The 57,452-nt window shown below is 72.5% G+C and carries 51 protein-coding genes and 1 pseudogene (2 of these 52 cut by a window edge); 27 read left to right on the forward strand and 25 right to left on the reverse strand.

The window, feature by feature from the left end; translation table 11 throughout:
• The 3 genes from D2L64_RS11580 to D2L64_RS11590 form a co-directional block, all read right to left on the reverse strand.
• Positions 1-700 carry the start of a peptide ABC transporter substrate-binding protein gene (locus D2L64_RS11580; RefSeq protein ID WP_119575268.1) on the reverse strand. The gene continues 938 nt to the left of window position 1, outside the view, so 700 of the gene's 1,638 nt are visible here — the first part of the coding sequence; it begins with the start codon at positions 698-700; its stop codon lies off the left edge, out of view.
• Positions 701-1,063: 363 nt separating this feature from the next.
• Entirely contained in the window at positions 1,064-1,750 is a 687-nt protein-coding gene (locus tag D2L64_RS11585; RefSeq protein ID WP_119575493.1) for a response regulator, read from the reverse strand.
• The gene (locus D2L64_RS11590) at positions 1,750-3,015 is read right to left on the reverse strand and encodes an ATP-binding protein (RefSeq protein ID WP_119575495.1); all 1,266 of its coding nucleotides are present in this window, start codon (positions 3,013-3,015) and stop codon (positions 1,750-1,752) included. Before D2L64_RS11590 ends, D2L64_RS11585 begins: the two co-directional genes overlap by 1 nt.
• Positions 3,016-3,185: 170 nt before the next feature.
• On the opposite strand from D2L64_RS11590, the gene D2L64_RS11595 reads away from it, so the two are divergent.
• The 3 genes from D2L64_RS11595 to D2L64_RS11605 all read left to right on the forward strand — a co-directional run bounded on the left by D2L64_RS11595 (position 3,186) and on the right by D2L64_RS11605 (position 6,778).
• Entirely contained in the window at positions 3,186-4,877 is a 1,692-nt protein-coding gene (locus D2L64_RS11595) for a PspC domain-containing protein (RefSeq protein WP_119575270.1), read from the forward strand.
• Entirely contained in the window at positions 4,874-5,332 is a 459-nt protein-coding gene (locus tag D2L64_RS28495) for a hypothetical protein (protein WP_119575272.1), read from the forward strand. The genes D2L64_RS11595 and D2L64_RS28495 overlap by 4 nt, the downstream gene beginning before the upstream one ends.
• A 198-nt stretch (positions 5,333-5,530) precedes the next feature.
• Positions 5,531-6,778, forward strand: a complete 1,248-nt coding sequence (locus D2L64_RS11605) for a phosphatidylserine decarboxylase (RefSeq protein ID WP_119575274.1) — start codon at positions 5,531-5,533, stop codon at positions 6,776-6,778.
• Positions 6,779-6,840: 62 nt separating this feature from the next.
• Here the strand turns inward: D2L64_RS11605 and D2L64_RS11610 are convergent, their stop codons facing one another.
• From D2L64_RS11610 to D2L64_RS11620, 3 genes are all read right to left on the reverse strand, one after another.
• Positions 6,841-7,773 (reverse strand): CDP-alcohol phosphatidyltransferase family protein, encoded by a 933-nt coding sequence (locus D2L64_RS11610; RefSeq protein ID WP_119575497.1) that lies wholly within the window; start codon positions 7,771-7,773, stop codon positions 6,841-6,843.
• 364 nt (positions 7,774-8,137) lie between these two features.
• Positions 8,138-9,211 (reverse strand): NUDIX hydrolase, encoded by a 1,074-nt coding sequence (locus D2L64_RS11615; RefSeq protein WP_119575276.1) that lies wholly within the window; start codon positions 9,209-9,211, stop codon positions 8,138-8,140.
• Positions 9,212-9,332: 121 nt separating this feature from the next.
• On the reverse strand, positions 9,333-10,280 hold the full coding sequence (locus D2L64_RS11620) for an NUDIX hydrolase (protein ID WP_119575278.1): 948 nt from the start codon (positions 10,278-10,280) through the stop codon (positions 9,333-9,335).
• A 144-nt stretch (positions 10,281-10,424) separates the two neighbouring features.
• On the opposite strand from D2L64_RS11620, the pseudogene D2L64_RS11625 reads away from it, so the two are divergent.
• Positions 10,425-10,715, forward strand: a pseudogene (locus tag D2L64_RS11625) (PspC domain-containing protein); the annotation flags it as partial.
• A gap of 319 nt (positions 10,716-11,034) precedes the next feature.
• On the opposite strand, the gene guaA reads toward D2L64_RS11625, so the two are convergent.
• Both guaA and D2L64_RS11635 read right to left on the reverse strand, forming a co-directional pair.
• Complete coding sequence (gene guaA, locus D2L64_RS11630) at positions 11,035-12,591, reverse strand: glutamine-hydrolyzing GMP synthase (protein WP_119575280.1); 1,557 nt, start codon at positions 12,589-12,591, stop codon at positions 11,035-11,037.
• Positions 12,592-12,732: 141 nt separating this feature from the next.
• The gene (locus D2L64_RS11635; RefSeq protein ID WP_119575282.1) at positions 12,733-14,379 is read right to left on the reverse strand and encodes an FAD-dependent oxidoreductase; all 1,647 of its coding nucleotides are present in this window, start codon (positions 14,377-14,379) and stop codon (positions 12,733-12,735) included.
• Positions 14,380-14,568: 189 nt separating this feature from the next.
• Between D2L64_RS11635 and D2L64_RS11640 the strand changes: the two genes are divergently transcribed.
• Both D2L64_RS11640 and D2L64_RS11645 read left to right on the forward strand, forming a co-directional pair.
• Positions 14,569-15,900: a hypothetical protein gene (locus tag D2L64_RS11640; RefSeq protein ID WP_147376228.1), complete on the forward strand. Its 1,332-nt coding sequence runs from the start codon at positions 14,569-14,571 to the stop codon at positions 15,898-15,900.
• A gap of 156 nt (positions 15,901-16,056) precedes the next feature.
• Positions 16,057-17,136 (forward strand): LCP family protein, encoded by a 1,080-nt coding sequence (locus D2L64_RS11645; RefSeq protein ID WP_119575286.1) that lies wholly within the window; start codon positions 16,057-16,059, stop codon positions 17,134-17,136.
• A gap of 7 nt (positions 17,137-17,143) precedes the next feature.
• Here the strand turns inward: D2L64_RS11645 and D2L64_RS11650 are convergent, their stop codons facing one another.
• The 3 genes from D2L64_RS11650 to guaB all read right to left on the reverse strand — a co-directional run bounded on the left by D2L64_RS11650 (position 17,144) and on the right by guaB (position 21,413).
• Positions 17,144-18,544 (reverse strand): M1 family metallopeptidase, encoded by a 1,401-nt coding sequence (locus tag D2L64_RS11650; protein ID WP_119575499.1) that lies wholly within the window; start codon positions 18,542-18,544, stop codon positions 17,144-17,146.
• Between the two features lie 150 nt (positions 18,545-18,694).
• Entirely contained in the window at positions 18,695-19,813 is a 1,119-nt protein-coding gene (locus tag D2L64_RS11655; RefSeq protein ID WP_119575288.1) for a GuaB3 family IMP dehydrogenase-related protein, read from the reverse strand.
• Positions 19,814-19,850: 37 nt separating this feature from the next.
• A complete protein-coding gene (gene guaB, locus D2L64_RS11660; RefSeq protein WP_119575290.1) occupies positions 19,851-21,413 on the reverse strand; it encodes an IMP dehydrogenase in 1,563 nt (520 codons plus the stop codon).
• Positions 21,414-21,690: 277 nt separating this feature from the next.
• On the opposite strand from guaB, the gene D2L64_RS11665 reads away from it, so the two are divergent.
• Positions 21,691-22,101, forward strand: coding sequence for a DUF5319 domain-containing protein (locus tag D2L64_RS11665; RefSeq protein WP_119575292.1), 411 nt, complete (start codon positions 21,691-21,693; stop codon positions 22,099-22,101).
• A gap of 42 nt (positions 22,102-22,143) precedes the next feature.
• Here D2L64_RS11665 and D2L64_RS11670 read toward each other — a convergent pair whose 3' ends face one another.
• Positions 22,144-22,944, reverse strand: coding sequence for a helix-turn-helix transcriptional regulator (locus tag D2L64_RS11670; protein WP_119575294.1), 801 nt, complete (start codon positions 22,942-22,944; stop codon positions 22,144-22,146).
• 254 nt (positions 22,945-23,198) lie between these two features.
• On the opposite strand from D2L64_RS11670, the gene D2L64_RS11675 reads away from it, so the two are divergent.
• Entirely contained in the window at positions 23,199-23,582 is a 384-nt protein-coding gene (locus D2L64_RS11675) for a WhiB family transcriptional regulator (RefSeq protein WP_119575501.1), read from the forward strand.
• 466 nt (positions 23,583-24,048) lie between these two features.
• Here D2L64_RS11675 and D2L64_RS11680 read toward each other — a convergent pair whose 3' ends face one another.
• From D2L64_RS11680 to groES, 3 genes are all read right to left on the reverse strand, one after another.
• Positions 24,049-25,698: a molybdopterin-dependent oxidoreductase gene (locus D2L64_RS11680; protein ID WP_119575296.1), complete on the reverse strand. Its 1,650-nt coding sequence runs from the start codon at positions 25,696-25,698 to the stop codon at positions 24,049-24,051.
• 173 nt (positions 25,699-25,871) lie between these two features.
• Positions 25,872-27,521, reverse strand: a complete 1,650-nt coding sequence (gene groL / locus D2L64_RS11685; RefSeq protein ID WP_119575298.1) for a chaperonin GroEL — start codon at positions 27,519-27,521, stop codon at positions 25,872-25,874.
• 70 nt (positions 27,522-27,591) lie between these two features.
• Positions 27,592-27,906 (reverse strand): co-chaperone GroES, encoded by a 315-nt coding sequence (groES, locus tag D2L64_RS11690; RefSeq protein WP_089155197.1) that lies wholly within the window; start codon positions 27,904-27,906, stop codon positions 27,592-27,594.
• Positions 27,907-28,274: 368 nt separating this feature from the next.
• On the opposite strand from groES, the gene D2L64_RS11695 reads away from it, so the two are divergent.
• The 10 genes from D2L64_RS11695 (at position 28,275) to D2L64_RS11740 (ending at position 39,140) form a co-directional block, all read left to right on the forward strand.
• Positions 28,275-29,075, forward strand: a complete 801-nt coding sequence (locus D2L64_RS11695; RefSeq protein WP_119575300.1) for a helix-turn-helix domain-containing protein — start codon at positions 28,275-28,277, stop codon at positions 29,073-29,075.
• Entirely contained in the window at positions 29,066-29,257 is a 192-nt protein-coding gene (locus D2L64_RS11700; RefSeq protein ID WP_119575302.1) for a DUF397 domain-containing protein, read from the forward strand. The genes D2L64_RS11695 and D2L64_RS11700 overlap by 10 nt, the downstream gene beginning before the upstream one ends.
• 645 nt (positions 29,258-29,902) lie before the next feature.
• The gene (locus tag D2L64_RS11705; RefSeq protein ID WP_119575304.1) at positions 29,903-31,147 is read left to right on the forward strand and encodes a THUMP-like domain-containing protein; all 1,245 of its coding nucleotides are present in this window, start codon (positions 29,903-29,905) and stop codon (positions 31,145-31,147) included.
• A 196-nt stretch (positions 31,148-31,343) separates the two neighbouring features.
• Entirely contained in the window at positions 31,344-31,823 is a 480-nt protein-coding gene (gene ybaK / locus D2L64_RS11710) for a Cys-tRNA(Pro) deacylase (protein ID WP_119575306.1), read from the forward strand.
• 295 nt (positions 31,824-32,118) lie between these two features.
• Positions 32,119-33,213, forward strand: coding sequence for a sugar ABC transporter substrate-binding protein (locus D2L64_RS11715; protein ID WP_119575308.1), 1,095 nt, complete (start codon positions 32,119-32,121; stop codon positions 33,211-33,213).
• Positions 33,214-33,316: 103 nt separating this feature from the next.
• On the forward strand, positions 33,317-34,135 hold the full coding sequence (locus tag D2L64_RS11720; RefSeq protein WP_119575310.1) for an ATP-binding cassette domain-containing protein: 819 nt from the start codon (positions 33,317-33,319) through the stop codon (positions 34,133-34,135).
• Positions 34,132-35,391 (forward strand): sugar ABC transporter permease, encoded by a 1,260-nt coding sequence (locus tag D2L64_RS11725; protein ID WP_119575312.1) that lies wholly within the window; start codon positions 34,132-34,134, stop codon positions 35,389-35,391. The genes D2L64_RS11720 and D2L64_RS11725 overlap by 4 nt, the downstream gene beginning before the upstream one ends.
• A gap of 31 nt (positions 35,392-35,422) precedes the next feature.
• The gene (locus D2L64_RS11730; RefSeq protein ID WP_119575314.1) at positions 35,423-36,604 is read left to right on the forward strand and encodes an ROK family transcriptional regulator; all 1,182 of its coding nucleotides are present in this window, start codon (positions 35,423-35,425) and stop codon (positions 36,602-36,604) included.
• A 148-nt stretch (positions 36,605-36,752) separates the two neighbouring features.
• Entirely contained in the window at positions 36,753-37,487 is a 735-nt protein-coding gene (locus tag D2L64_RS11735) for a DUF4142 domain-containing protein (protein ID WP_119575316.1), read from the forward strand.
• A gap of 3 nt (positions 37,488-37,490) precedes the next feature.
• On the forward strand, positions 37,491-39,140 hold the full coding sequence (locus tag D2L64_RS11740; protein WP_119575318.1) for a copper resistance CopC/CopD family protein: 1,650 nt from the start codon (positions 37,491-37,493) through the stop codon (positions 39,138-39,140).
• Positions 39,141-39,191: 51 nt separating this feature from the next.
• Here D2L64_RS11740 and D2L64_RS11745 read toward each other — a convergent pair whose 3' ends face one another.
• The 4 genes from D2L64_RS11745 to tsaB are packed head-to-tail and all read right to left on the reverse strand — an operon-like array spanning position 39,192 to position 41,641.
• Entirely contained in the window at positions 39,192-39,446 is a 255-nt protein-coding gene (locus D2L64_RS11745; RefSeq protein ID WP_119575320.1) for a hypothetical protein, read from the reverse strand.
• Positions 39,447-39,460: 14 nt separating this feature from the next.
• Positions 39,461-40,507 carry a tRNA (adenosine(37)-N6)-threonylcarbamoyltransferase complex transferase subunit TsaD gene (tsaD, locus tag D2L64_RS11750; RefSeq protein ID WP_119575322.1) on the reverse strand — a complete coding sequence of 349 codons (1,047 nt, stop codon included), beginning with the start codon at positions 40,505-40,507 and terminating at the stop codon, positions 39,461-39,463.
• 7 nt (positions 40,508-40,514) lie between these two features.
• Positions 40,515-40,967 (reverse strand): ribosomal protein S18-alanine N-acetyltransferase, encoded by a 453-nt coding sequence (gene rimI / locus D2L64_RS11755; protein ID WP_199714508.1) that lies wholly within the window; start codon positions 40,965-40,967, stop codon positions 40,515-40,517.
• Positions 40,964-41,641: a tRNA (adenosine(37)-N6)-threonylcarbamoyltransferase complex dimerization subunit type 1 TsaB gene (gene tsaB, locus D2L64_RS11760; protein WP_119575324.1), complete on the reverse strand. Its 678-nt coding sequence runs from the start codon at positions 41,639-41,641 to the stop codon at positions 40,964-40,966. The genes rimI and tsaB overlap by 4 nt, the downstream gene beginning before the upstream one ends.
• Positions 41,642-41,817: 176 nt before the next feature.
• Between tsaB and D2L64_RS11765 the strand changes: the two genes are divergently transcribed.
• The 3 genes from D2L64_RS11765 (at position 41,818) to D2L64_RS11775 (ending at position 44,454) form a co-directional block, all read left to right on the forward strand.
• The gene (locus D2L64_RS11765; protein WP_119575326.1) at positions 41,818-42,357 is read left to right on the forward strand and encodes a SigE family RNA polymerase sigma factor; all 540 of its coding nucleotides are present in this window, start codon (positions 41,818-41,820) and stop codon (positions 42,355-42,357) included.
• On the forward strand, positions 42,344-43,534 hold the full coding sequence (locus tag D2L64_RS11770; protein ID WP_119575328.1) for a hypothetical protein: 1,191 nt from the start codon (positions 42,344-42,346) through the stop codon (positions 43,532-43,534). Before D2L64_RS11765 ends, D2L64_RS11770 begins: the two co-directional genes overlap by 14 nt.
• A gap of 224 nt (positions 43,535-43,758) precedes the next feature.
• On the forward strand, positions 43,759-44,454 hold the full coding sequence (locus D2L64_RS11775; protein ID WP_119575330.1) for a helix-turn-helix domain-containing protein: 696 nt from the start codon (positions 43,759-43,761) through the stop codon (positions 44,452-44,454).
• Between the two features lie 20 nt (positions 44,455-44,474).
• On the opposite strand, the gene ung is transcribed toward D2L64_RS11775, so the two are convergent.
• From ung to D2L64_RS11800, 5 genes are all read right to left on the reverse strand, one after another.
• Complete coding sequence (ung, locus tag D2L64_RS11780) at positions 44,475-45,194, reverse strand: uracil-DNA glycosylase (protein WP_119575505.1); 720 nt, start codon at positions 45,192-45,194, stop codon at positions 44,475-44,477.
• 105 nt (positions 45,195-45,299) lie between these two features.
• Positions 45,300-45,779 (reverse strand): tRNA (adenosine(37)-N6)-threonylcarbamoyltransferase complex ATPase subunit type 1 TsaE, encoded by a 480-nt coding sequence (gene tsaE, locus D2L64_RS11785; protein ID WP_119575332.1) that lies wholly within the window; start codon positions 45,777-45,779, stop codon positions 45,300-45,302.
• A 1-nt stretch (position 45,780) separates the two neighbouring features.
• A complete protein-coding gene (locus D2L64_RS11790) occupies positions 45,781-46,824 on the reverse strand; it encodes an alpha/beta fold hydrolase (protein WP_119575506.1) in 1,044 nt (347 codons plus the stop codon).
• Between the two features lie 53 nt (positions 46,825-46,877).
• A complete protein-coding gene (gene alr, locus D2L64_RS11795; RefSeq protein WP_119575334.1) occupies positions 46,878-47,996 on the reverse strand; it encodes an alanine racemase in 1,119 nt (372 codons plus the stop codon).
• A 60-nt stretch (positions 47,997-48,056) separates the two neighbouring features.
• Complete coding sequence (locus D2L64_RS11800; RefSeq protein WP_119575336.1) at positions 48,057-49,526, reverse strand: NAD(P)H-hydrate dehydratase; 1,470 nt, start codon at positions 49,524-49,526, stop codon at positions 48,057-48,059.
• 212 nt (positions 49,527-49,738) lie between these two features.
• Between D2L64_RS11800 and D2L64_RS11805 the strand changes: the two genes are divergently transcribed.
• A complete protein-coding gene (locus D2L64_RS11805; protein WP_119575338.1) occupies positions 49,739-50,035 on the forward strand; it encodes a type VII secretion target in 297 nt (98 codons plus the stop codon).
• Positions 50,032-51,654, forward strand: a complete 1,623-nt coding sequence (locus D2L64_RS11810) for an alpha/beta hydrolase (RefSeq protein WP_233558916.1) — start codon at positions 50,032-50,034, stop codon at positions 51,652-51,654. Before D2L64_RS11805 ends, D2L64_RS11810 begins: the two co-directional genes overlap by 4 nt.
• Before the next feature lie 13 nt (positions 51,655-51,667).
• Here the strand turns inward: D2L64_RS11810 and glmS are convergent, their stop codons facing one another.
• A complete protein-coding gene (glmS, locus tag D2L64_RS11815) occupies positions 51,668-53,581 on the reverse strand; it encodes a glutamine--fructose-6-phosphate transaminase (isomerizing) (RefSeq protein WP_119575340.1) in 1,914 nt (637 codons plus the stop codon).
• A gap of 156 nt (positions 53,582-53,737) precedes the next feature.
• Here glmS and D2L64_RS11820 point away from each other — a divergent pair, with 156 nt between their 5' ends.
• The 4 genes from D2L64_RS11820 to D2L64_RS11835 form a co-directional block, all read left to right on the forward strand.
• Positions 53,738-54,931, forward strand: coding sequence for a pyridoxal phosphate-dependent aminotransferase (locus D2L64_RS11820; protein ID WP_119575342.1), 1,194 nt, complete (start codon positions 53,738-53,740; stop codon positions 54,929-54,931).
• The gene (locus D2L64_RS11825) at positions 54,928-56,037 is read left to right on the forward strand and encodes a threonine aldolase family protein (RefSeq protein WP_119575510.1); all 1,110 of its coding nucleotides are present in this window, start codon (positions 54,928-54,930) and stop codon (positions 56,035-56,037) included. The genes D2L64_RS11820 and D2L64_RS11825 overlap by 4 nt, the downstream gene beginning before the upstream one ends.
• An 82-nt stretch (positions 56,038-56,119) precedes the next feature.
• Positions 56,120-57,436, forward strand: a complete 1,317-nt coding sequence (locus D2L64_RS11830) for a hypothetical protein (protein ID WP_119575344.1) — start codon at positions 56,120-56,122, stop codon at positions 57,434-57,436.
• A gap of 1 nt (position 57,437) precedes the next feature.
• Positions 57,438-57,452: the start of an FtsX-like permease family protein gene (locus D2L64_RS11835; RefSeq protein ID WP_119575346.1), read on the forward strand. Its footprint extends 1,485 nt past the window's final position; the window shows 15 of its 1,500 coding nt (coding positions 1-15); its start codon is at positions 57,438-57,440; its stop codon lies beyond the right edge, outside the window.

Raw genomic sequence — 57,452 nt, forward strand, 5'->3', positions numbered from 1 at the left:
GGACGTTGTGCTGCCAGGTGCCGTCGATCTTGTACGGGCCGTTACCGATCGGCTTCTCGTTGCAGGCGGCGATGTCGTCGACGCACGCCTGGGCCATCGGGAAGAAGCCCGGGTAGCCGATCGTGGTCGGGAAGCCGGAGAACGCGGCGTCCAGCTCGACGGTGAAGGTCAGGTCGTCGACCTTCTTCAGGCCGGAGAGCTCCTTGGCCTTCGGCTCCGGAGCCTTCTGCGGGCCGTCGCCGTCCGGGTCCACGGACTGGACGTCCTTGATGCCGGCGATCCGCTTCATGAAGTAGCCGTTGTTCTGGGCGTTCGGCGAGTACGCCGCGTAGTTCCAGGAACGGATGAAGGCGTCGGCGTTGACCGGCTCACCGTTGTCGAAGGTGTAGCCGCTCTTGATCTTGATCGTCCAGAGCTTCTGGTCGTCAGACTCGATCGACTCGGCGAGGTCGTTCTCGACCGCCGAGGTCTCCGCGTTGTACTTGACCAGACCACGGTAGAGCTGGCGGACGACGTACAGCGACGGCTCGTCGTCGGCACCGGACGGCGTCAGGAACGCCGGCTCCGACGCGTACACGCGCAGCGTGCCGCCGGCCTGGCCGCCGGTGTCGTCGTTGTTGTCACTGCCGCCACCGCAAGCGGTGGCCAACATGGCGGTGGCGGTCGCCGCGACCGCCACCTTCAGGAATTTCCCGCGCATGGGAGTGCCTCCTCAGGGCGCTCGGCTCACGAGGGGGTTGTGAGGTGCCTGCCACTGTGACACCCGATGCGCCCGAGCCGGAAGGCGTGTTATCAAGCCGATACCCGCCCGGGACGGGGCCGACATCCACCCGGAGGCGATTTCCCGTCACCCCAGACGCATGGTATGAGCTGCCCGTCAACGGGTTTTAAGCGCCCGAACGGCCGATTGGCAGCGGGGCCGCGACAGCCCTAGAAGTGGCGGGAATCAGTACCGTGAGCCCCACCACTCGCCTCGCCATGTTAACCGAAAGGACGAGGGAGATTCCACACGGGCGGCCGAACCGAGCGCCCGGGTGATCGATCCGGCGATCCGGATGATCGGCTAGACGAGCCGCCGGTCCGCCGCCCACCGGGACAACTCGTACCGGTTGGACATCTGGAGCTTGCGCAACACGTTGGAGACGTGCGTCTCGACCGTCTTGATCGAGATGTAGAGCTCCCGGGCGATCTCCTTGTACGCGTACCCCCGGGCAAGCAACCGCAGCACCTCGCGCTCTCGGTTGGTCAACTGGTCCAGCTCGGGGTCGGCGACCGGGGCGTCCGGCCGGGCCGCGAAGGCGTCCAGCACGAACCCGGCCAGCCGCGGGCTGAACACCGCGTCGCCGTCGGCCACCCGGCGGATCGCCGCGGCCAGCTCGTCCGGTGAGATGGTCTTCGTGACGTAGCCCCGGGCGCCGGCCCGGATCAGCCCGATCACGTCCTCGGCGGCGTCGGAGACGCTGAGCGCCAGGAACCGCACCTGCGGGTGACTGCGGCGCATCGCCTCCAGCACCGCCCGGCCGCCGCCGTCCGGCATGTGCACGTCGAGCAGCACCACGTCGGGCTCGGTGGCCGCGATCCGACCGACCGCCTCGGCTACCGTGCTGGCCTCGCCCACCACGTCGACGTGCACCCCCAGCTCGGCGCGGACGCCCGCGCGGAACATCGCGTGGTCGTCGACCAGGAACACCCGCAGCCGCTCGGGCCCGGTCCCCGCCGGCTCGCTCGGTCGGGTCGACTGCTCGGCCATCATCTGTCCCTCTCCGCCGTGGCCGAGTCCCAGGTGATCGGCAGGATCAACCGGACCTCGGTCCCCTCACCCGGCCGGGAGCGGATCTCCGCCCGACCGCCGTGCCGCTTCATCCGCCCGATGATCGAGCCCCGGACGCCGTGCCGGTGATCCTCCACGGTATCCGGGTCGAAGCCCGCCCCCCGGTCCCGTACGAACGCACTGACCTGTTCGGGCTCCACCTCGGCGTAGAGCGAGACGGTCTGCACCCCGGCGTGCCGGGCGGCGTTCACCAGCGCCTCGCGGGCCGCGGCGACCAGCGCGCTGACCCGCTCGTCGGTCTCCCGGTCGCCGACCACCACGGTCTCGACCGTGATCGCGAAGGTATCCTCGACCTCGGCCGCCGCCTGTTCCAACGCGGCCGCGAAGCGTTCCGTCGGTGAGGCGGTGGGCTTGTAGAGCCAGTTGCGCAACGAGCGCTCCTGCCCACGGGCGAGTCGCTGCACCGTCTTGACGTCGCTGGCGTTGCGCTGGATCAACGCGAGGGTGTGCAGCACCTGGTCGTGCACCATGGCGGCCAGTTCGGCGCGCTCCTGCTCACGGATGCGCCCCTCGCGTTCGGAGCGGAGCTGGTTCCAGGTCCGCCAGAGCACCGGCGCGGCCACCACCCCCACCCCGGCCAGCCCGACCAGAGCGAAGATCACTCCGTTGATCACGGCGTCCAGGTTCTGGGCCGGTGAGTACACCGCGGCGACCCCGATGATGCCGACCGCGACCAGCACCCCGCCACCGACGAAACGGAGCACGAAGGCGCGACGGTCGCTCTCCTCCACCACGGCGGTGAGCCACGGCACCGGCAGCGAGTCGCCCCACTGGCGCCGCCGCTCCGGGCCGGACTGGTGCCAGATCACCCCGGCACCGACCGCGATGATCGCGACCAGCCAACCGGCCGTGCCGGTCGCGCCCACCGAGTCGAAGACCAGCACCTGGATCAGCAGTACGCCGAGCCCGATCGCCACGAACGGCAGCAGCTGCGCGACGTCCCGGCGGGGCGGCACGGCGGTGTCACCGGGACGCAGCGGTACGACGGCCCAGAAGGCCGCGTACAGCAGCAGGCCGAGACCGCTCAGCCCGAGCAGCACCATGAAGGCGACCCGAACCCGCAGTACCGGGACGCCGAGGTGCTCGGCGATGCCGGCGGCCACCCCCGCGGCCATCCGGTGTTCCGGGGCGCGGTAGAGGCGGGGTGGCTGGCTCACGGTGCTGATCACAGGCTCCCTGGTCAGGACGGGACGGGGCCGGCGGTGGTCTCGTTCCGGCACCGACCCGATCGTCACACGTAGCGCGGTCACTCGACCACGGGGACGCCCCCGACATCCGGGGGCGTCGTATCTCAGGGTGGGGTCAGGGTCGTTTCCGGAGGCCGCTCGGGCGGCGCGCACAGCAGGATCGAGGCATGACCGACGACGCTGCCCAGCCACCCCGGCCGGAGCCGACGGAACCCGAGGCCGCCTGGGACCACACCCCGCCGCCGGTCGCGACGCCATCGCCCGCCGGAGCGCAGCGACCGACCGAACCGGAGTACGACCCGGGTGCCGCCGCGCCCACGCCCGACACCGCCCCGCCTGGTCCCGACGCCGCCCGACCCGGCGCCCCGGCCGACATCCCACGACCGCCGCCCGGTGGAGGCCCGGCCGGAGCACCGCCGCCCGGTGGAGGCCCGGCCGGAGCGCCGCCGCCCGGTGGAGGCCCGGCGGGCGCCGCCTTCGGCGGTGCCGGCTTCACCTCGCGGTACGGGCTGGTCCGCCCCCGCGACGGCCGATACCTGGCCGGGGTGTGTGCCGCCGTCGGCCGGGCCACCAACACCGACCCGGTGCTCTGGCGGGTGCTGTTGGCGGTGCTCGGCTTCTTCGGCGGCGTCGGCGTCCTGGTCTACGTGGCCGCCTGGCTGATCATCCCCGGTGAGGGCGACAGTGCCTCGCCGGTCGAGTCGATGCTGGGTCGCGGTCGGTCGAGCATGTCGCCGGTCACCGTGATCGTGCTCAGCGTCCTGGTCGCGGTGGGCTTCGGCTTCATCGTCACCGACGCGTTCCGCGCGGTGCTGCTCGGCGCGGCAATCCTGGTCGGCGGAGCGCTGCTGCTCAACCGGCAACAGCGGGAGACGTCCACCGCCGGGGCGCCACCGCCCGCGCCACCGACGCCACCGACCGCTCCGGTACCACCGGTCAGCTACCCCGCACCCATGGCGTACCCGCCGCCGCCCGGCTCCGGCCGTACCCCGACCACGCCCGCCTTCGCGCCGTACGCGCCGATGTCCGGCACCACCACCGCACCCGGCACACCCTCGCCCGGGCAGCCGGACGAGCCGACCCGGCCGCTGTCGCCGCCGACCTGGCCGACCGTCGGTACCCCGGCGGCACCACCGACCTACCGTCCCCCGTTCGCCCCACACGGCCCGTACGCGGGACCACCGCCCCCGCCCCCACCGTCACCGTCACCGTCACCGGCCAAGCCCAAGGCACCGAAGAAGCCCCGGGAGCGATCCGCGCTCGGCGCGGTGACCTTCTCGCTGATCTTCGTAGCGCTGGGGCTGGTGGTCATCCTCGACCTGCTCGGCATCTTCGGAATCGGCGCCTCCGCCTACTTCGCGGCGGCCCTCGCGGTGATCGGTCTCGGCCTGCTCGTGGGTACCTGGTTCGGTCGGGCCCGGTGGCTGATCGCCCTCGGCCTGGTGACCGCCGTCGCGCTGGGCGTGGCCACCGTCGCCGACTCGTACGACCGGGTACGCGGCGTCGGTGGCACGGTCACCTGGGCGCCGACCGACCACCGCGACCTCGCCGTCCGGTACGAACAGAGTTTCGCCGACGCGCTGCTCGACCTGCGGGCGATCGACTTCGACCAGCAGGACACCGAGATCACCGTGGTGATCAACTTCGGTGAGGCCACCGTTGTGGTGCCGCCGAACGTGGACGTGACCGTGGCGACCCAGGTGACCGCCGGTGATGCGAACGTCTTCGGTGAGCGGCGTTCCTGGGGCATGGACAACCAACGCCGGGAGACCGTCGACCTCGGCGCGGACGGCGCCGGCGGCGGAAAGCTGCGCCTGAACCTGCAGGTCAACGCCGGACACATGGAGGTGACCCGATGAAGGCCCACCGTACCGACCTGGTGTCGTTCGCCTTCGGGCTGCTCTTCCTCGCGCTCAGCGCCTGGTGGCTGCTGGCCCAGGTGCTCGGTCTCGTCCTGCCGCCGGTCGGCTGGTTCCTGGCCGGCGGGCTGATCCTGGTCGGCGCGCTCGGCCTGATCGGCGCGCTACGTTCGAGCCGGCACGGCAACACCGCCGCGCCGACCGGGCCGAGCAGCCCCGAACCGGCCGGGCCGGGCAGTACCGCGACGGGCAGTGCCACAGCGGGCAGTGCCGACCCGGGCGAGGCGGGCAGCGCCGACCCGGCCAGCGCCGAGCCCACCGAACCGGGCGTGTCCTGGCTGGACACCGACGGCGAGCCCGCGCGGCCGTGGGCGGAGACCAGCGCGGACCGTACGCTCGACCTGCCGGTCGACGACGGGGCCGCACCACCGCAGCCGCGCGGTCCCGCTGCCTGACCATGCGGCACCGCGTACCCGCCGCCTATGCTGGCCGGTGTGCTCCCGCCTGCGTCGGCCAGCCCGTCGCGGGCGTCCTTCGCGGGCCATCGGCTCGCGCGGGCCGCTCGCGGAAGGGCCGCTCGCGGAGGGGCCGACCCCGCCGCCGGCCGGTGATCTCGCGTCCGCCGCCATCAACTCGTCAGGAGCCCGTTCGACATGACCCAGTTCCCCGGTGTGCCCGCCCCCGGCCGGACCGGACCGGTCCGCCTCGGCGAGCGTGCCGCCCGCACACTCGTCTCCGAGCTCGCCCGGATCAACGACCCGAAGGCCGCCCTGCTGGTCGGCGCGGCCCCGGAGTCCGCGGTGCTGGCCGCCGCGATCGAGGCACTGCTGCCCGGTGACACTCTCACCGTGGTGCCGGGCGACTCGGTCGACGCCGCCGCGCTGCGGGAACACGTCACCGCCCAGGGTCGCTGGGTGGCCGACCGGGTCCGCGTCGTGGACAGCCTCGCCGAGGCCGAGCCGGCCGCGGTGGTCGTCGCCGGTGAAGCGCTCGTCGGCACCGCCGAGGAGGCCCGTGGTGTCGTCGAGACGCTGAGCAAGTACCTCACCGACGGGGCGGTGCTCAGCGTGGCCGCCGGGGTCGGCCGGACCGCCGGCGCCGCCGCCGAACTGGACCGGCAGGCCGCGCTGCACGGCGTCGGCAGCGACCTGGTGCTGCGCAACCAGATGCCGGTACGGATCCACCGGCTCCGCTTCACCCCGGCCGACGCGGCAGCGGCCGAGCGCCTGGCCCCGGCCTACCGCCCGTCGAGCGTGCCGCTCACCCGGGACATGCACATCGACTCCAACGGAGTGGCCGCCGCCGGGATCGCCCTCGGGCTTGCCGCGCTGACCCGGCTGGCCCGGCCGAAGTCGAAGCTGTGGCTGCTGCCCGCGCTGGCCGCCGCGCCGGTCGCCGCCTTCTTCCGTGACCCGGAGCGGGACGTGCCGGAGGATCCGTCGGCCGTGGTGGCCGCCGCCGACGGCCAGGTGCTGTCCGTGCAGCGGCTGCACGACGAACGGTTCGGCGACGGCGAGTTCCTGCGGATCGCGGTCTTCCTGTCGGTGCTCGACGTGCACGTCAACCGCGCACCGGTGGCCGGCAAGGTGGTGGACTACTTCGTCGCCGACGGCGGGTTCGTCAACGCGATGAAGCCGGACGCGGAGCACAACGTGGCCGCGTACACGGTGCTGGACACCACTCACGGGACGGTGGTGGTGGCGCAGCGGACCGGCCTGATCGCGCGCCGGATCGTGCAGCGCGCGCCGATCGGCACGCTGCTGGCGCGCGGCGAACGGTTCGGGCTGATCCGGTTCGGCTCGCGGACCGACGTCTACCTGCCGGCGGAGGCCGCCGACCCGCTGGTCGGGCCCGGCGACAAGGTGGTCGGCGGCGCCACCGTCATCGCCCGCTGGCGCTGACCGAGCCGTACGTGAGAAGGGGCGCTGCGGTCGACCGCGGCGCCCCTTCTCACGTACGAGGATCAGATGGTGCGACGCTGCCGCAGCCAGAGCACCGGGCCACTGATCAGGTAACCCACCACGATCAGGCCGAAGGTGAGCCGGATGTCGATCAGCGCGCCGACCACCGGCGCGAGCCATACCCACGGCGGCAGCTTGACCAGCCGGGCGAGCTTGGCGTACGGGAAGCTGCTGACCATGGTGAAGGCGAGCAGCGCCACCCCGGCGATCTGCACCGCGCCGGGCACGGGCAGGCCGATCACCACCATCAGGGCGAGTACCGCCGCCGCCATCGTGGTGGGTACGCCACAGAAGAACCGGCCGTCCTTGGGCGAGACGTTGAACCGGGCGAGCCGGATCGCCGCGCACGCCGCGACGAGCGCGGCGGCCACCCCGGCGGCGGCCGTCGGCACCTCACCGGCGAGCGAGGCGTAGACCACCACGGGCGCGGCGAGGCCGAAGGAGCACATGTCGGCCAGCGAGTCCATCTGGGCGCCGAACGGGCTGGACACGCCGAGCCGGCGGGCCAGCGCGCCGTCCAGGCCGTCGAAGGCGACGCAGGCGATGAGCAGCAGGGCGGCGAGGCGTACGTCGCCCCGCATGGCGACGAAGATCGCGTTGATGCCGAGCAGCAGACTGGCCAGGGTGCAGGCGTTGACCAGCGCGAACTTGGCCCGCCGGGCCATTGTGGGCTCGCCGGGCAGCAGCGGTACGGCGGTGGCCGTCGACTCGTCCGCGGCCGGGGATTCGACCATCGGTGTCGGTGTGACGGCGGGGCTGACCGGGGCGATCGTCTCGATCCGGGTCCGGTGGAACCGCTGCAGGCCGTAGCGGCGGCGGGGGCGGTCCGAATACCGGGGCTCGGGCAGCGCGTCGGTTCCGCCGTGCAGTTCCGCATCTCGGCGGCCGACGCGGACCAGCAGGACCTGACGGGCCAGGGTGCCGCTGCGGCGCAGCGGGCCCGTCCAGCTTCGCCCTGCGGGACGCGGGCTGTCAGTCGTACGACGCCGGCGCCATGGGGCTCTCGGCACGTTTCCTCCATCACCGGATCAGCTGACCGCCGTGCGGGCGGGTGTCCGGCTGCCTCGTGCCGGACCGTTCTGGCCCGGCAGCCATTTTGCGGAGTACACCATCGCACAAGGGGGTAGGGATTGGCGATAGCTGCCGGCGGTACTTATATCTCCCGTAACCGCGCGAAGCGGGCCTTTATTCCCATCTGGGCATGATCGCCCGTTTTCCTCCGTCAGCCCTACCTCCGACTGTACCGGAGCCAGGCACTCGGGGCTGATCAGCGAAGTTCCGCCCGGCCGCGACAGCCCGCTATGCGACAGCCGCCAGGGCATCGGCGGCAATCTCCGTCAACTGAAGTTCCCGCACTTCGGCAGAGGTGAACCAGGCGGCGCGGGCGGTGGAGCCACCGGCCAGTTCGGTCACCGCCGGCTCGGTCGGCACGTCCACCACCACCCGGTAGACCACCCGGATGCCGTGCCAGTCGATCGGGTACCCCTCCGGCCCGAGCGCGGCCGGAGTGTGCAGATTGTCCACCCCGATGAGCTGGGTCACCCGACCCAGCTGACCGGACTCTTCGACCAGTTCCCGTAGTAGCGCGGTGACAGGCTGCTCACCATGATCCGTGCCGCCGCCCGGCAGGTGCCACTGGCCGGCGCCCGGATAGCCGTCCGCGATCATCGCCAGCAGTACCCGGCCAGCGGGGTCGGTGACCAACCCGTACGCCCCGAAACGCTGCCGCCGGCCAGGCTCCGGCGCGCCGAACGGTTCCCGGCGCCGCAGCGCCTCCGGCGGCAGCGGTACGACCGGCAGGTCGAGGGCCTCCGCGGTGAACGGCAGCAGCGGCACCCCGGCCGCCTCGTCCGGCGCAAGAAAACCGGCCGGCTCGCCGCCGCGCTCGGCAGCGTCGGCGCCGCGCGCCACGGAGTCGGCACCGTACTCGGCCTCGGCGCCGCGCTCGGGCTCGGCGCCGCGCGCCACGGAGTCAGCGCCGCACTCGGGCTCGGCGCCGCACTCGAGCTCGGGCTCGGTGCTGTGCGCCACGGGCTCGTGCGGCCGACGACGTCCCGAGCGCGGCGCCTCGACCACCGGAGTCACGTCGAACAGCATCCGGTCGGTGTGCAGAGCCACCCCCAGGTCGGGGTACGGCACCACGTCCGCGACCACCGCCCGCAGCCCGGTCACCTCGACGACCAGACCCGTCTGCTCGGCAACCGCGCGGATCACCGCGGACGCCGGATGCTCGGCATGATCAAGGTCGCCGCCGGGCAACGACCACACACCCGGGAAGTCGGCGTGCGCGGAACCCCGCACGAGCAGAACCCGCCCGCCGTCGTCCCGCAGCACCCCGTACGCCCCCACCCGCCGCACCTGCCGCACACCCATCCCCCCGGCCTAGACCCCGTCGATCATGAAGTTATCGCCAGCCATGCCGGCGTGTCCCGACAGTAACTTCATGATCAACGCGCGGAGTGCGGGGCGGCGGAGTGGGGGGGTGGGGTGGGGGTCAGGTTAGGCGGGCGGCTTGGACGGCTTCGGCGGTCACTTCGGTGAGGCGGTCGGTGGGTAGGGCACCGAGTTCCTCCTGGGCGAACCAGCGGGCCTCACAGGTGGAGCCACCGACATCACCGACGGTGGGCGGAGCCGGCTGGTCCACCACCACCCGATAGAAGGCGCGTACGCCGTGCCAGTCGATCGGGTAGCCCTCGGGGCCGAGCGACGCCGCGTCCCGGTGGCTGGCGACGCCGAGCAGGCCGATCAGCCGCCCGGTCTGGCCGGTCTCCTCCACCAGTTCCCGGATCAGCGCCGCGCCCGGCTGCTCGCCGTAGTCGGTGCCGCCGCCCGGCAGGTGCCAACACCCGGCACCCGGGTAGCCGTCGGAGACCCGGGTCAGCAGTACCCGCCCGGCGGGATCGGTGACGACCGCGTACGCGGCGAAGCGCTGCGCCCGGTGCAGCCCGTCGGGGCCGGGTACGGCGTAGAAGGAGGGGAACTCCGGCGGCTCGTCCGGCACGATGTCCGCCGAGGAGGCGGGCAGCCCGAGGGCGCGGGCGGTGAACGAACGAAGCGGCAGTTGCCGGGCCTCGTCGACGGTGAACCAGCGGGCCAGATCGGTGGGCCGGTCGACCCGGTCGGTCAACGAACCGCCCCGGACCGAGACCCGGTAGACCAGTCGGTCGGTATGGATGGTGATGCCACGCTCGGGCAGTGCCCGCATGTCGGCCAGCACATCGTGCAGGCTGGCGACGGCCACCGACAGACCGGTCTCGGTGGCGGTCTCACGGACGACGGTGTGCTGGGGATCCTCGCCGTGGTCGACCGCCCCACCGGGCAGGGACCACGTACCGGGGGTGCCGGAGCGCTCCGATGCGCGAACCAGCAACACTCGGTCTACCGAATCAGTACAGACTGCGTATGCCGCGATCCTGCGGAGCGGCTCCAGCATGGTGGTCACGGAGCCAAATTCTCCCCGTGACCGGTTACCGGCGCGGAAAAGAGTCGGATTCCTGACTGATCGCTCCCCCCTGAGGCACAAGTCAGGGTATTGATCCGGGCGGTCACCGAGGTCGATGGCGGCCCCGGCGAGGAGCGTGGAGGCATGACTTCCACACCTCACGCCCCGTACAAGCAACTGCGCCGCCCGACCACCGACCGGATGGTCGCCGGGGTGGCCAGCGGCCTGGGCCGCTACTTCGGCGTCGACCCCACCCTGGTCCGCGTCGCGTTCGCGGTCGCCACGCTGATCACCGGCGGGATCGCCGCGCTGGCGTACCCGATCATGTGGTTCCTGATGCCCCAGGAGCCGACCGACGCTCCCGCCTGGCCGCACCCGGCGGGCGCCGCGTCACACGGGCCGACCGGCGGCCCGCCGTACCCTCCCGGCCCGACGGCCGCCACGCCGCACCCGGCCTGGCCCTTCCCGGCGCCCCAGCCCGCACCCGCGCCACAGTACGGACCGACACCCCAGCCCGCGCCGCAGTACGGACCGACCCCACCGGCCGGAGCGGCGCCGACCGCGCCGGTTCCGCAGGCAGGCCCGGCAGCACCCGGCCCGGCAGCACCCGCACCGCAGCAGGCGCCCGCACCGCAGCAGGCGGCGACCGGACCGGCGCCGCGATCGGCGGCGGGGACCGAACCGGGCCCGGCGGTGACCGGGCCGCAGTCCGACGAGACGGCCCGGACGCCTCAGCCGCCGGCCTGAGCCGGCGTCACTCCCACTCGATGGTGCCCGGCGGCTTGCTGGTGACATCCAGGACCACCCGGTTCACCTCGGCGACCTCGTTGGTGATCCGGGTGGAGATCCGGGCGATCACGTCGTAGGGCAGCCGGGACCAGTCGGCCGTCATCGCATCCTCGCTGGAGACCGGGCGCAGCACCACGGGGTGACCGTAGCTGCGCCCGTCACCCTGCACGCCGACGCTGCGCACGTCGGCCAGCAGCACCACCGGGAACTGCCAGACGTCCCGGTCCAGCCCGGCGGCGGTGAGTTCCTGGCGGGCGATGAAGTCGGCCCGGCGCAGCATGTCGAGCCGTTCCCGGTCGACCGCGCCGATGATCCGGATGGCCAGGCCGGGGCCGGGGAACGGGTGCCGCCAGACCATCGCCTCGGGCAGGCCGAGCTGGAGGCCGAGCGTACGGACCTCGTCCTTGAACAGCGTACGCAGCGGCTCCACCAGGGCGAACTTCAGATCCTCGGGTAGTCCGCCGACGTTGTGGTGACTCTTGATGTTGGCGGTGCCGGTGCCGCCACCGGACTCGACCACGTCCGGGTAGAGAGTGCCCTGGACCAGGAACTCGACGTCGCCGTGCGAGGCGATCTCCCGGGCGGCGGCCTCGAAGACCCGGATGAACTCCCGGCCGATGATCTTGCGCTTCTGCTCCGGGTCGGTCACCCCGGCCAGTGCGCCGAGGAACCGGTCGGCCGCGTCGACCACCTTGAGCTTGATGCCGGTGGCGGCTACGTAGTCCTTCTCCACCTGCTCGGCCTCGCCGGCACGCAGCAGGCCGTGGTCGACGAAGACACAGGTCAACTGGTCGCCGACGGCGCGGTGCACCAGCGCGGCGGCGACCGCGGAGTCCACCCCGCCGCTGAGGCCGCAGATGACCTCCTTGTCGCCGACCTGTTCGCGGATCCGGGCCACCTGCTCGTCGATGATGTTCTCAGGCGTCCAGGTCGGTTCGATCTCGGCGATCTCGTACAGGAAGCGGGTCAACATCTCCTGCCCGTGCGCGGTGTGCCCCACCTCGGGGTGGAACTGCACACCGGCCCGCCGCCCCGCCAGGTCCTCGAAGGCGGCCACCGGCGCGCCCGCCGACTCGGCGGTCACCGCGAAGCCCTCGGGCGCCTCGGTCACGCAGTCGCCGTGGCTCATCCAGACCGGCAGGTCGGCCGGTAGGTCCCGGAGCAGGACACCGGGTTCGAGCAGGCGCGGGCGCAGCGGGGTGCCGCCGTACTCGCGGCTGCCGGTGCGGGCCACCGTGCCGCCGAGCGCCCGGGCCATCGCCTGGAAGCCGTAGCAGATGCCGAAGACCGGCACACCGGTCTTGAACAGCCCGTCGTCGACCTGCGGGGCGCCCGGTTCGTAGACGCTGGCCGGGCCGCCGGACAGGATGATCGCGGCGGGGTTCTTGGCCAGCATCTCGGCCACGGGCATGGAGTGCGGGACGATCTCGGAGTAGACCCTCGCCTCACGCACCCGGCGGGCGATCAGCTGGGCGTACTGGGCACCGAAGTCGACCACGAGGACAGGGCGCGGCAGGCTCATAGCCGGCAATCCTACCGAGCGTGACGGCGCCTCCCCCGCCGCCCGCCCTCACCACCCCATCCTCGTCGATCTTGCACTTTCCGCCCCGTTATGCCCCTTATATGGCGCTATACGGCGACGCGAAGTGCAAGATCACGTACGTCAGGGGGTGGTGGGGAGGGGGTGGTAGGGGGAGCCGAGGGGTGGGCGGGGATCGGGGTCGCCCTTGTCGGGCCAGCGGGACATGGCGCGTTCGGCCTGTGCGGTGATGGTCAGCGAGGGGTTGACGCCAAGGTTGGCCGAGATCGCGGCGCCGTCCACCACGTGCAGGCCAGGATGGCCGAAGACCCGGTGGTACGGGTCGATCACCCCGTCGGCCGGGGACGTGCCGATCACCGCGCCGCCGAGGATGTGCGCCGTCATCGGGATGTCGAACGGCTCGGTCATTGCCCCGCCCGGCGTACCGTCGATCTCCTCGGCGAGCAGCCGTGCCGCCCGGTTGCCGGCCGGGATCCAGGTCGGGCTGGGGGTGCCGTGCCCCGGGCCGGCGACCAGCCGGCGGCCGAGCGGCCCGCGCCGCAGCCGGGTGGTCAGCGAGTTGTCCGCCGACTGCATCACCAGGGCGATCACCGTACGCTCCGACCAGCCGCGTACCGAGAGCATCGCGGCGGCCCGCCGGGGCTGCCGGACGAGTTGGCCGAGCCAGCGGCGCACCCGGTGCGGCCCGCCGTCGACCAGCAGCGACTGGAGCAGCCCCATCGCGTTCGAGCCGCGCCCGTAGCGGACCGGCTCGATGTGGGTCTGCGGGTCGGGGTGGAACGAACTGGTGATCGCCACCCCCTCGGTGAAGTCCACTCCCCTGGCCCGAGCCGCCCGGCGGGGGACGGACGCGCCGAGGATCGCCTCGGAGTTGGTCCGGGTCAGTTCGCCGAGCCGGGGCGAGAGCGCCGGCAGCGCGCCCCGCTCCCGCATCTCGTGCAGCAGCCGCTGGGTGCCCAGCGCCCCGGCCGCGAAGATCACCTGGTCGGCGTGGATCACCTGCCGCCGCCGACGGGCCCAGGCGCCGGTGCGCTCGGTGTGCACCGCGTACCCGTCGCCGTCGGGTCGTACCGCGGTCACGGTGGTCAGCGGGTGCACCTGTGCACCGAGCCGCTCGGCCAGCCAGAGATAGTTCTTGACCAGGGTGTTCTTCGCCCCGACCCGGCATCCGGTCAGGCAGGCGCCGCAGTGGGTGCAGCCGGTACGCGCCGGCCCGGCCCCGCCGAAGTACGGGTCGGCCACCCGCTCGCCCGGCCGCCCGATGTACACCCCGACCGGCGTGGCGTGGAAGGTGTCCGCCACCCCCATCCGCTCGGCCACCCGCCGCATCGCCCGGTCCGCGCCGGTGACGACCGGGTACGTGGTCACCCCGAGCATCCGCTTCGCCTCGGCGAAGTGCGGGGCGAGTTCGGCCCGCCAGTCGGTGATGTCGCGCCACTGCGGGTCGGCGTAGAAGCCCTCCAGCGGCTCGTACAGCGTGTTGGCGTAGACCAGCGAACCGCCACCGACCCCGGCACCGGAGAGCACCAGCACCCCACCGGCGGACCGCCGGTCGGCGGAGCGCAGCAGGGTGATCCGTTGCAGGCCGAAGCAGCCCAGTCGGGGTGCCCAGAGGAACCGGCGCAGCCGCCACGAGGTCCGTGGGAACTCGTGGTCGGCGAACCGCCGGCCGGCTTCCAGGACGCCGACCGAGTAGCCCTTCTCGGCCAGCCGCAGGGCGGCGACGCTGCCGCCGAAGCCCGACCCGATGACGACCACGTCGTACCGCATGCAGGCATCATTACCCGCGAGTAGCTCTCGCGCCAGGACGGATCCCGACGATCTCGCAGCGCGAACGCGTCGACTTCGCCGGACCGGGGGACATCCCGCAGCCGCACCACGACGTCGCACCGGCCGTCGGAGCCGACCCATACAATGCGACCGCTCGATGTGAGCGACATTCGAACGGGGAGGCTCGACATGAGAACAGCTCGGCTCGTCATGGCCGCGCTGGTGGCGCTTACCGTCTTCGCGGTCCCGGCGGCGGCCCAGGCCGCCGCCGGCCCGCAGATTCAGTACGCGACCAGCGAATTCGAGGGAAACACCGGCGTCCTGCTCGTCGGCATCCGGTCAGCCGCCGGAGTGTCCAAGGTGCACGCCGACGTCAAGAACAACACCGGCGAGGTCATCGCCTCCACCGCCTCGTTCTGGCGCTACCGCGGCGAGCCCGAGGACGAGAACCAGGTGTGGGCCACGCAGGAGCCGTTCATACTGCCCCAGCTGGGCTACTACCCGGTCGACGTCGAGGTGACCGACACCAACGGCGTCACCACCCGCGTGACGAACGCCGGGAGCTTGGCCTACGTCGTCGTGACGTACCTCGACTCGGTCACGGTCAAGCCGGCCACGGCGACCTACGACAGGCGGTCGGTCACCGTGACCGGCGTACTCAAGAGCCGCCAGCCCGGTTCGATGGAGATCCGGCGGGTGGCCGGCGCCCCCATCTCCCTGCTGAACAACGACTGGTACGAGACGACCACCGGCGCGGACGGCAAGTTCACTGCCGCGGTGCCGATCGTCGACGGCAACCGCAGGATCTTCATCAACTACGGGCACGACCCGGCCCGGCCCTACCACCTGTCGTCGTCCCACGACACGCCGGTCATCGCGATCAAGCCGCGCGCGACCAGGGTGACCGCGACGGTCTCGGCCAAGAAGGTGAAGGCCGGCGAGTCGGTCACCGTCTCCGGGACGGCCACGTGGAGTACCTCGGACGGCTGGACGCCGGTCTCCGCCGGTCAGGTCAACCTGCTCTCCTGCAACGATCAGGACTACTGCACCTACCTCGACGGCGTGCCGGTCACCGCCGACGGCAGCTACACGCTGACCGTGACGCCGTACGCGAGCACCACGCTCCGCGCCGCCTACTCCGCGCCGAACCGGCCGGACGGTCACTCGGACCCGTACGTGGCGCACAGCCAGCGGGACGTGGCGATCGCCGTGCTCCAGCCGTCGTCGATCTCGGACTTCACCGCCTCACGAGCGGCGGACGGTAGGGTGCACCTGCACGGGCACGTCCAGTTCCCGGGGAGCATGACGCCGGGGACCATTCCGGTCGAGTTCCAGTTCTCCGAGACCGGCACCGGTGACTGGGTCACCGTTGGCGACGACGACCAGTCGTACTGGGACGGCACGGGCTACGAGTTCGAGGGCCGGCTGACCGAGAACCGTTCCGGCTGGTGGCGAGCGCGGTACCCGGGTGACCCGGCCAACTTCCAGGCCGCGACCAGTAAGAAGATCTTCGTGCAGTGACCGTCGGGGTCCCCGGGATGACCGGGGGCCCACCTTCTCCCGACCACCACGATCTGCTCAACCCATGACGAAAGGTTCACGACCGTGGATCAGCGCAGTGGACCGTTCGGCGGGTCGACATCCTCGTGGACGTCGCGGGGAGGGAACCGGAGGCGGTTGACGCTGGCGCTGGCCGGTCTGGCGACCATCGCGGTACTCACGGTGATCGCGGTGGTGGCGACGCGGGGCCCCGACGACGAGCACACCACACCGGTCGCCACCACCGGCAGCCCGAGCCCGTCACCCAGCGTCAGCCCCAGCCCGAGCCCGCCGCCGGGGGCGGACATCACCGGCCCGCTGAACCTGCTGCTGGTGGGGGTGGACACCCGGGTCAGCGTGCCGGGTTGGGAGCCGCACGCCGACGCCGTGCTCATCCTGCACGTACCGGCCGGGTTGTCCCGGGCGTACCTCTTCTCGCTCCCCCGCGACCTGGTGGTGGACGTGCCGGCGTTCGAGGCCGCCGGCTACCGGGGTGGGCGGACCAAGCTCACCAACGCGATGAGCTACGGCAGCCGGGTACCGGACGAGCCGAAGAAGCCGGATCCGGCCCAGGGCTACGAGTTGCTGAGCAAGGTGGTCAGCGACTACACCGGCCTGCGGTTCGACGCCGGTGCGGTGCTCACCTTCGGCGGGTTCGACCGGCTGGTGGACAGCCTCGGCGGTGTGGACATCGAGATCGACCAGCGGGTCGTCTCGCGGCACCGCCAGCCGGACGGCAAGCACCGCTCGCCCGGCCCCGGTGTCGGCGGCTACGTCGGGCCGCAGATGGTGTACGAGCCCGGCGAGGCCCACCTCAACGGCTGGCAGGCGCTGGACTACGCCCGGCAGCGTTACCTGCCCGGCGGCGACTACACCCGGCAACGCCACCAGCAGCAGCTGATCCGGTCGATGGTCGGCAAGATCCTCGACACGGACCTGGCCCGCCAGCCGGAGCGGATCGAGCAGGTGGTCGCGGCGCTCGACGACATGCTCCTCTACGTCGGCGGACGCCGGATCGTGGAGTTCGCGTACGCCCTCGGCGGGTTGTCGCCGGAGGCGATCACGCTGGTCGGCCTGCCCGGGTTGGCGGTCGGCCGGGGCAACGCCTACCGGGGCGAGGAACTGACCCAGGTCGGCCGCCGCTTCCTCACCGAACTGCGGGCCGGTCGGGTCGACGAGTTCCTCGCCGACAACCCGAAACTCAAGGTGCCCCGCTAGCCGAGGGTCAGGGCAGGTCGGGCGGGGTGGCGCCGGTCAACCAGGCGTCGAAGAACGGGCCCAGCGGGCGACCGGCGACCCGCTCGGCCAGGGCGACGAAGTCGTCCGTGGTCGCGGTGCCGTCCCGCCGCTCGGTGACCCAGGTGCGCAGGATCTGGAAGAAGACGTCGTCGCCGACCGTCCGCCGCAGGGCGTGCACGGCCAGCGCCCCGCGCTTGTAGACGGCGGTGCTGAACAGCTGCCCGGGACCGGGGTCCAGGGTGCGCCGGGACCAGTCCGTGACGGCGTACTGCTGCTCGAAGTTGCGTTGGGCGGTGCGCCCGCCGTCGTGCTCCTCCCACAGCCACTCGGCGTAACTGGCGAAGCCCTCGTTGAGCCAGATGTCGCTCCACCGGGCCAGGGCCACGCTGTTGCCGAACCACTGATGGGCCAACTCGTGGACGACCACCCCGTAGTTCGGTTCGCCGGAACGGAAGAATCCCGGCCCGTAGACCGGCCTCGACTGCGTCTCCAGCGCGTACCCGATCCGCTCGTCGGCCACCACCACCCCGCCGTACGCCTCGAACGGGTACGGCCCGAAGAGACCGGCCAGGTAGTCCGCGATCTCCCCGGTCCGGGCCAGCGACCTGGCCTCGGGCCCGGTCGCCGGCAACTCGGTCGGTACGGCGGTGACCAACGGCTTGCCGTCGTGACTGCCGTCCTCCACCCGATAGTCGCCGATCACCAGTGTGGTCAGGTAACTCGCCATCGGCGAGCGCTCGGCCCACCGCCAGGTCGTCCAGCCGTCGTCCGTGGTCCGCTCCCCCGGCACCCCGTTGCTCAGCGCCGCGAGCCCCGCCGGGACGGTCACCTCGATGTCGTAGGTGGCCTTGTCCGAGGGGTGGTCGTTGACCGGGAACCAGGTCGCCGCCGAGTGTGGTTGGCCGAGGGCGATGGCCCCGTCGTCGGTGTGCTGGAAGCCGCCGCCGCCCAGCACACCGTCGGTGACCGGTTCCGGCACACCGGCGTACGCCACCTCGACGGTGAACCGGCTGCCCTTGCCGAGCCCCTGACGCGGGGTCACGGTCAGTTCGCCGTCGGCGTGCCGGTGCTCGGCCGGAGCACCGTCCACGGTGACCGTGCCGACCCGCAGGCCGACCAGGTCGAGGTTGAACCGGCTCAGCGGCTGGGTGGCCGTGGCGGTGACCTCGGCCCGACCGGTGAGCCGGTCGTCGGCCGGGTCGTACCGCACCGCGAGTCGGTAGTGGTCGACGTCGTAGCCACCGTTGCCGCTGCCCGGCACGTACGGGTCGGCGAGGTCCACACTGCCCGGTCGGAACCCGTCCCGATCCTCGCCGCCGGTGCAGCTGACCAGCGCGACCGCGGCCACCACCGCGACCGCCAGCCCGCGCACGTGCCGCCCCACCACCCTGTTCACCCGCCGAGCCTACCGCCGCCAGCCGCGTCGATCATGGACTTGGGTTCGCCGATACGTGCCGGTTTCGGGCGATCCGTCGGGACCGTGAGTTCCATGATCGACGCGGCGAGGGAGGTGCGGGCGCGGCGAGGGAGGTGCGGGTCAGCGGTCCAGGACCAGGCCTACCTTCTGGAATTCCTTGAGGTCGCGGTAGCCGCACTTGGCCATGGCCCGGCGCAGGCCGCCGAAGAGGTTGAGCTGGCCGTCGGGCTCGTCGGCCGGGCCGAAGAGGAGACGCTCCATGGAGCCGAGGGGGGCGTCGGCGGTCTCGAAGGCACCCCGGGGCAGCGAGGGGTGGCTGGCCGCGGAGTGCCACCAGGTGCCGCCGGCCGGAGCCTCGTCACAGAGCGACAGCGGCTCGCCGAGCATCACCGCGTCCGCGCCGCAGCCGAGGGCCTTGGCGATGTCACCGGAGGTACGGATGTCACCGTCGGCGATCAGGTGCACATACCGGCCGCCGGTCTCGTCCAGGTAGTCCCGGCGGGCCGCGGCGGCGTCGGCGATCGCGGTGGCCATCGGCACCCGGATGCCGAGTACCGACTCGGTGGTGGACCACTCGTCGCCGCCGATGCCGATGATCACGCCGGCCGCGCCGGTACGCATCAGGTGCAACGCGGTCTTGTAGTCGGTGCAACCGCCGACGATGACCGGCAGGTCCAGGTCGGCGATGAACTCCTTGAGGTTGAGCGGCTCGTCGGTGGTCGAGACGTGCTCGGCCGAGACGATGGTGCCCTGGATGACCAGGATGTCCACGCCCGCGTCGAGGATGACCGGGGCCAACGCCAAGGTGTGCTGCGGGGAGACCCGCACGGCCACCGTGCCGCCGCCCTCGCGCAGCTCACGTACCCGCTCGGTGATCAGGTCCGGCCGGATCGGCTCGGCGTACACCTCCTGGAGTCGCTTGGTGGCGCGGGCCTCCTCGTCCAGCCCGGCCAGCTCCTCGAGCACCTTGGTCGGGTTCTCGTAGCGGGTCCACAACCCCTCGACGTTGAGCACGCCGAGCCCGCCGAGCTGGCCGAGCCGCACCGCCGAGGCCGGGCTCATGGTCGCGTCCGAGGGGTGCCCCACGCAGGGGATGCCGAACTGGTACGCGTCGAGCTGCCAACCGGTGGAGACGTCGTCGACGTCGCGGGTCCGGCGCGAGGGCACGATGGCGATGTCGTCCAGGTGGTAGCCGCGCTGCGCGGTCTTGCCCAGCCCGATCTCGACCACGTCACGCATGGGGCACTCCAGGTGTGTTCAGGGGTGGTGGGGGGTGTCAGCGGGTGTGGTAGTTGGGTGCCTCGACGGTCATCTGGATGTCGTGCGGGTGGCTCTCCTTGAGCCCGGCCGCGGTGATCCGGATCAGCTGGCCCCGCTGGTGCAGCTCGGCGATGCTCTCCGCGCCCGCGTACCCCATCGCCAGCCGCAGCCCGCCGACCAGCTGGTGCGCCACCCGGGACAGCGGCCCCCGGTACGGCACCTGACCCTCGACGCCCTCCGGGACCAGCTTCTCGTCGCTGGTCACGTCCTGCTGGAAGTAACGGTCCTTGGAGTACGACTTGGCCTGTCCCCGGGATTGCATCGCGCCGAGCGAGCCCATCCCCCGGTACGCCTTGAACTGCTTGCCGTTGACGAAGATCAGCTCACCAGGGCTCTCCTCGCAGCCGGCCAGCAGGCTGCCGAGCATCACCGTGTCGGCGCCGGAGACCAGCGCCTTGGCGATGTCGCCGGAGTACTGGATGCCGCCGTCGCCGATCACCGGCACCCCGGCCGGGCGGGCCGCCCGGGTGGCCTCCATGATCGCCGTGATCTGCGGCACGCCGACGCCGGCAACGATCCGGGTGGTGCAGATGGCCCCCGGCCCGACACCCACCTTGACTCCGTCGGCACCGGCATCCACCAGTGCCTTCGCCCCGGCATAGGTGGCCACGTTGCCGCCGACGATGTCGATCGCCACGTCCTTCTTGAGCCGGCTGACCATCTCCAGCACGGCCCGCTGGTGCCCGTGCGCGGTGTCCACGATGATCACGTCGACCCCGGCGTCGACAAGCACCCGGGCCCGCTTGTACGAGTCCTCGCCGACGCCGATCGCCGCGGCCACCCGCAGCCGGCCGGCGTCGTCCTTGGTGGCGTTCGGGTACTGCTCGCTCTTGGTGAAGTCCTTGACGGTGATCAGCCCGCGCAGCTTGCCGGAGCCGTCGACGATCGGCAGCTTCTCGACCTTGTGCTGGCGCAGCAGGGCCAGCGCCTCGTCCTTGCTCACCCCGACCGACGCGGTGACCAGCGGCGCCCGGGTCATGATCTCGCGCACCGGCGTGGCCGGGTCGGAGACGAAACGCATGTCCCGGTTGGTGACGATGCCGACGAGTTCCCCCTCGGCGTCCACCACCGGCACACCGGAGATGCGGTAGCGCCCACAGAGCTGGTCCACGTCCCGCAGGGTGTCGTCCGGACTGGCGGTCACCGGGTTGGTGATCATGCCCGACTCGGAGCGCTTCACCAGGTCGACCTGGAGCGCCTGGTCCTCGACCGAGAGGTTGCGGTGCAGCACGCCGATGCCGCCCTGGCGGGCCATCGCGATCGCCATCCGCGCCTCGGTGACCGTGTCCATCGCGCTGGACAGCAGCGGGATGGAGAGGGTGACGTTGCGGGTCAGCCGGGTGACGGTGTTCACCCGGCTGGGCACCACGTCCGACTCGCCGGGCTGGAGCAGCACGTCGTCGAAGGTCAGCCCCAGCGGCACCACCCGGGCCGAACCGGCGGGCAGCTCGGGCAGGTGACCGCCCAGCTCACCGGCATCGGTGCCGGCGGAAAGGTCGGTGTGGGCCGGATTCTCCACGATTGCGCTCCTGAGCTGCTCGAACGGGCTTCAGTGAGATTGGCACTGGTGGCACCGGCGAAGGCCGGGCGAGATGCGTCGGCTTCATCGTACCCATCCGCCCCGGTGCCGCCCGCGAGCGGCGGCCCGCGTCGTGACCGGCCGCATCCTGGTGCCCGACGGGCCGCGTCCCTGATGGCCCCACGGGCCGCGTCCCTGATGGCCCGTGGGAGGCCCCGCTGCCGGCATGCCCGAAGGGGGACGGGCGTCGAAGGGTGCTTGGGTCTACGGTGAGAGGGTGCAAGACGAGCCCATCGACCCGTTCACCGGCGACCCGGCCGATCCGGCGGCCGGTCTGGACGACCCCGGCCAGGACGCCCCGCTGGACCCGCTGACCGACGTCGAGCGACAGGACGTCCTGGAGGATCTCGCCGACCTGGAGATCTACCAGGCGCTGCTCGCGCCGATCGGGGTACGTGGGCTCGTCATCGAGTGCGAGGACTGCCGGGAGCCGCACTACTTCGACTGGGATCTGCTCCGGGGCAACCTGCGCCACCTGCTCAGCTCCGGTCGCCCCCGGGTGCACGAGCCGGCGTACGACCCCGACCCCGACCACTACGTCACCTGGGACTACGCGCGCGGCTACGCCGACGGGGTGCACGACACCCTCAGCGAGGGCACCGAGGACGAGGCCAGCTCTCGGGACTGACCCTCGCCACGGCAGCGTCGGCCCTCGCGGCAGCAGCGTCGGTCAGGCGACCAGACCGGCGCGGAAGCCGGCGGCGACCGCGTGCGCCCGGTCGCGGGCGCCGAGCTTGCGGAACAGCCGCCGGGCGTGCGTCTTCACGGTGTCCTCGGAGACGAACAACTCGCGGCCGATCTCGGCGTTGCTCTTGCCCTCGGCCATGCCGAGCAGCACCTGCAACTCGCGCTCGGTGAGCCCGACCGTGGACCGGTCGGCCCGGGCCGGCGGGGCGGGGTTGCCCGACTCCGCCTCGGCGTCCGGCTCGGCCGGGTCGTCGCCCCGCTGCGCCGGCACCATCGCCGGTCCGCCCGCGGCATCCACGGCCGGCCAGGCCGCGGCGCTCTCGCCGGTGGGTCGGCCACCCTGGGCCGGTCGCGCCGGACTGCCCACCGCCGCCGCGTCGCGGGCCGGGTCCGCGATCCGGTGCCGGCTGGCCCGGCCGGGGGCCGCCAGCAGGAGCAGGGCCTTGGCCACCGCGCTGGTCAGGTCGTGGTCCACGCCCTGGATCAATCCGCGCGCCCCGGCGCTGATGGTCGCCGCCGCGGCCTCGGACTCCTCGACCCCGAGCAGCAGTACGGCGGCCTGCGGCGCGCGGGCCAACACCCGGCGGACGAAGCCGGCGCTGTCCGGTCGGGTGAGCGCCGTGTCGGCGAGCACCACGTCGGCGGGACGTTCGGCCAGCCGCAGCATCACCTCGGGATCGGAGACGGCCGTCCGGACCGCACCGGACAACCCCAGCCGCGCCGCCGCGGAAGTCAGGTGCTGCGCCGCAAGCGGCGTCCGAACGCACACAAGAACGGTACGCACAAGGATCTCCTCTCCGCTGACGAGCAGACCATGACGGGGCAGTCTCGGGAGGATGTTCCGGGCAATCCTCCCAACTTTTCCGACAGATAGGTCATATGCCGCAAGTTGCCAGCGGTTTTGGATCAAAGACGTGTGAGCCGAGAGCAGTCGGGGTACCGATGAGCCAGGCCGGGAACGGTGCGCCTGCGCGGCCCGCCGCCCGGACAGCCGGCCAACGAAGCATCTCGCGGTGCCGCGCGAGAGGAGGGGTGCTGATGTCGAACGTACGCAGACTGCCCGGACCCATCGACGACCTCTGGGACTGGCAACGACTCGGCGCCTGCCGGGGCCGGGACAGCGCACAGTTCTTCCACCCGGACGGCGAGCGGGGCTCTTCCCGGCTGCGCCGCGAATCCGCCGCGAAGTCCGTCTGCCGCGCCTGCCCGGTCCGGGCCGAGTGCGCCGCACACGCCCTCTCCGTGCGGGAACCGTACGGCGTCTGGGGCGGCTTCAGCGAGTCCGAGCGGCTGCGCCTGCTCGCGGTCGGCTGGGAGGACCTCGCCAACCGTCGACAGACCCGCGTCGACATCAACCGGCTGGAGGCCCGGCTGGGCAGCAGCCACCGCTCGACCGTCCCCACCCAACGCAACGTCGCCTGATCCCCGCTCCACCGATGCCGCGTTCCCACCCGGGAGCGCGGCATCGCCGTACCCGGCGGCCCGGCTGATTGGTTGTCTGGCGGGACAGCGGGCTGGTTGCTCAGTGGCCCGGTTGCTCGGTGGCCCGGCTGCTCGGTGGCCCGCGCAGCCGGGCAGGCTGGCGGGCACTGCTGTGCGGTACGGGCGCTGTCGAGCTGATAGCGCGAACGGATCGCGGTGCGTGAGAGCACGAACGGTTCAGCTCGACAGGGACCACTTCAGGAATGGCACCCAGAGGCCACCGCAGGGACGGCACCCAGGGTCCACCGGCCCAGCGGCTGCCGCATCGATGGCGTCCACGGGCAGCCGTAGGGATCGGTGCCGGGAGCAGCCGCAGGTAGGTCGATGGACGCGCCATCGGAGCCTTGGTTGGTGGAGCCTGAGTTGATGGAGGCTCTCACTGGCCGGTGCCTGAACCAGGGGCGAGTCAGTCGACCGTGACGGTGACGGTGTGCCAACCGGTGGCGCCGTCCGGTACGACGCCCTGCTGCTGGCCGGTCTGGGTCTCGCCGGTGCGGTCGGTGGCCCGGACCTGGAGCGTGTGCTCGCCCGGAGTGGCCTCCCACCGCCAGGACCACTGCACCCAGGTGTCCACCGACACCGTCGCCGCCAGCTCCGCCGGCTGCCACGGTCCACCGTCGACGCGGACCTCGACCCGGCTGATGCCGCGATGCTGTGCCCAGGCTACCCCGGCCACCACCACCGGACCGGCCCCCGGCCGGTTACGGGGGCGGGGTGTGTCGATCCGCGACTGGGTCTTCACCGGCCCCTGCGCCGACCACCCCCGGGGAACCCAGTACGCGTCGAAGTCGGCGAAACTGGTCAGCTCCAGCTCGGTGACCCACTTGCAGGCCGACACGTACCCGTACAGGCCGGGCACCACCATCCGGACCGGAAAGCCGTGTGCCACCGGCAACGGCTCCCCGTTCATCCCCACCGCGAGCAGCGCGTCCCGCCCGTCGCGCAGCACCGCCGTCGGAGTACCGCAGGTCCAGCCGTCGACCGAGCGCCCGACCACCTGGTCGGCACCGTCCAACGGTTCCGCCTCGTCGAGCAGTTCCCGGATCGGTACGCCGAGCCACCGCGCGTTGCCGATCAGGTCTCCGCCGACCTCGTTGGAGACGCAGGCCAGCGTCACGTACCGCTCCACCATCGGCCGGGCGAGCAGGTCGGCGTAGCTCAGCGTGATCGGGTTGCGGACCCGGCCGTGGATGCGCAGCCGCCAGGTCTGCGGATCCACCTGCGGCACCACCAGGGCGGTGTCGATCCGGTAGAACGCCTTGTTCGAGGTGACGTAACCGGCCAGGTTCGGGGTGCCCAGGTCGGCACCGGGTGGTACCGGTCGCGCGGCGGAGACCGGCGCGGGCAGCGTGACCGCGTCCCGGGCGGCCGACACGCCGCGCTGCCCGGCCAGCCATCGCCCGGCCACGCCGCCGGCCGCGGCGATCCCGAACACGGCGCCGACCCCACGGAGAAAGCGCCGCCGCGACTCCGCTGCGACGGAACCGGTGGTTCGCGCGACGACCGGGCCGGTGGGCCGCGCCTCGACCGGATCGGTGGGTTGTCGCGCAGCCGGGTCGGCGGGTCCGGTGTCGGCGCCGGCGGTCGAGGCGGTGGCCGGCGGGGACCAGGGCCAGGGGTCCAGTTCGAGCGGGCCGGCGACGAAGGCCCAGAGCGTCAGGCCGCCGACCGCCGCCCCGATCAGCGACGGCAGCGCATCGGCGGCGTCCGCACCGGCCCGGGTCAGCGCCGCCGCCGCACCGAGGGCGGCGAAGGCGGCGATGCCGGCCAGACCGATCAGCAGCCGGCGGAGGGCGAGGACCCCCAGCAGGGCGGCGAAGCCGCCGAGCAGCAGCGCCGTCCCGACCAGCAGGGCGATCTTGTCGTACCGGCCGAACAGGGCGATGCCGAACTGTTTGACCGGCTCGGGCACGGTGTCCACCACCAGCCCGCCGACCGCGACGAGGGGCGACGACCGGGGGCCGGTCAACGCCGCCACCAGTTCGGCCGTGCCGATGGCCGCGGCGGCGGCGGTGACACCGGCGAGGGCGGCGTACCGGGGTGTCGTACTGCTCACCGCACCAGTGTTTCCGAACGGACCGTCGCCGCGGTAGCCACGTCAGCGTTCCGTAATGTCTCGGCACCGGCACCGGCACCGGGGCGTGACCCACGCCGCTGCTCGTCCGGTACGCAAGAGCGTGGGGCGCGCCGTCGTCGACGGCGCGCCCCACGTTCGGCGTACGGCAGGGGTCAGAAACCCGGGCCGTGCTGGTGGCCGTGCCCGTGGCCGTGCGAGTGGCCGTGGCCACCCGCGGCCGCCTCCGGCTCCGCCGGCTTCTCCACCACGAGGCTCTCGGTGGTGAGCAGCAGACCCGCGATCGACGCGGCGTTGGTGACCGCGTTACGGGTCACCTTCACCGGGTCGAGGATGCCGGCCGCGGAGAGGTCGACGTACTCACCGACGGCGGCGTCGAGACCGTTGCCCCACTGCTGGCCGGCGACCTTCTGCACCACGACGTAGCCGTCGTGGCCGGCGTTCTGGGCGATCCAGCGCAGCGGCTCGACGAGCGCCTTGCGCACGATCGACACGCCGACCTTCTCGTCGCCGGTGAACCCGAGGTCGTCGTCGAGCACCGGGAGGATCTGCGCCAGGGCGGCACCGCCGCCGGGCACCGTACCCTCTTCGACCGCGGCCTTGGTCGCCGCGATGGCGTCCTCGATGCGGTGCTTGCGCTCCTTCATCTCGACCTCGGTGGCCGCACCGACCTTGACCACGGCGATGCCACCGGAGAGCTTCGCGAGCCGCTCGGCGAGCTTCTCCCGGTCCCACTCGGAGTCCGACGCCTCGATCTCCTTGCGGATCTGGGCGACCCGGTCGGTGACCTCGCTGGCCTGGCCGCCACCGTCGACGATCGTGGTGGTCTCCTTGTCGACCACGATGCGCCGGGCGCTGCCCAGCACCTCCAGGCCGACCTGGTCGAGCTTGTAGCCCAGCTCGGGCGCGACCAGCTCGGCGCCGGTGAGGATCGCCATGTCCTGGAGCATCGCCTTGCGGCGGTCGCCGAAGCCGGGGGCCTTCACCGCGCAGACCTTGAGGGTCTTGCGGATCGCGTTGACCACCAGCGTGGACAGGGCCTGGCCCTCGACGTCCTCGGCGATGATCAGCAGCGGCTTGTTGTTCTGGAGGACCTTCTCCAGCAGTGGCAGCAGCTCCTCGATCGCCGAGATCTTCTGCGTGGTGATCAGGATGTACGCGTCCTCGAGGACCGACTCCTGCCCCTCCGCGTCGGTGACGAAGTTCGGTGAGATGAAGCCCTTGTCGAACTGGAGGCCCTCGGTGACGTCCAGCTCGGTCTGCAGGGCCGAGCCCTCCTCGACGGTGATCACACCGTCGCGGCCGACCCGCTCCATCGCCTCGGCGATCAGCTCGCCGATGGAGGCGTCCTGCGCGGAGATCGTCGCCACGTGCGCGACGGACTTCTTGTCGGAGACCTCGACGGCCTTGCCGAGCAGCGCCTCGGAGACCTTGGCGGCGGCCGCGTCGATGCCCCGCTTGAGACCGGCCGGGTTGGCACCGGCGGTCACGTTGCGCAGGCCCTCGCGGACCATGGCCTGGGCCAGCACGGTCGCGGTGGTGGTCCCGTCGCCGGCGACGTCGTTGGTCTTGGTCGCCACCTCCTTGACCAGCTGCGCACCGAGGTTCTCGTACGGGTTGGTGAGCTCGATCTCCTTGGCGATGGTCACACCATCGTTGGTGATCGTCGGCGCACCGAATTTCTTGTCCAGGACGACGTTGCGCCCACGCGGCCCGAGGGTGACCTTGACCGCGTCCGCGAGCGCGTTGACACCATGCTCCAGCTGGTGCCGGGCGTCGTCCGAGAAGCTCAGGATCTTCGCCATGAATGTCCCTTCGAAGCGACGTTGCCCCGGCCCGGCGAGCCGGACCGGGGCAACGACACTGATCGGTTGCTTACTTCTCGATGACCGCGAGGACGTCGCGGGCGGAGAGCACCAGGTACTCCTCGCCGGCGTACTTGACCTCGGTGCCGCCGTACTTCGAGTAGAGGACGGTGTCGCCGACGGAGACGTCGATCGGCACGCGGTTGCCCTTGTCGTCGATCCGGCCCGGGCCGACAGCGAGGACGGTGCCCTCCTGCGGCTTCTCCTTGGCGGTGTCGGGAATCACGATGCCCGACGCCGTGGTGGTCTCAGCCTCGTTCGCCTGGACCACGATGCGGTCCTCGAGCGGCTTGATCGCAACCTTGGTCGCGGTAGTCACGGGCATACCCTCCTGGGGTACTGGTTTCGTTGCCGGTCGGCGAGCCGATCGGCGTCAATCTGCCACATGCCACCGGGCGGGGCCGTCGTCGCGGGTGCCGGTCCGCCTGGCGTTCAACCCCCGGACCCAGGGCCCGGAAGTTGGCACCCTCAGGGTGAGAGTGCTAATCGCAGGTTATTCCTCGGCTAGCACTCCGTCAAGGAGAGTGCCAACGCCCGGCCTCTCGTGTCGCCATCTTCCGCCACTCTCACGCCACGAACGCCACCCCTTCTCCACTCCCGGGCCAGGGATTACCGCAACACGCCGGTGCACACTTCCGTCCGGCCACCCGATTCCCTACGTTGCGGCACGACTACATCACGGAGGGATACGGCATGGCTGACGTACCGACCCTGGGGTTTCTCCGCGACCAGCTGCGCCGGGCGCGCAAGACGCGCGGGCTCAGCCAGGAGGAACTGAGCAGGTTGATCAACTATGCTCCGTCGTCGATCAGCGCGATGGAGACCGGCCAGAACCAGCTCAGCGCCGACTACCTGGCCCGGTTCGACAAGGTGCTGGAGACCGGTGGCCTCTTCGTCGGGATGCTGGAGCTGATCCGGCTGCACGCCGAGCCGGACTGGTTCCGGCCGTGGGGCGAGATAGAGCGGGAGGCCGTCGCGCTGCGCTGGCACGACCCGGCGGTGGTGCCGGGCCTGCTCCAGACCGAGGCGTACGCCCGGGCGATGCTGCGGGCCGGGCCCCCGCTGACCGACGAACAGGTCGAGAAGCGGGTGCTGGCCCGGATGGCCCGGCAGGAGGTGCTCGCCCGCGAGGAGCCGCCGCAGCTCGTCGCGGTGCTCGACGAGCAGGTGCTGCGCCGACAGGTCGGTGAGCCCGCGACCATGCGCGAGCAGCTGGAGCAGCTGTGCGTCCTCGCCGACCGCCCGCACGTCCAGGTGCGGATCATCCCGGCCGCAACCCCGTGGTACGGCGGACTTGCCGGGCCGTTCGTGCTGGCCCGGCTCGCCGACGGTACCGAGGTGGCCCACCTGGACAACCAACTCCGAGGGCACACCGTGGACAGCCCGAACGACCTTGCCAGCCTCGGACGGCGTTGGGAGACTGTGGCCGGTGAGGCGCTGCCGCGCCGGCAGTCCGCCCGCCTGATCGAGGAAGTGGCGAACTCATGGACCTGACCCGTGCCGCCTGGCGCAAGTCCTCCCGCAGCAATCAGAACGGCGGTGCCTGCGTCGAGGTCGCCGACAACCTGCCCGGCGTGGTCGCCGTACGCGACAGCAAGGACCCGACCGGCCCGGCCCTCACCTTCACCCCGGCCTCCTGGCACGCCTTCGTCACCACCCACCACCCCACCCGCTGACCCCCCGGAGGCTGGCGCCGACCACCCACCGCACCCGCCACCGTCCCCCCGTCACCGCGCCACCCCATCACCGCGCCACCCCGCCACCCCATCACCGCGCCACCCCGCCACCGCGCCACCGCGCCACCCCGCCACCGCGCCACCCCATCACCGCGCCACCCCATCACCGCGCCACCCCATCACCGCGCCACCCCATCACCGCGCCACCCCATCACCGCGCCACCCCATCACCGCGCCACCCCATCACCGCGCCACCGCGCCACCGCGCCACCGCGCCACCGCGCCACCGCGTCGATCATGGAGTTGTGATCGACCAGACGCCCCGATTCAGGGCATCTGCACGAGTCACGAGTCCATGATCGGCTAGGCGACGGGCGGGCTCACCCATGACCGACAGGGCGACGAGCGAGCCGCCGCCTGATCGGCGAGGGGCGGACGAGATGCCGCGAACGACGTCGAGATCGCGCTCGATCCAGGATCGAGTGGTCTCGTAGCCGCTTGGATGCCACTCGATCCTGGATCGAGCGCGATCTTGCGCTAGGACAGCGTCGGGGACGAGTCGGGGCAGCGAGCGGGGCAGCGGTCGGGGCGGTCGGGGGCGGGGCGGTCGGGGCGGTGTCGGGGGCGGGGCGGGACAATGGGCGGGTGGATCTGGAGCAGCTCGCGGCGTTGCGTACCGACGAGGGGGCGGCTGCGCTCGACGCCGCTGGGCGGGTGGCCGGCGGTGATCCGCTGAGCGCGGCGACCGCGCTCCGCGCGGCCGGGGTGCCGGCCGGGTTGGCGGCGGCGGCATTGACCCAGGTGGAGCTGCGCCGCCGCGCCACCGGCAAGTTCGGGCCGGAGGCAAGCGGCATGTTCTTCACCCGGCCCGGATTGGAGCAGGCCACCCGACGGGTCGTCGCGGATCGCCGGGCCCGACGGCTGCGGGCCGCCGGGGTGGTTAGCCTGGCCGACCTGGGCTGCGGGTTGGGCGCCGACGCGCTGGCCGCCGCCCGCGCTGGCATCCGGGTGTACGCCGTGGAGGCCGACCCGCTCACCGCCGCGCTCGCCGGGGCGAACGCGCGTGCCGCAGGCGTGGCCGACCTCGTCTCGGTGGAGTGCGGCGACGCCACGATGTTCGACGTGACCCGAGTCGACGCGGTCTTCTGCGACCCGGCCCGCCGCCGGGCCGGCACCGGTCGCCGGATCTTCGACCCGAACTCGTACTCGCCGCCCTGGGACTTTGTCATCGGACTGGCCGAACGGGTGCCGCGCACCGTGGTGAAGGTGGCGCCGGGTCTCGACCACGCGCTGATTCCGGCCGGCGCGGAGGCCGAGTGGGTCGGCGTCGACGGCGACCTGGTCGAGGCGGCCCTCTGGTGCGGCCCGCTCGCCGAACACCCACGCCGCGCGACGGTGTGCAAGGAGGGTTCCCCTGCTACACACGAGGCGCTAGTAGGGGAACCCTCCTTACACCGCGGCGGCGACGCGGGCGTGCATCAGCTCACCGGGTCGGGGACGGCGCAGGCGCCGGTCGGGCCGGTACGGCGCTTCGTGTTCGACCCCGACCCGGCGGTGGTCCGCGCCCACCTGGTCGCCGAACTCGCCGCCGAACTGGACGCCACGTTGGCCGACCCGAGCATCGCCTACCTCTACGCCGACCGGGCGATCCGGACGCCGTACGCCCGGTGCCTGGAGGTCACCGACGTGCTGCCGTTCTCGCTGAAGCGACTGCGCACGCTGCTGCGGGAACGCCGGGTCGGTCGGGTGGAGATCCTCAAGCGTGGCTCCGCGCTGGAACCCGAACGTCTCCGCCGCGACCTGCGCCTCGCCGGTGACCAGCCGGCGAGCCTGGTGCTGACCCGGGTCGCCGACGCCCCGACCGTACTGATCTGCCAACCGGTGGCCTGACCCGCCCCGATCCCGGCCCACCCGGATCCTGACCTGCCCGGATCGCGGCCCGCCCGGATCCTGACCTGCCCCGATCGCGGCCCGCCCGGATCCTGACCTGCCCCGATCCTGACCCGCCCGGATCGCGGCCTGCCCGGATCGCGGCCGGTTGGAAAGCCGCTGGCCGGGGTGCCGGGGCGGGGCTAGGTTGGCGGGCATGACGGGACGGGGTACGCCGGCCACGGTGCTGCTGTCGAAGCGGAGCATCACCTACCGCACTCACCCGTACGAGGTGTCGGTGCAGGCGCCGAACTACGGCGCGCTGGTCGCGGACGCGCTCGGGGTGCCGCCGGAGCAGGTCTTCAAGACCCTGGTGACCGAGGTCGACGGGGCACTCACCGTGGCGGTCGTGCCGGTCACCGGCGAACTGGACCTGAAGGCCCTCGCCGCGGCCGTCGGCGGCAAGCGGGCCACGTTGGCCGAGCGTGGCGCGGCCGAACGGGCCACCGGCTACGTACGCGGCGGGATCAGCCCGCTGGGGCAGCGCAAGCGCTTGCCCACGGTGCTCGACGACAGCGCGGTGGAGCACACCACGATCTACGTGTCGGCGGGCCGACGCGGCCTGCAACTCGAACTGGCACCCGCGGACCTGATCACCCTGACCGCCGCCCGCACCGCCCGCCTCACCACCGCCTGAACACCCCACCCGCCCGGGGTGATCAAGAAGCCGACCCGGCAGGAGGCCGACCCGGCAGGAAGCCGACCCGGCACGGCGGCCCGCACGGCGGCGACCCGGAGGCACGGCACGGGGGCGGCCGGGGCACCGTGGCGAGCGGAAGTCGGCGGCGTTGCTGAATTGTTACCGCTGACAACAAACTCGGAACCACCGCGCCCTTGTGTCGACGTTGTGACGGGGAATACGTTGCCGGGCACAACAAAAGAGAACATCGACACACCGACACACCTCCCCCACTCTCGAAAGGACCCTGCAGATGCGCAAGGGCTTCCTCGCCGTCGGCACCGTGGGCCTGCTGGCCCTGGGCAGCCTGACGGCCTGTGGCGACGACTCCGGCGGCGACCAGACCGGCTCGGACAAGACCCCGAAGATCGGCGTGATCCTGCCCGACAGCAAGTCCTCGGTCCGCTGGGAGAGCGCCGACCGCAAGTTCCTCAAGGAGGCGTTCGACGCGGCCGGCGTCGAGTCGGACATCCAGAACGCGCAGGGCGACAAGAACGCCTTCCAGACCATCGCCGACCAGATGATCACCAACGGTGTCACCGTGCTGATGATCGTCAACCTGGACTCCGGCACCGGCAAGGCCGTCCTGGACAAGGCCAAGTCGCAGGGCGTCGCCACCATCGACTACGACCGCCTCACCCTCGGCGGCTCGGCCGAGTACTACGTCAGCTTCGACAACGTGGCGGTCGGCAAGCTCCAGGGCGAGGGCCTGGTCAAGTGCCTCACCGACGCGAACGTGCAGAAGCCGGCGATCGCGTACCTGAACGGCTCGCCCACCGACAACAACGCGACCCTGTTCAAGGAGGGCTACGACTCGGTCCTCAAGCCGAAGTTCGACTCCGGCGAGTACACCCAGGTCGCCGACGACTCCGTGCCGGACTGGGACAACGCCCAGGCCGCGACCATCTTCGAGCAGCAGCTCACCAAGGCCAGCGGCAAGATCGACGGGGTGCTGTCCGCCAACGACGGCCTCGGCAACGCCGCCATCTCGGTGCTGAAGAAGAACAACCTCAACGGCAAGGTGCCGGTGACCGGGCAGGACGCCGACCCGCAGGCGTTGCAGAACATCCTCGCCGGTGACCAGTGCATGACCGTCTACAAGGCGGTCAAGAAGGAGGCGGACGCCGCCGCCGAGCTGGCCATCGCGCTGGCCAAGGGCGAGCGCAAGGAGACCGGCCAGACGGTGAAGGACCCGGAGGGTGGCCGCGACGTGCCGGCCGTCCTGCTTACCCCGGCGGCGATCTACAAGGACAACGTCAAGGACGTCATCGCCGACGGCTACGTGACCAAGGAGCAGATCTGCACCGGCGACTTCGCCAAGTTCTGCACCGAGGCGGGCATCAGCTGACCCGACCCGCCAGCGGCGGCGCCGCCCGGCACGGCAACTCCGTGCCGGGCGGCGCCGCCGCCGGACGGGCCCCGATCTCCCCTCCGCGCATAAGGAGAACCCCGTGTCCGCGACCCCACTGCTGGAGCTACGCGGGATCGACAAGAGCTTCGGTCCCGTCCAGGTGCTGCGCAACGTCGCCCTGTCCGCCTACCCCGGCGAGGTGACCGCGCTCGTCGGCGACAACGGCGCCGGCAAGTCGACCCTGGTCAAGTGCATCAGCGGCATCCACCCCACCGACGCCGGTGAGTTCGTCTTCGACGGCCAGCCGGTGACCATCAACAGCCCCCGGGACGCCGCCGCGCTCGGCATCGAGGTCGTGTACCAGGATCTCGCGCTCTGCGACAACCTCGACATCGTGCAGAACATGTTCCTCGGTCGGGAGAAGCGCAACGGCATCGTCCTCGACGAGCCGACGATGGAACAGATGGCCGCGGAGACCCTGGCCGGGCTCTCCGTACGCACCGTCAAGTCACTGCGCCAGCACGTCTCCAGCCTCTCCGGCGGCCAGCGGCAGACCGTGGCGATCGCCAAGGCGGTGCTCTGGAACAGCAAGCTGGTGATCCTGGACGAGCCGACCGCGGCGCTCGGCGTCGCGCAGACCGCCCAGGTGCTCGAACTGGTCCGCCGGCTGGCCGACAACGGCCTGGCCGTCGTACTCATCTCGCACAACATGAACGACGTCTTCGCCGTCTCCGACCGGATCGCCGCGCTCTACCTCGGCCAGATGGTCGCCCAGGTGAGGACCACCGACATCACCCACGCCCAGGTGGTCGAGCTGATCACCGCCGGTCGTTCCGGCGGGCTCGGACTGGCCGCCGACACGGGCGCCAACGGCAACGGCGCGGCGCCGTCCGACAGCACCACGGGAGGCGTCTCATGAGCACCACCGCCGTCACGCAGGAGGGGCCGGCCGCCGTCGCACCGGCACCCACCGTCGGCACCCACGTCCGCGACTACTGGCGACGGGTACGCGGCGGCGACATCGGCGCCCTGCCCGCCGTCGCCGGGTTGCTCGTCCTCTGCACGATCTTCTCGATCATGCGGCCGTCGTTCCTCACCGCCGGCAACTTCGCCAACCTGTTCACCCAGGGCGCGGCGGTCACCCTGATCGCGATGGGGCTGGTCTTCGTCCTGCTGCTCGGCGAGATCGACCTGTCGGCCGGCTTCGCCAGCGGCGTCTGCGCCGCGGTGCTGGCCAACGTGGTCACCGTGCTGGGCTACCCGTGGTACGTCGCGGTGCTCGCCGCGGTGTTCACCGGCCTGGTGATCGGTACCGCGCTCGGCTTCCTGGTCGCCAAGGTCGGCATCCCGTCGTTCGTGGTCACCCTCGCCGGCTTCCTCGCCTTCCAGGGCGTGGTGCTGCTGCTGATGGAGGAGGGCCGCAACATCTCGGTCCGCGACCCGGTGCTGGTCGCGATCGCCAACCGCAACCTGCCGACGGCGCTCGGCTGGGCGCTGGCCGGGTTCGCCGTCGCCGGGTTCGCCGCGGTGCAGCTGCTGCGCTACCGCAAGCGCGCGGCGCGCGGCCTGATCAACGACCCGCTGGCCGTGGTGCTGGGCCGCATCGGCGTACTGGCGCTCGTCCTCGGCCTCGCCGTCTACGTGCTCAACCTCGAACGCAGCCGCAACGTGCTGATCACCTCGCTCAAGGGCGTGCCGATCGTGGTGCCGATCATCGCCGTACTCCTGGTGGTCTGGACCTTCGTGCTCAAGCGCACCAGCTACGGCCGGCACATCTACGCGGTCGGCGGCAACAAGGAGGCCGCCCGGCGGGCCGGCATCAACGTGGACCGGATCCGGATCTCGGTCTTCGTGATCTGCTCCACCATGGCCGCCATCGGCGGTATCGTCGCCGCCAGCCGGGCCAACTCCGTCGACCCGAACACCGGCGGCAGCAACGTGCTGCTCTACGCCGTCGGTGCCGCGGTGATCGGTGGCACCAGCCTCTTCGGCGGCAAGGGCCGGGTACTTGACGCGGTACTCGGCGGCGCCGTGGTGGCGGTGATCGACAATGGCATGGGCCTGATGGGCTACAGCTCTGGCGTCAAGTACGTGGTCACCGGTGTGGTGCTGCTGCTCGCGGCCAGCGTCGACGCGCTGTCCCGACGACGAGCCTCCGCCACCGGCAACCGTTGACACCCGCACCACCGAAAGTAGTAACGCCCTGATGCGCGTAGGACCCAGCCAGGACGAGATTCGCCGGCAGAATCTCGGCGCACTGCTGCGCTACGTGCATGTGCACGGCGCGACCACCCGTGCCGAGCTGACCAACGCGCTGGGGCTGAACCGGAGCACCATCGGCGCGCTCACCGCCGACCTCGCCGCGGCCGGCCTGGTGACTGAGGGGGCGCCGAGGGAAACCGGTCGGGCCGGACGACCGTCACTGGTCGTCCGGCCCGAGTCGGATCGGATCTTCGCGTACGCGTACAGCATCGAGGTGGACCGGCTGCGGGCCGCCCGGGTCGGTCTCGGCGGTGCCGTGCTCGACCGCCGGGAACAGGACCGGCCACGCGGGCTCACCGCCGCCGAGGCCGCGCCGCTGCTGGCCGGGGCGGTCAAGCAGATGCGGCAGTCGCTGCCGAAGGACGCCGTCTGCGTCGGAGCCGGGGTCGCGGTCTGCGGCATGGTCCGCCGCGACGACGGCCTGGTCCGACTCGGCCCGACGACCGGCTGGGTGGACGAACCGCTCGGCACCGCGCTCGGTGCCGAACTCGACGTCGACGTGCCGGTCAGCGTGGGCAACGTCGCCGACGTGGCGGCCTTCGCCGAACACGCCCGGGGCGCCGCCGCCGGCTGCGACAACGTCATCTACCTCTACGGCGACGTGGGCGTGGGCGCCGGCATCATCGCCGGTGGCCGGCGGCTGACCGGGCACGGCGGCTACAGCGGCGAGGTCGGACACATGGTGGTGGTCCGCGACGGGGTGCGCTGCGAGTGTGGCAACCGGGGCTGCTGGGAGACCGAGATCGGCGAACACGCGCTGCTCCGCGCCGCCGGACGCTCCGACGCTCGCGGCCGGGAAGCGATGCTGGCGGTCTTCGACGCCGCCGACCGCGGCGACGCCCAGGCCCAGACGGCGGTACGGCAGGCCGGTGACTGGCTCGGCTTCGGCGTGGCCAACCTGGTCAACATCTTCAACCCGGAGATGGTCATCTTCGGGGGCACCATGCGCGACCTGTACCTGGCCGCCGCCGCGCAGGTCCGCAGCCGGCTCAACTCCAACGGGCTGCCCGCCTGCCTGGAGCACGTACGCCTGCGCACGCCGAAGCTCGGGACGGACGCCCCGCTGATCGGCGCCGCGGAACTGGCCTTCGACCGGCTGCTCGCCGACCCCCTGGACGTCACCTGACCGTCCCCACCGCACCCCCGCGAGACGGTTTCGCGAACGATGAACTGATCGGCCCGTCCTTCCGTACCAGTGTGCGGACAGGCGGCCGACGGGGTGCGGACGCCTGCAGCTCAGATGATCGGTTCTCGTCCGAGGAGGCGCCGCAGACATGGCACCGCTGGATTCCGCTCGTCGCCGGCAGGGCAACCCGTCCCGTCGTTTGGCGGTGCTGCTCACCACGATCGCCGCAGCCCTCGTCGTACTGCCCGGGGCGGCGCTGGCCGCGCCCGTCGGCCAGCAGCTCGCCGCCGCCGACCAGGCGCTGCTGGACGGCGTGCGGCTGGCCGGGCTCTGGGAGATGCCGGCCGGCCAGATGGCCGCCGAGAAGGGACAGTCCCAGGTCGTCCGGGAGGTCGGTGCGGAGATCGCCCGGCAGCACGAGGAACTGGACCGGCTCACCGTGGAGGCCGCCAACAAGCTCGGCGCGACTATCCCCAACTCGCCGTCTGCGCAGCAGCAGGTCTGGCTGACGGAGATGAAGAACGCCACCGGCGCCCAGTTCGACCAGATCTTCGTCACCCGGCTCCGGGTCGCCCACGGCTCGATCCTCCCGGTCGTCACCGCGGTCCGGGGCAGCACCCGCAACGATGTCATCCGCGACCTGGCCAACGCGACGAACAAGTTCGTCAGCGACCACATGCTGATGCTGGAGAGCACCGGTCTGGTGCGGTACGCCGAGCTGCCGCCCGCCGTGCTGCCCGCGCCCGGCGACGACGGCCTGATCGCCGCCGCGTCGGCCAACACCGGCCCGCAGGTGGGCATCAGCAACACCCTGATCTGGGTGATCTTCCTCGGCGCCATCGGCACCGGCGGCTTCCTCAGCTACCGCCTGCTGCGCCGCTAGCCGATGCCCACCCGGACCCGGACCCGGGCCGTTGCCCTGCTCGGGCTGATCCTGGCCACCCTGTGCGCCGCCCTGGGCCCCACCAGCCCAGCGGCGGCGCACGCCGTCGTCGTCGCCACCACCCCGGCCCGTGACGAGGTGCTCGGCTACGCGCCGCGCGAGGTGCTGGTGACCTTCAGCGAGCCGATCGCCGCCGTACCCGGCCGGGTGCAGGTACTCGCCCCCGACGGCAAGCGGATCAACACCGGTGACCCGGAGGTCCGCGACGGCACCATGCGCATCCCGCTGCGCGCCGCCGACCGCCCGCTCGGCACCTACCTGGTCAGCTACCGGGTCGTCTCGGCGGACAGCCATCCGATCTCGGGCAGCTTCACCTTCGCCGCCGGTGCACCGTCGGCGATCCCACCGTTGCCCGCCGACATGGGCACCGAGTCACCGGCCGGCACGCTGGTGCCGGTGGTGAAGTACCTCGGCTACCTGGGCCTGCTCCTGGCGGTCGGCCCGCCCCTGCTCGCAGCGACCATGTGGCCCCGGCGGCGCTCCCGGCGCGGCGCGACGATCACCGCCCTGCTCGGCCTCGGGCTGATCGCCGTCGGCACCGCGGGCACCTGGATCGGGCAGGCCGCACAGGTGGTCGGCGCCCCGGTCGGGCAACTGTCGGCGGCGGACCTGCGCGCGGTCGCGGACACCGACATCGGCGCGGTGCTGGCGGTACGCCTGGCGCTGGTCGGCCTCGCCGCAGCGCTGGTACCGGCGGTCACGGCGGGCACCGCCGGGCGCCTGCGGCTCGCCGCGTCGGCGCTGGTGGGACTGGCCGGGGCGGTCACCTGGCCACTCGCCGGGCATCCGGTCGCCGCACCCGTGCCGCCGGTGAGCATCGTGCTGACCACCGTGCACATCGTCGGCGTCGCGGTCTGGCTCGGTGGCCTGCTCACCCTCACCCTGTTCCTGCTCCGGGGCAGCCACGAGCGGCTGCTCGCCCGGATCCTGCCGGCCTGGTCGAGGTGGGCCACGCTGGCCGTGGCCTGGCTCGTCACCGCCGGGGTCGTCCAGGCCGCGATCGAACTCGGCCGACCGTCGGCCCTGCTCGGCACCACGTACGGCCGGCTGCTCTGCGCCAAGGCGGTGCTGCTGGCCGGGGTCCTGGCGGTGGCGGCCGGGCAGCGCCGGCTGATCCGCCGCCGGGCCGCCGCAGGCCAACCTCGGCGGGTGGCCCGGGCCGCCGGTGTCGAACTCGCCGTCACCGCGGTGGTCCTGGCGCTGACCGCGGTACTCGTGCAGACCCCGCCGGGGCGCAGCGCGGGCGCGGCGGCGGCCGGGGCGGCCCGGGAGGGCGTCGCCCAGTCGGTCACCACCGACCTGTTCACGCTCCAGTTCGACATCTACCCAGCGGTCGCCGGCACCACGAACAGCCTGCACGCCTACGTCTACACGCCGCAGGCCAAGGAACTGCCGGTCGCCGAGTGGACGATCACCGCCGCGCTGCCGGAGGCCGGCATCGAACCGATCACCGTCGATGTCTTCGCGCTGGAACCACACCACGGCAGCGCCGAGCTGCACTTCCCGGTAGCCGGCGAGTGGACGCTCCGGATCGCCGCGCGGACCAGCGAGATCGACCGGTCCACCGCCACCACCAAGGTGACCATCCGCTGACCGTCGCGCCGTCGACGGTCCACGGCGGACCGGATGCCCGTCGGCCCGGCTTCAGCGGTCGACCTGGGTGAAGTCCCAGGAGTGCGGCGGCCGGGCGAGCAGCATCACCGGTGGCTCGGGCAGCGGCCGGGGGCTGCTGCGCCACTTGGAGATCACCACCACCCGGTGGTCGGTGGAGGAGAAGACCTCACTGGACAGATGCAGCGGATCGTGCTCGAACTCGGGCAGGGCGATGTCGCAGACCCAGGTGATCAGGTCGGCCAGCCCGTACGGCTCGGCCCGCGCCTCCCACATCCGTACGATCACGTTGCCGTCCTTCCTCAGACGCTGACGGTGGTCAGCGGCATGGCCGAGTCGGCGGGCAGGTCGAGCCGGCTCGGTGCGACGCCGGAGGCGACGAGGTGCGAACCGAGCGCGGCCACCATCGCGCCGTTGTCGGTGCACAGTCCCGGCCGGGGCACCCGGACCCGGATGCCGTACCGGGCGGCCCGCAGCTCGGCCATCGCCCGTAGCCGCGAGTTGGCCGCCACTCCCCCACCGATCACCAGCGTCTCGACGCCGTTGCTCCGGCAGGCGTCCAGGGCCTTACCGACCAGGACGTCGCAGACCGCCTCCTGGAACGACGCCGCCACATCGGCCACCGGTACCGCCTCACCGGCACGCTGCCGGGCCTCCACCCAGCGGGCCACCGCCGTCTTCAGCCCGGAGAAGGAGAAGTCGTAGCGGTGGGCGGCGAGATCCTTGGCGGCGGTCAACCCACGCGGGAACGCGATCGCCGCCGGGTCACCGGCTCGGGCCTCCCGGTCGATGTACGGCCCGCCGGGGAACGGCAGACCGAGCAGTCGGGCGATCTTGTCGAACGCCTCACCGGCCGCGTCGTCGATGGTGGCGCCGAGCGGCGTGACTCCGTGCGCCAGATCGTCGACCAGCAGCAGGGACGAGTGTCCACCGGAGACCAGCAACGCGACCGCCGGCTCGGGCAGCGGGCCGTGTTCCAACGTGTCCACGGCGACGTGCGCGGCGAGATGGTTGACTCCGTAAACCGGCTTCTCGGCGGCGACCGCGTACCCCTTGGCCGCCGCCACCCCGACCAGCAGCGCGCCGGCCAGGCCGGGGCCGGCGGTGACCGCGATCGCATCGACGTCCGCGAGGGTCACCCCCGCCTCGGTGAGCGCCCGTTGCATGGTCGGCACGATGGCCTCCAGGTGCGCCCGGCTGGCCACCTCGGGCACCACCCCGCCGAACCGCGCGTGCTGGTCCACGCTGGAGGCGAGCGCGTCGGCGAGCAGGGTGTGCCCGCGTACGATGCCCACCCCGGTCTCGTCGCACGAGGTCTCGATACCGAGGATCAGCGGTTCGTCAGCCATGGCAGTCTCAGTCCTCGATGCGCTGCATCACCAGCGCGTCGGTGTTGCTCGGTTGGTAGTAGCCACGGCGTACGCCGATCGGCTCGAACCCGTACATCGCGTAGAGCCGCTGGGCGGGCGCGTTGTCCGCCGCCACCTCCAGCAGCACGGACCGTACGCCCAGCCGGGCGGCCTCGGCGAGCAGCGCCTCCAGCAGGAGCCGCCCGACGCCCCGGCGCTGCGCGTCCCGCCGTACCGCGATGTTCTGCACCCACGCCTCGTCGGGTGGCGCGACGGCGAGCCCGGCGTACCCGAGCAGCACACCCCGGTCGTCGGTCGCGACCTGGTAGAAGTGCCCGTTGGCCAGCTCGTTCCAGAACATCGCGGCGGACCACTGCTCGGCACCGAAGAGATCCGCCTCGATCGGCAGCACCTCGTCGATGTGCCACCAGCGGAACCGCGTCAGCCGCACCCCGCTCACGGCAGGACCGGTTTGCGGGCGGTCGCCGCCACCGCGTCCGGGCGGCGCAGGTAGAGCGGGGTCAGCGGGTCACCGGGCGCGCCGGCCCGGATCCGCTCGGCGGCCAGCACAGCGAGCGCGTGCGGGTCCGGGTACCGCGGCTCGGCCCGCAGCGGCAGCCCGAGCACGTCGGCGTAGCGGTGCGCGCCGTCACCGACCGCGACCGTCACCGCCAGCTCCCGGGCCCGCTCGGCGGCGACCGACGGCGCGCCGACCTCCGGCCCGACCAGCCGCTGCCCCGCACCGTCGTAGACCGCCCAGTAGACCTCCCGGCGCCGCGCGTCGCTCGCCGCCAGCACCGGCTCGCCGGCCGCCGCCGGATGGCCGATGCCGTCGAGCGAGCAGACACCGTACGCCGGGATGTCGAGCACCTGGCTCATGGTGGCGGCGGTGACCAGTCCCACCCGAAGCCCGGTGAACGGGCCGGGACCGAGCCCGGCGACGATCGCACCCAGCTCGGCCGGGCGGGCGCCGACCTCGGCGAGCACCCCGTCCACCTGCGGCGCGAGCAGTTCACCGTGGGCCCGCGCGTCGACCGTGCTCCGCTGCGCGCGGGAGGTGACACCGTCGGCGGTGACCTCGACGAGCGCCGCCGTCACCGCCGGGGTCGAGCTGTCCACCACCAGTACGAGCACAGTGAGCAAGCCTAGCCGCACTGCCGCCGACCTCGGGCGTCCGCCCGCACGCGGCGCCGCCGAGGTGTCCATCCCGGCCAGACTGGCCACGGAAAGTAGTCGACAAACTACTTTCCCGCCCAGGCAACCCCTGGGCCTGTCGCCACCGTTCCACCTCCGGCTAAGGAGGCAACCGTTTGAAGGCCGCAGACGAGCAAGCGTTCCGGGAGTTCGTGACATGCCAGTCGGCATCGTTGCGCAAGCTGGCCTACGTCACCTGTGGGGACTGGCACGCGGCGGAGGACGCGGTGGCCAACACGTTGGTCAAGCTCTATCCGCGCTGGCGCAAGCTGGACCGACCGGACCTGTACGCCAAGACCATGGTGTACCGGGCCGCCGTCGACGAGACGCGCAAGCCCTGGCGCCGGGGGCGGGAACGACCGGCCGGCGACGCCCTGCCGGACGTGGAGGTGCACGACCCGAACGGCGCGACCGACGAACGGTTGCGGATCAAGGCGGCGCTGGCCGCCGTGCCCGCTCGCCAGCGCGCCGCCGTGGTGCTGCGGCACTACCTGGGTCTGAGCCTGGAGGACACCGCCCAGGTACTCGGCTGCCACGTCGGAACCGCGAAGAGCCAGACCTCGCGCGGACTCGCCAAGCTCCGCGAGCTGCTCGCGACGGAACGGATCAATCTCAGTGATGCCCGGACAGAGGAGTGGGAAAGTGCAGTTGCATGAGATCGTGAGCGCGGCGACGGCCGACGAGCCGCCCCTGGCGCACACCGCCGACGACATCATCGCCGCCGGTCGCCGGGCGGAACGTCGCCGCCGGGCCGGCTTCGCCTCGGCCGGTGCGGCCGGGCTGGTCGTGGTCGCGGTGGCCGGCACCTTCGCGCTGACCTCGGTCACGTCGAGCCCGCCGGCCAAGACTGAGTTGCCCGCCGCGAACGCCGCCGGGACCACCGCCGCAGCCGGCCAGGACGGGAACACCGGGTGGCCGGACGCCACGCCGTTCAACTTCACGTTCAGCGGATTCACCGCAGGCAAGTTCCGGGTGGAGGACCCGATCGTGGCGTCCACCGCCTACCAGATCGCCCCCGTGCGGCAGTTGGATCGGACCACCACCGAACTGCCGGAGAACGTCCGCAAGAATCTCCGTCCGGGCAAGAGCGGCGAGACGACCAGCGGAGCACACTTCGCGTACCTGACGCTCTACCGGCCGGGAGCGTTCGACCCGTCCGGTGTCACCGACGGCACCCCGCTGACGGTAGCCGGGCGCCAGGCAATCGCGTCGGCGGCGACCAACCCGCCGAACCGGCAGCTGGCCTGGGAGTACGCCGACAACGCGTGGGCTGTCGTCACCGCGTTCGCCTATGGCCCCGACCTCTCCGTCGAGGACCTGTCAGCGCTGGTCACCGCCCTCAAGCCGAGCCCGGCGGCACCGGCGAAGCTGCCCTTCCGGGTGGGGTACCTGCCTGCCGGCTACACCCCGGTGGAAGTCGGGACGAACGCCATCCCCGGCCTGAACGGCATCGCGGCACCGGGCGACAACTACGGCGGCGCGACCTTCGCCAGCCCGCCCCCGGCGGTCACCGGGCTGTCCCAGCCGTTCGGCGGCGCCGCGGGTGCGGACATCCCGTCCAGCTTCAGCATCTTCGTCACGCCCGCCGCGAAGTCGAACCAGCAGGCAACGGCTGGCGAAACGCAGGCTGGCGAGACGAAGTGCTACCCGCAGCAGCCGAGCCGCCCGTTCTGCAACGTGTGGACCGCCGACGGCACCGTACATGTGCAGGTGGTCAGCACCGGGCAGTTCCCCACCGCGGAACTGACCAGGATCGCGCAGTCGGTTGAGCTGGCCGATGTGGAAGACGAGGCCACCTGGATCCCGGCGGCGGAGGCGCTCGTCGCCCGGTAACCCGGCACCACCTGACAGTCGGCTGGACAGCAGGCCCCGTCACATCGCTTCCCGGATGTGACGGGGCCACCCTGGCGGCACCATGTTCAGGCGCCGTGATTTCAGTGAGAAATATTTATTTCACACTGAAATCAAGCTCTCTCAGCTATGTAGATCCGACTCCGGGCTGACATGAACCTGTCTCTCTGGATGCGCCGCATTGCCGCGTAGGCCACCATCCAGGGATGACCGGAAGCCGCCTCGCCGCACAGATCGCCGCCGCTCTCCGTCGGGAGCGGGGCAGGCAGCAACTGACCCAACGCGCCCTGGCCGAGTTGGCCGGCGTGGGGCAGAGCACCTTGGCGAACCTTGAGCAGGGTCAGCGCCTGCCCAGTATCCAGTTGGTCGAACGGATCTTCGAGGCGCTGGAACGGCAACTCGCGGTGACGGTAGAGCCGCTCGACGCACACCTCGACGACCGGCTGGGCGAACTGGCCGCCCGTCCGTTGGCCGCGCGGATCGAAGATCTGCCGCTCGGCCGAATGGCAGCGGCGCTCGGCGACCTGCCGTACCTCTGGACCGGCAGCACCGCGGCGATCCTCCAGGGTGCGCCGTTGCCCGCGGACGGCCTCGAGATCGCCGTGCGCTGGCGGGATTCCGCCGCCTTCACCACGTGGTTGACCTCCGCCTACGCCCAACGGTGGAGCGAGCGATGGAGCGAGTGGGGTGGCCTGCACGTGGAGCCGGAGGAGCCCGGTGCGCACCGGTGGCTGACCCGGTACGGCGAGCTACGGGCAACCATGTGCGACGAGTTGCCCGAACCTGTCGAGGTCCGCCACGCTGAGCACAGCTACCGGGTGGTGCCACTGGTGCAGGTGGAGCTGACCGAGCCGCGCACAGCCGAGTTGCTGCACCGCTACCGGAGCCGTTCGACCGGCTGAGCGTTCGACCGGCTGAGCGGTCAGCCGGCCGACCGCTCCCAGTCGATGGTGGGCAGGCCGGCATCGGCGAGTGCCTTGTTGGCCGCGCTGAACGGTCGGCTGCCGAGGAAACCGCGCGGATTCATCGGGCTCGGGTGGCCCGCCTCCAGCACCACATGCCGCGGATTGCTGACCAGCGCCGCCTTCTTGCGCGCGTAGCCGCCCCAGAGCAGGAACACCACCCGCGAATCCTGGGCGTCGAGCGCCCGGATGGTGGCGTCGGTGAACTCCTCCCAACCCCGGTTGGCGTGCGAGCCGGGGCTGCCCTGGCGCACGGTCAGCACCGAGTTGAGCAGCAGCACACCCTGCGCCGCCCAGCCGTCGAGGTTGCCGCTACGCGGCTTGGGCACGCCCAGATCCTCGCCCAACTCCTTGAAGACGTTGCGCAGCGACGGCGGCACCGACACGCCCTCACGCACGCTGAAGCTGAGCCCGTGGGCCTGGCCGGCACGGTGGTAGGGGTCCTGCCCGAGAATCAGCACCCGGCAGTCCGACGGCGCGCAGAGCCGGTAGGCCGAGAAGAGATCCTCGACCCGCGGGAAGACCGGGCCGGCGGCGTACTCCCCGGCGACGAACTCACCAAGTGCGGCTGTGCGGGCCGGGTCGAGATGCGGGGCGAGGACCGCCCGCCACTGGTCGGGTAGCAGCGCCAGCAGGTCGAGCCCGGCAACAGCGTCGGGCAGCGCACCGCCGTCGGGCATCGCGTGGTCGGGCAGCACAGCGTCGGGCATCGCGTGGTCGGGCATCGGTCGCCTCTCACCGGTCGGATCGTTCCCGGGCACTGTAGGCATCGGGTACGACAGCCGTCAGTCCAGGGCGGTCAGGCGCCCCGCCCAGTCGCCGCCGACCGGCTCCAGCCCGGCGACCCGGGTGTCGTCGTCACGCCGGTCGAGCCGGACCCCCAGGTGCGCCTCGGCCAACTGTTCGACCAGCCCGGCACCCCACTCGACCACGGTCACCGACTCGTCCAGCGAGGCGTCCAGGTCGAGGTCGTCGATCTCGGCCCGGGGATCGGTCGCGTCACCCAGCCGGTACGCGTCGGCGTGCACCAGTGCCACACCACGCCCGCCGGCCGGGTCCGGGCGGTGCACCCGGGCGATCACGAAGGTCGGCGAGGTGATGTCACCGAGCACCCCGAGCCCAGCGCCGATCCCCTGGGTCAGCGCGGTCTTGCCGGCGCCCAGCGGGCCGGTGAGCAGCACCAGGTCACCGGCGCGCAGCAACCCGGCCAGTCTTCGGCCGAAGGCGTGGGTGTCCGCGGCGGTCGGCAGCACGATCCGGCGCACGTCAGCCCCGCCCGCAGGTGCTGAGGAAGCCGATCAGGGCGGCGTTGACCTCGTCGGCGTGCTCCAACATCACCACGTGCCCGCTGTCGTGGATCTTGACGAACTCGGCGTGCGGCAGCCGCCGGACGATCTCCTCCGAGTGGGTCACCGGCGTGATCATGTCCTTGTCTCCGACGATCACCAGCACCGGCGTACCCTCCAGCGCGGCCAGCGCCGGGAACCGGGAGTGGGTGGCGAGGGTACGCAGGTAGCGGGTCACCGTGTCCGCGGAGGTACGCGAGTTCATCCGCTCCACATACGACACCAGGGCCGGGCTCGGCTTGCGGGTGCCGAAGCCGTACCTGCGGGTGAGCAGCCAGGCCACGTTGGTGGTCGACCGGCGGGCCCGGTCGATCACGGCACCGCCGTAGCGGGTGACGTTGCCGGCCATGTAGAGCACCGGACTGCCCACCCGACCCAGCAGGGCCGGCGCGACCAGCTTCGTCTCCGCCATCAACCCGCCCGAGGTGGCCATCAGCACGGTGCCGACCACTCGGTCGCCGAACATCTCCGGATACAACTCGGCCAGCGCCATGATGGTCATGCCGCCCATCGAGTGCCCCACCAGCACCAGCGGTCCCTCCGGGGCCACCTCGTCGATCACCCGCCGCAGCGTCCGCCCCAGCGCGACCAGGTCGTACTCGCCGCTCTCCAACCGACCCGAGCGGCCGTGGCCGGGCTGGTCGTACGCGACGATCCGGTGCTCGCCCCGCTCGGCGAGCAGCTTGCGCTGGAAGTGGAAGGTGCCCATGTCCAGGCAGAAACCGTGTACCAGCAGCACCGTCGGGTTGCCCGGCACCGGCCGGGTCGGTTCGACCACCTCGACGTGGATGTCGGTGCCGTCCGGCATCTCCAGCCGGTACGCCGCGTCGTAGCGCTGTTCGTCGAAGCCCTCGTCGGCGTACGGGTCGGTCGGGTCGGCCTTCAGCCGGCGGACCAGCGCGCGTTCGGTGGCGACCCCCGCCGCGGTGACCGCGGCGGCCACGCCGAGCGCGGCCCCGACCATGCCGGCGGCCCGGCCCGCAGTGGTCCGCGGCCGGGGAATCAGTTGCCGACCGCTCACGGCACCGCACCGTCGTAGACCCGGGGTACCCGGGTGCTGCCGAACCGGGTGACGATCTCGTAGTTGATCGTGTCGGCCGCCTCGGCCCAGTCGTCGGCGGTGGGTCCACCGTCGGAACCGTCGCCGAACAGGGTGACCACGTCACCGGCGGCCACCGGGTCGTCGCCGCAGTCGAGTACGAACTGGTCCATGCAGACCCGGCCGGAGATGGTCCGCCGGACCCCACCGAGCTGCACCGGGCCGGTGTTCGAGGCGTGCCGGGGCACCCCGTCGGCGTAGCCGAGCGGCACCACCGCGAGGGTCGCGTCCCGCTCGGTGGTGTACGTGTGGCCGTAGGAGACGCCGGCACCGGCCGGTACCCGCTTGGTCAGCATCACCCGGGCTCGGGCGGTCATCGCCGGGCGCAGCCCGTAGCGCTCGCCGGGCACCGGGGAGAGCCCGTAGACGGCCAGCCCCGGGCGGACCAGGTCGAAGTGGGTGTCGGGCCGGGTCAGCGTGGCCGCCGAGTTGGCCAGGTGCCGGTAGCGGGGGCGCAGGCCGGCCCGCTCGACCATGGCCAGGCCCTCGTGGAAGACGGCCAACTGCCGGTCGGTGGTCGGGTGACCGGGCAGGTCCGCGTAGACGAAGTGACTCCACACGCCGACCACCTCGACCGGGCCGTCGGACTGCGCCTTCGCGGCGGCGTCGAGCAGGGCCGGCCAGTCGGCGACCGTCGCCCCACCGCGGGCCAGGCCAGTGTCGATCTTCAGGTGGATCCGGGCCGGTCGTTCCGCGCGCCGGCCCGCCTCGACCGCCTCGTCGAGCTGCGACAGGCTTGCCACCCCGAGGTCCACGCCCGCCACCACGCCGGTGTGCAGCGGCAACCCCGGCGCGAGCAGCCAGGCCAGCACCGGCGCGTCGAGCCCGGCGGCGCGCAGCGCCAACGCCTCGTCCAGGGTGCAGACGCCGAGCCAGTCCGCCCCGGCGGCGAGCGCGGCGCGGGCGGCCGGCACCATGCCGTGGCCGTAGCCGTCGCCCTTGACCACCGCCATCAGCTCGGCGGTGGTGCCGGCGCGCAGCCGGCTCACGTTCTCCCGGATCGCATCAAGGTCGACACGTACCTCGGCCTGCCACATGCCTCCCACCCTACTTTCCGCGCTGATCACCGGGGTCGACCCGGCCGGGTCCGTGGTGTTTCAGCGCAGTCGGGCGAGCACGGGACGCAGCGCGGTGGCCACGTCCGGCGCGGTGACCGGGCCGGACCGGGCCGCCTCCCGACCGGCGAGCCCGTGCAGGTACGCCGCCGCGGCGGCGGCGCGCTCCGCCGGCAGCCCGGCCGCGAGCAACGACCCGAGCAGGCCGGCCAGCACGTCCCCGGTGCCGCCGGTGGCCAGCGCCGGGGTGCCGGTCGGGTTGACGTACGCCCGGCCGTCCGGCGTGCCGATCACCGTACGGTCCCCCTTGAGCAGCACCACGGCGTTCATCCAGGCGGCCAGCCGGAGTGTCGCGGCGACCCGGTCCCCGCCCGGCTCCTCGCCGCAGAGTCGGGTGAACTCCCGGTCGTGCGGGGTGACCACGATCGGTGCGTCGCGTCGTCGCAGCTGTTCGGCGAGGGAACCGTCGACCAGCAGGGTGAGCGCGTCGGCGTCCAGCACCACCGGCACCGGCGCGGCCAGCACGGTGCGCAGTTCCGTCGCGGCCCGTTCGTCGGTGCCCAGCCCGGACCCGCACACCCAGGCCTGCACCCGACCGGCGTCGGCCACCCGGTCGGTGGCGATCACCGAGGGGTGCTGGCGGACCACCTCCTCGCGCGCCCCACCGGCGTAGCGGACCAGGCCGGTCGGGCCGGCCAACGCACCGCCGACGGAGAGCACCGCCGCGCCCGGGTACGTCGCCGAGCCGGTGGCCACCCCGACCACGCCCCGGGTGTACTTCTCCGAACCGGCGCCGAGCCCGGGCCACCAGTCGGCCACGTCCGACCACTCCACCACGCGCAGCGCCGGGCTGCCCCGCAGCCACGGTTCCAGCCCGATGTCGACCAGCTCGACCGTACCGGCCAGCGCGGCGGCGGGGCCGACCGCCAGCGCCGGTTTCAGCGCGCCGAAGGCCACCGTCACGTCGGCGCGTACCGCGTTGGGTCGACCGGACGCGGTCAGCGGCACGGCGCCGGTGTCCACCACCACGCCGCTGGGTACGTCCACTGCCACCACCGTGGCCCGGTCGCCGTCGCGTCCCCGGTGGCGCAGCAGACTCGCCGCCAGCTGCTCGGCGGTCTCCCGCAGCCCGCCCTGACCGCCGATGCCGACGATGCCGTCGAGCACCAGGTCGACCACGGCGGGCGGATGGTCGACGACCCGTCCCCCGGCGGCCCGCAGCGCGGCCAGGCCGTCGGCGTGCGCGCGGCCGGGCGTGAGCAGCAACGCGGACACCGCCGCGCCGCGGCGGGCCAGCCGGGCGCCGGCGTACAGGGTGTCGCCGCCGTTGTCGCCCGAGCCGACCAGCAGCAGCACCGGTGCGGCGTACACCCCGCCCCGGTCGGCGAGCAGCAGCGCGCAGCGTCGGGCCAGCCCGGCGGCGGCACGTTGCATCAGGGTGCCCGGGGCGAGGGTGGCCATCAGCGCCGTCTCCGCCGCCCGCACGTCCGCCACCCGCCAGACCGGTCTCATGCCCACTCCGTTCCGCGCCCGCAGGGCGCCTCGGCCACGCGGCTCACCCTACCGGCGGGCCGGCGGCAAGATAGCCCTCCGTCGACGACCGGGCCACCCCTGTGGACAGCCCGCCGGCACCCCGGCCAGCCGTTGTCCACAGGGCAGGCGTCCGGCCTCCACGGCCGCCTAGCGTCGTCCCGGTCGACGGTGGTGCCGGCTGGGGAGGGGCGATGACCGAGCAGGAGTTGGCGGTGCGGCCGGAACTGCTGCACCGGGTCGGGCGGTCGCTGGGCGAGACCGGCTACCGGCTGGCGCACGGGTTGGCCGGAGTGCCGGGACTGGCGGCGCCGATGGCCGGTTGGTCGACCGGGGCCGCGCTGGGCGCCCTGGAGGGGGCGGTGCACTCCTGGTCCACCCGGCTCGGCGGCCGGGTGGTGCAGACCGGTGCCGCGGTACGCGCCGCCGCCGGGGCGTACGAGTCGGTGGACGAGCGGGCGGCGGCCCGGCTCTCCGCCGTGCCCCGGTGACCGGGTCGGGCCTGCTCCGCACGACCGGCCCGGGGCAGGTCGGCTACGCCCAGCTCTCGATGGTCGACCCGGCCGGCTGGCGGGCCACCGGGGTGGCCTGGGCGGGTCTGGTCGGGCTGGCCGAGCGGCGGTCCGCCGAGCTTGTGGCGGGTGCGGCGCAGCTGCGGTCGCACTGGTCGGGGCGGGCCGCCGCGACAGCCGAGGTGCGGCTGTCCGAGCTGCGGGGCGAGCTGGTCACGCTCGCCCCGGCCGCGATCGAGGTCGACCAGGTCCTGGCGGAGTTCGCCGCCCGGGTGGCGGCGGCCCGGGCGCGGCTGGCGGCGGCGGTGGAGCTGGCCGCCACCACCGGGGTGCTGATCGATCGCCGGGGGCGGACCAGCCCCGATCCGGTCCGGTTGCCGGCGGGCCGGGCCGATCAGGCGGTGGCGGCGGTGGCGGCTGGCGTCCGGGACGCGCTCGACCTGGCCGCGGCGGCCGACCGGGAGGCCGCGGGGCGGCTCGACCGGTTGTCGGCGGCCGCCGAGTCCGGCTGGGCCACCCGACCCCCGCCGGGTCGGCCCGCCGCGCACACCGACCCCGCGCTGGTCGGCCTCTGGTGGCGCGGGCTCACCCCGACCGAGCGACGCTGGTTGGTGGCGTACGAGCCGGAGTTGGTCGCCCGGCTGGACGGGATCCCGGTCGCCGACCGTGACCAGGCCAACCGGCTGCTGCTCGGTGAGCGGCGGGCGGAGCTGCGGGAACGCTGGGGGCAGCTGCTGGGCCGGGTGCCGCGCGGGCCGGCCGAGCTGGCCGGGTTGCGGGCCGTCGACGCCGCGTTGACCGGACTGGATGCGCTCGCGGCCCGGCTGGCGTCGGCCGAGTGGCCCCGTGCGTACCTGCTCGGGCTGGACGTGGCCGGCGAGGGGCGGGCGGTGGTGGCGCTGGGCAACCCGGATCGCGCCGCCGGCACTGTGACGTACGTGCCGGGGATGACCGCCGGCCTCGACGGCGCCACCGACGAGTTGGGGCGGGCCGCCCGGGTGTTGTCCCGCTGCGCCGAACTGGCGCCGGGGCAGGAGACGGCCGCGGTGCTCTGGCTGGACTACGACGCCCCGGACTTCCTCCACGAGGCGGCGCGGGACGGGCAGGCCCGCGCGGCCGGCGAGCCGCTGCACCGGTTCCAGGAGGGGTTGCGGGCCACCCACGACGGGCCGCCGGCCCGGCAGACCGTGCTCGGGCACAGCTACGGGTCGCTGGTGGTGGGCGCCGCGGCCCGGGATCACGGCCTCGCCGCGGACGCGCTGGTCTTCGTCGGTTCGCCCGGTGTCGGGGTGGCCCACGCCAGTGAGTTGGGCGTGCCGCCCGAGCAGGTCTGGGCCAGCACCGCACCGGACGACGTGATCCGGCTGACCCGCCCGCCGGGCGAGTTGGCCCGGCAGGCGGTGCTCGGCGCGTCCCCGCTCGTCACGGTCGGGGAGCTGCTGGCCGGAGACCGCGACGAACGCTGGTTCGGGCGGGATCCGACCGCGTCGGCCTTCGGTGGCCGGACGTTCCCCAGTGGCCGGTACGGCCACACCGGCTACTGGGATCCGGCCAACCCGGCGTTGGACGGGATGGCCCGTGTCGTCCTCGGGCGGTGACTGGTCCGGTCGGCTACTCGACCGTGACGGACTTGGCGAGGTTGCGGGGCTGGTCCACGTCGTGTCCCCGGGCGGCGGCGATCTCGGCGGCGAAGATCTGCAACGGCACGGTGGTCACCAGCGGCGCGAGCAGCGTCGGGGTCCGCGGCACGTAGATCAGGTGGTCGGCGTACCGGACCACCGCCTCGTCGCCCTCCTCCGCGATCACGATGGTGCGGGCGCCCCGGGCGCGTACCTCCTGGATGTTGGAGACGACCTTGTCGTGCAGCAGGCCGCGGCCCACCGGCGAGGGCACCACGCAGATCACCGGGGTGCCCTGGTCGATCAGGGCGATCGGGCCGTGCTTCAGCTCGCCCGCGGCGAAGCCCTCGGCGTGCATGTACGCCAGTTCCTTGAGCTTCAACGCCCCTTCCAGGGCCACCGGGTAACCGACGTGCCGGCCGATGAACAGCACCGTCGGTTCGGCGCGCAGCGCGCGGGCCAGCTCACGGACCGGCTCGATCCGGCCGAGCAGCTCCCGCAGCTTGTCCGGCACCTGGTGCAGCTGCTCGACCACGGCGGCCACCTCGTCGGCGAACTTGATGCCGCGGACCTGGGCCAGGTGCAGGCCGATCAGGTAGCAGGCGACCAGCTGGGTGAGGAACGCCTTGGTGGAGGCGACGGCGATCTCCGGCCCGCCGTGGGTGTAGAGCACCGCGTCGGACTCGCGCGGGATGGTGGAGCCGTTGGTGTTGCAGATCGCCAGCACCCGGGCCTTCTGCTCCTTGGCGTGCCGCAACGCCATCAGGGTGTCCATCGTCTCGCCGGACTGCGAGATGACCACGATCAGGGTGGACCGGTCCAGCACCGGGTCGCGGTAGCGGAACTCGCTGGCCAGCTCCACCTCGCAGGGGATCCGGGTCCAGTGCTCGATGGCGTACTTGGCGACCATGCCGGAGTGGTACGCGGTGCCGCAGGCGACGATGAAGATCTTGTCGACGTCGCGCAGGTCCTGGTCGCTGAGCCGGACCTCGTCGAGCATGATCTCGCCGCTCTCGGTGAGCCGGCCCAGCAGGGTGTCCGCGACGGCCTGCGGCTGCTCCTCGATCTCCTTGAGCATGAACCAGTCGTAGCCACCCTTCTCGGCGGCCGAGGAGTCCCAGTCGATGTGGAAGTCCTTGCCGCTGGCGGGTTGGCCGGCGAAGTCGGTGATCTCGATGGTGTCGGCGGTGATCAGGACGATCTGGTCCTGGCCCAGCTCGACCGCCTCGCGGGTGTGCTCGATGAACGCGGCGACGTCGCTGGCCAGGTAGTTCTCCCCGACACCCCGGCCGACCACGAGCGGCGAGTTGCGGCGGGCACCGACCACCGCGCCGGGCACCGCGGCGTCCACCGCGAGCAGCGTGAAGGCGCCCTCCAGCTGCTGGCAGACCACCCGCATGCCGGCGGCGAGCAGCTGCGGCCCGTCCGGCTGGCCGGCGGCGCGCAGCTCGGCCAGCGCCTTGGCCAGCAGGTGCGCGGCGCACTCGGTGTCGGTGTCGCTGCTGAACTGGACGCCGTCGTCCTCCAGCTCGGCGCGGAGCCGGGCGAAGTTCTCGATGATGCCGTTGTGGATCACCGCGACCCGCCCGTCCGGGGACAGGTGCGGGTGGGCGTTGCGGTCGGTGGGACCGCCGTGGGTGGCCCACCGGGTGTGGCCGATGCCGGTGGTGCCGTCGCCGATGCCGATCGGGCTGGCGCCGCAGCCGCTCGGATCCTCGGCGGCCCGCTCGGAGAGCACCTTCTCCAGGTTGGCCAGCTTGCCGGCCTTCTTCTCGGTCAGCAGCTGCCCGTCGCAGGCGACGGCGACGCCGGCCGAGTCGTAGCCGCGGTACTCCAGCCGGCGCAGGCCGTCGAGCACGATGCCGAGCGCCGGTCGGCCACCGGCGTAACCCACGATTCCACACATGGTTGGCAGCCTAACCAGTTCCGCTCAACTTGTCTGCGCGAAAGTCGGGTAAACAATCACTGAACTTGAGCGATTCGGCGCTCCCGGTGATCCGGTTCACAAGGCACGCAGCCGGGGTCGGGTGCGCCGAACGCTCGCACCCGTACCCTGACGGGCGTGACGAGCACCGAGGTCGACCCGCTGGTGAGCCGGATGCGCCCGTTCGGGACGACGATCTTCGCCGAGATGTCCGCCCTGGCCGTGCGTACCGGCGCGGTCAACCTCGGGCAGGGCTTCCCGGACACCGACGGGCCACCGGAGATGCTCGCCGCCGCGGCCGAGGCGCTGGGATCCGGGCGCAACCAGTACCCGCCCGGCCCCGGGATCCCCGAGCTGCGCACGGCCGTCGCCGAACACCAGCGCCGCTTCTGGGGACTGGACTACGACCCGGACGGCGAGGTGGTGATCACCGCCGGGGCGACCGAGGCGGTCGCCGCCGCGATCCTCGCCCTCTGCGAGCCCGGCGACGAGGTGGTCTGCTTCGAGCCGTACTACGACTCGTACGCGGCCTCGATCGCCCTGGCCGGCGCGGTCCGGCGACCGGTCACGCTCCGCCCCGACCCCGACGGGCGGTACGCCTTCGACCCGGCCGCGCTGCGCGCCGCGTTCGGCCCGCGTACCCGGCTGGTGCTACTGAACTCCCCGCACAACCCGACCGGCAAGGTGTTCACCCCGGCCGAGCTGGCGCTGGTCGCGCAGCTGTGCCAGGAACACGACGCGTACGCGGTCACCGACGAGGTGTACGAACACCTGGTCTTCACCGACGCGACCGGCGGCCACCTGCCGCTGGCCACGCTGCCCGGCATGCGGGCGCGGACCCTGCGGATCTCCTCGGCCGGCAAGACCTTCTCCTGCACGGGTTGGAAGGTGGGCTGGGCGAGCGGCCCGGCCGCGCTGGTGTCGGCGGTGCTGCGGGTCAAGCAGTTCCTCACCTTCGTCAACGCGGCACCCCTGCAACCCGCGGTCGCGGTGGCACTGGCCCTGCCCGACGCCTACTTCACCGAGTTCCGCGACGGCCTGCAGGCCCGCCGGGACCAGCTCGTCGGCGGGCTCACCGACGCCGGTTTCCAGGTGCTCACCCCGGAGGGGACGTACTTCGTCACCGCCGACGTGAGCGCGCTCGGCGGCACCGACGGCGTCGAGTTCTGCCGTACGCTGCCCGAACGCTGCGGGGTGGTGGCCGTACCCACCCAGGTCTTCTACGACGATCCCGAGGCCGGTCGGCGGCTGGTCCGGTTCGCCTTCTGCAAACGCCCCGAGGTGCTCACCGAGGCGGCATCCCGGCTGCGGGCCGCGAGGTGGGACCGATGAACGACGAGTACGCCGAGCGCGTCCGCCGGCTGACCGCGCTGCGCCACAGCGACACGGTGCTCTCCGGCGTCCGGCCGCTCTCGGCCGCCGCCCAGCTCGACCGGATCCGGGCGCTCGCCGGGGACGACCTGGCGCCCGACTTCTACGGCGAGGGCGGGGCGGTGGCCGCGCTCGAACAGCGGGTCGCCGAGCTGCTCGACGTCGAGGAGGCGGTCTTCTTCCCCACCGGGACGATGGCCCAGCAGGTCGCCATGCGGTACGGCGCGGAACTGACCGGCCGCACCGGCGTCGGCCTGCATCCGCTGAGCCACCCGCTGCTGCACGAGCGGGACGCGTACGCCCTGCTCGCTGGCGTGCGGGCGGTCCGGACCACGACCGCGCCGCGCAACCCGACCGCCGACGAGATCGCCGCCCTCGACGAGCCGATCGGTACGCTGCTGCTCGAACTGCCGCTGCGCGACGCCGGCTTCGTCCTGCCGAGCTGGGACGACCTGGTCGCCACGGTCGGGGCCGCCCGCGAGGGGGGTGCCCGGGTGCACCTGGACGGTGCCCGGCTCTGGGAGTCCACCGTCCACCTGCGGCACTCGGCGGCCGAGATCGCCGCCCTCGCCGACAGCGTCTACGTCTCGTTCTACAAGTCCCTCGGCGGCATCTCCGGGGCCGCCCTGGCCGGCGACGCCACCCTGGCCCGGTACGCCCGCGCCTGGCGGCACCGGTACGGCGGCACCCTGTTCCAGCAGTGGCCGACGGCGCTCGCCGCGCTGCACGGGCTGGAGTACGAGCTGCCCCGGCTGCCCGGTTACGTCGCCCACGCGCGGGTGGTCGCCGAGGCGCTGGCCGCCCTGCCCGGCGCGCGGGTGCATCCGGCCCCGCCGCACACCCACCAGTTCCGGCTCTGGCTGCCGCACCCGGCGGACGCGCTCAACGACGCCAACCTCGCCCTCGCCGAGGAGGAGAAGGCGTGGTTCGCCGGCGGCTGGCAGGCCACCGAGCTGCCCGGCCTGGCGATGGCCGAGGTGACGGTGGCCGGGCCGGCCCTGGAGCTGGACGCCGACCGGGTGACGGAGCTGGGGAACCGATTTCTGCGCCGGATCCCGGCGGCCTGACCGGAGCTAGCGTCGACCGACCGGGCCTTGCATTGCCGCAATGCATACCCCAGAGTGTGGACAGCACACGGGGAGGCGCGACATGTTCCGGTTCATTCGAGGGCAGCTACGCGGCCGTGCGGGGCGGTCGGTGGCGCTGCTGGCCGGCATGCTGGTGGCCACCACCGGCTTCGTCGTCCTGACCGGCGCCACCACCACCTCACGGCTGGAGGTGGTGGGCTCGGTCGAGGAGAGCACTCGCGCCGCGTACGACATCCTGGTCCGCCCGCAGGGCAGCCGCACGCCGCTGGAAGCCGAACGCGGCGTGGTGCGGCCCAACTATCTCTCCGGGCTCTTCGGCGGCATCACCAACGAGCATTACGAGCAGATCGGGTCGGTTTCCGGAGTGGAGATCGCCGCGCCGATCGCCATGCTCGGCTACTCGCTCCACTCGCTGCGAGTCCGATTCGACCTCACCGACGCTGTCGACCGAACGCTGGAACGGCAGGTGATCCGGGTCGATCCGACCTTCCTCGCCGAGCGCGGGCTCAGCACCACGAAGGCGACCCCCCATTTCGTGTACGTCACCGCCCGTCCGCTGATCTATCCCGTCGACATCACCGCCGGAGATGCCGAGATCGAATACAGCGATGGCCGGCACTACCCGCGGAAACCCTGCGGGGACGAGGGTGCAACGCCGCGCGAGGTGCTGCCCGGCGGCCGCAGCGAGCCGGTCTGCGATGTGCTGCGCCACGACGACACCGGTGGGTCGACGATGTCCGACGCGGATTCCGGTTCACTGTTGGCGTACCGGCTGCTGCCCGACGGGCGGTTCGAGGGGCCGCCACGATGGGTTCCGGCCGGTGAGCCGAGCGCCGGCGATCGGGCCGTCGATCGGCTGACCCTCGACATCTGGTGGAACGTGCCGTTCCTGCTCGCCGCCGTCGACCCGGCAGCCGAAGACCGCCTGGTCGGGCTCGACCGCGCCGTCATAGCCGGCCGGCCGCTGCGCGCCGACGACGCGCCCCTCGACGAACGGCTCGGAGCACTGACCCGGGAGTTCCCGGTCCTCGCCACCAGCCGGCCGTACGTCGACGGCCAGGTTCAGGCGAGCTACACCCGGTTACTCCCGCCCCGCGTGGCCGGACTGCAAGCGGAGGCACTGGCCCGCGCCCTCACCGCGGCACCCGGCAGCCGGGTCGGAGACGCGGAACAGGAGATCACCGCCGGCTATCAGGACCAGATGACCGAGGGGATGCAACGCCCCGGGCCGTGCTGCTTCGGCCTGCTCGAGAGCGTCGTCCAGGCCGGCCCGACCGAGTACGCCGGGCAGCCGGACGCCGCGTTGCAGCCCCGAACCTTCCCGGCGGTGCCAGAGGTCTACGGCGCGACGCGGTCGGCCAGCCTCCCCCGCCGATGACGTGCCGTTCCGGCCA

Source organism: Micromonospora radicis (assembly GCF_003583405.1).
GTDB classification, from domain to species: domain Bacteria; phylum Actinomycetota; class Actinomycetes; order Mycobacteriales; family Micromonosporaceae; genus Micromonospora; species Micromonospora radicis.

Bases quoted from the DNA above. Each gene is read 5' to 3' on its own strand.
- guaA (WP_119575280.1), bottom strand. From the start codon at position 12,591: ATGAGCCTGCCGCGCCCTGTCCTCGTGGTCGACTTCGGTGCCCAGTAC.
- D2L64_RS11825 (WP_119575510.1), top strand. From the start codon at position 54,928: ATGAACGACGAGTACGCCGAGCGCGTCCGCCGGCTGACCGCGCTGCGC.
- D2L64_RS11790 (WP_119575506.1), bottom strand. From the start codon at position 46,824: ATGGTCGGGGCCGCGCTCGGCGTGGCCGCCGCGGTCACCGCGGCGGGG.
- groES (WP_089155197.1), bottom strand. From the start codon at position 27,906: ATGCCCGTGACTACCGCGACCAAGGTTGCGATCAAGCCGCTCGAGGAC.
- D2L64_RS28495 (WP_119575272.1), top strand. From the start codon at position 4,874: ATGAAGGCCCACCGTACCGACCTGGTGTCGTTCGCCTTCGGGCTGCTC.
- D2L64_RS11615 (WP_119575276.1), bottom strand. From the start codon at position 9,211: ATGGGTGTGCGGCAGGTGCGGCGGGTGGGGGCGTACGGGGTGCTGCGG.
- D2L64_RS11800 (WP_119575336.1), bottom strand. From the start codon at position 49,526: ATGAGACCGGTCTGGCGGGTGGCGGACGTGCGGGCGGCGGAGACGGCG.
- D2L64_RS11775 (WP_119575330.1), top strand. From the start codon at position 43,759: ATGACCGGAAGCCGCCTCGCCGCACAGATCGCCGCCGCTCTCCGTCGG.
- D2L64_RS11725 (WP_119575312.1), top strand. From the start codon at position 34,132: ATGAGCACCACCGCCGTCACGCAGGAGGGGCCGGCCGCCGTCGCACCG.
- D2L64_RS11830 (WP_119575344.1), top strand. From the start codon at position 56,120: ATGTTCCGGTTCATTCGAGGGCAGCTACGCGGCCGTGCGGGGCGGTCG.
- D2L64_RS11735 (WP_119575316.1), top strand. From the start codon at position 36,753: ATGGCACCGCTGGATTCCGCTCGTCGCCGGCAGGGCAACCCGTCCCGT.
- ybaK (WP_119575306.1), top strand. From the start codon at position 31,344: ATGACGGGACGGGGTACGCCGGCCACGGTGCTGCTGTCGAAGCGGAGC.
- D2L64_RS11695 (WP_119575300.1), top strand. From the start codon at position 28,275: ATGGCTGACGTACCGACCCTGGGGTTTCTCCGCGACCAGCTGCGCCGG.
- D2L64_RS11700 (WP_119575302.1), top strand. From the start codon at position 29,066: ATGGACCTGACCCGTGCCGCCTGGCGCAAGTCCTCCCGCAGCAATCAG.
- D2L64_RS11715 (WP_119575308.1), top strand. From the start codon at position 32,119: ATGCGCAAGGGCTTCCTCGCCGTCGGCACCGTGGGCCTGCTGGCCCTG.
- D2L64_RS11655 (WP_119575288.1), bottom strand. From the start codon at position 19,813: ATGCGTGACGTGGTCGAGATCGGGCTGGGCAAGACCGCGCAGCGCGGC.
- D2L64_RS11730 (WP_119575314.1), top strand. From the start codon at position 35,423: ATGCGCGTAGGACCCAGCCAGGACGAGATTCGCCGGCAGAATCTCGGC.
- tsaD (WP_119575322.1), bottom strand. From the start codon at position 40,507: ATGGCTGACGAACCGCTGATCCTCGGTATCGAGACCTCGTGCGACGAG.
- D2L64_RS11805 (WP_119575338.1), top strand. From the start codon at position 49,739: ATGACCGAGCAGGAGTTGGCGGTGCGGCCGGAACTGCTGCACCGGGTC.
- D2L64_RS11640 (WP_147376228.1), top strand. From the start codon at position 14,569: ATGAGAACAGCTCGGCTCGTCATGGCCGCGCTGGTGGCGCTTACCGTC.
- D2L64_RS11740 (WP_119575318.1), top strand. From the start codon at position 37,491: ATGCCCACCCGGACCCGGACCCGGGCCGTTGCCCTGCTCGGGCTGATC.
- alr (WP_119575334.1), bottom strand. From the start codon at position 47,996: ATGTGGCAGGCCGAGGTACGTGTCGACCTTGATGCGATCCGGGAGAAC.
- D2L64_RS11635 (WP_119575282.1), bottom strand. From the start codon at position 14,379: ATGCGGTACGACGTGGTCGTCATCGGGTCGGGCTTCGGCGGCAGCGTC.
- glmS (WP_119575340.1), bottom strand. From the start codon at position 53,581: ATGTGTGGAATCGTGGGTTACGCCGGTGGCCGACCGGCGCTCGGCATC.
- D2L64_RS11585 (WP_119575493.1), bottom strand. From the start codon at position 1,750: ATGGCCGAGCAGTCGACCCGACCGAGCGAGCCGGCGGGGACCGGGCCC.
- D2L64_RS11675 (WP_119575501.1), top strand. From the start codon at position 23,199: ATGTCGAACGTACGCAGACTGCCCGGACCCATCGACGACCTCTGGGAC.
- D2L64_RS11605 (WP_119575274.1), top strand. From the start codon at position 5,531: ATGACCCAGTTCCCCGGTGTGCCCGCCCCCGGCCGGACCGGACCGGTC.
- ung (WP_119575505.1), bottom strand. From the start codon at position 45,194: ATGCCCGACGGCGGTGCGCTGCCCGACGCTGTTGCCGGGCTCGACCTG.
- groL (WP_119575298.1), bottom strand. From the start codon at position 27,521: ATGGCGAAGATCCTGAGCTTCTCGGACGACGCCCGGCACCAGCTGGAG.
- D2L64_RS11595 (WP_119575270.1), top strand. From the start codon at position 3,186: ATGACCGACGACGCTGCCCAGCCACCCCGGCCGGAGCCGACGGAACCC.